We start from the raw sequence: 56605 nt of genomic DNA, 5'->3' as shown, positions 1-56605 counted from the left end.
TTCACATTGGACCGCGGTTATGGCGGGCGGTTCGCCTTCCCGGTTGGCGCTGGTGGAGACCAGGGCGCCGCCGTAGGCCCGGCACAAACGGGCGGCGTGGGGATGGGCAGTCCAGCGCAGGGCGATCCGGGGATGCGCTCCGCGGATCCAGGCCGGGGCTTCCGGGGCGGGCGGGAGCAGGAAGGTGACCGGGCCGGGCCAGTGCCGCGCGATGCGGCGCCGCATGGGCACCGTGAGACGGCCCATGAAGGGAGCCAGGTGCTCCCAGAGGCCACCGATGAGGATCAGCCCCTTGGCCTCCGCGCGGCCCTTGGCGGCCAGGATGCGCTCCACCGCTTGCCGATTCCATGGATCACACCCCAGCCCGAAGCAGCTTTCGGTGGGATAGGCCAGGACGCCGCCCGCCGTGAGCGCACGGGCGGCCTCCCGGATGTCCAGCCGACCGTTTCCCGACAAGGTACCGGGGCTCAGGAGCGCGCCAGGGCGCGGTGCCCGATGTCCCGCCGGTAGTAGCATCCCGGCCAGGTAAGCGCATCGGCACCGGCCAGCGCGCGGTCCCGGGCTTCGCCCACCGTACTCCCGAGGGCGGTGACTCCCAGCACCCGCCCCCCGGCGGTAACCGTCCGTCCCGCGGACCGGGCGGTACCGGCGTGGAATACCTTTAACTGCGGCCCTTCGGGAACCGCGTCCAGCCCCTGGATAGCATGGCCCTTCTCATACGCACCCGGGTAGCCGCCGGCCACCTGTACCACCGTTAAGGCCGGGCGGGGGTCCCATTCCGCCTCCGTCTGGTCCAGGCGCCCCGCGCAGGCGGCTTCCAGGAGCTCCGCCAGGTCGCTCCGCAGCCGCACCATCAACGGCTGGCATTCGGGGTCGCCGAACCGGCAGTTGTACTCCAGTACCCGCGGCCGGCCGTTCTCGATCATCAAGCCGGCGTACAGGACGCCCCGGAAGGGATGGCCGTCGGCGGCCATGCCGGTGACGGTGGGGCGGATCACCTCCTCCATGACCCGCCGGGCCACGCCCTCGGTGACCACCGGTGCCGGGGAGTAGGCCCCCATGCCGCCGGTATTCGGACCGGTATCCCCCTCGTTCAGGGTCTTGTGGTCCTGGGCACTGGCCAGGGGCAGGATGTGCTCGCCGTCCACCAGGCACAGGAAGGACGCCTCTTCCCCCCCCAGGCGCTCTTCCACCACCACGCGGGCGCCGGCGGCGCCGAAGCGGCCACCGAGGATCTCCTCGATGGCGGCCTTGGCCGCGGCGGGCTCGTCGGCCAGTACCACGCCCTTGCCGGCGGCCAGGCCGTCCGCCTTGACGGCCACCGGGCGATTCAAGCGGTCCACGAAGGCCGCCGCGCTCGCGGCATTCGTGAAGGTGCCGTGGGCCGCGGTGGGAATACCGTGCCGGGCCATGAAGGCCTTGGCGAAGGCCTTGGAGCCCTCCAGCCGCGCCGCAGCGGCGTCGGGGCCGAAACAGCGAATCCCCTCCGCCTCGAAGCGATCCGTGATGCCCGCCACCAGCGGCACCTCCGGACCGATCACGGCGAGGTCCACTTCCTCCCGCCGGGCCAGCCGCAGCAGGCCGTCCAGATCGTCATCCGCCACTGGGGCGTTGACCACCTTGGCTTCGGTGGCGGTTCCTGCATTACCGGGGGCGCAGACGACGCGCCCCACTCGCGGGCTCTGGGCCAGCTTCCAGGCCAGGGCGTGCTCGCGCCCGCCGCCCCCGACTACCAGGATGCGCATGGTTGTGCTCCCTTCCGAGGTATACCCACCGGGAAATGACCGGGCGTGCTCCGGTCAGGCGTTATTCCGCGGCTCGCGCCGCCGGCCTAATGCCGGAAGTGACGCATGCCGGTGAGCACCATGGCGATGTCGTGCTCATCCGCCGCCTCGATCACCTCGTTGTCGCGGATGGAGCCGCCGGGCTGGATAACCGCGGTGCAGCCCACCTCCACCGCCGCGTCCAGGCCGTCCCGGAACGGGAAGAAGGCGTCCGAGGCCATCACGGACCCGGCCAGCGGCGACTGGGCCTTCTGGGCGGCGATCCGGGAGGAGTCCACCCGGCTCATCTGGCCCGCGCCGATTCCCACGGTGGCCATGTCCTTGGCATAGACGATGGCATTGGATTTCACGTGCTTGGAAACCCGCCAGGCGAACAGCAGCTCCCGCCACTCCTGCTCGCTGGGCTCCCGCTTGGTCACCGCCTTGAGCTGGTCGGCTTCGTAGAGCGCCGTATCCCGTTCCTGGATCAGCAGGCCGCCGTTCACCCGCTTGTAGTCCCACTTGCTGGTATCGGCGAGCGTGAGGGCCGGAGTCTGCATGACCCGGACGTTGGCCTTGGTGGAGAAGGTCTCCAGCGCCCCGTCCTCGTAGGCGGGGGCAATCACCGCTTCCACGAACTGCTGGTCCAGGATCGCCCTGGCCGTGGCCTGGTCCACCCGCCGGTTGAAGGCAATCAGCCCGCCGAAGGCGGAGGTGGGATCGCAGGCGAAGGCGCGCCGGTAGGCGCTCAGCAGGTCGGTGGCCTCGGCCACGCCGCAGGGATTGGCGTGCTTGACGATGACGCAGGCGGGCTCGGCGAGCTCCTTCACCGCCTCGAAGGCCGCATCCAGGTCCGCCACGTTGTTGTAGGAGAGCTCCTTGCCCTGCAGCTGCGTGGCGGTGGAAACGCTGGCGCCTCCCGCTCGGGGCTCCACATAGAAGGCGCCGTGCTGGTGCGGGTTCTCCCCGTAGCGCATGCTGGCCGCCTTCTCGAAGGAGAGATTGAGCGTGGCGGGGAAGAGCTCCCGGCTGCCGTCCTCCCGGATGCGGCCCAGGTAATCGGCGATGGCGCCGTCGTACCGGGCGGTGTGCTCGAAGGCCTTGCGCGCCAAGCCGAACCGGGTCGGCTCCCCCACCGCGCCGCCGCTGGACCGCATCTCCTTCAGGACCCGGGCATAATCCTCGGTCTCCACCACCACGGTTACGTGCGCATGGTTCTTGGCCGCCGCCCGGAGCATGGTGGGCCCACCGATATCGATATTCTCGACGGCCTCCTCCAGGCTGGCTTCGGGATTGGCCACCACTTCCTCGAAGGGATAGAGGTTGGCCACCACCAGATCAATGGACGGGATGTCGTTGGCCTCCATTTGCTCCCTGTGCTCGGGATTGCTGGGCTTCGCCAGCAGCCCGCCGTGCACGCGCGGATGCAGGGTTTTCACCCGCCCCTCGAACAGCTCCGGGAACCCGGTGTAGTCGGAGATATCGGTCACCGGAACGCCGTGGTCACGCAGCAGCCGCGCGGTGCCGCCGGTGGATAGGATCTCCACCTGGAACTCCTCGTGGAGGCTGCGGGCGAATTCCTCCAGGCCGCGCTTGTTCGAAACGCTGATCAGTGCCCGCTTTATCTCTCCCATGTCCTCATCCCTTACCTTGCCGATCTCGCGCCGGCTCGCTGGTTGCCATCCATGTCCATGGTCAAACCGAAAGGGGCTGGATGGCGCCATCCAGCCCCTTTCGGTATCCGGTACGGTGCGCTTCCGCCAGCCCCGCGCACGGGGAATCGCGGCGACCCCGGGCTCCGCGGGCCGCTCCTGGCAGAATCGACAATAACGACTCGCCCGCCCCGCCGGGCGGGCGGACTCAGGCGAATCGGTTCTGGCGCCGCTTACCGGGGGGGATATACACCACTGTATCCGCCTCCAGCACATAGCGGCACGACAGCCGGGTCCCCATATCCAGGCGATCCTGGGAAAGCATGCGGCAATCGATGTCCGTGGGCGCCCGCGGCTGGCTCCGCAGCCGCACGAAGCACTTGCCGCACTCGCCATGGCCGCCGCAGTCGCTGGTTATGTAGATGCCCAGCTTGCGTGCGGCCTCGAAAAGGGTGGTCCCGCGAGGCACTTCCACCACGGCGCCTTCCGGCTCCACCGTTAGCCGTACGCCGTCCATTGCCGATCTTCCCTTGAGCGCCTTCGGGCCCCTTACGGGGACGCCCCGCAGGGAGCCCTTCGGCCCCCGGTTACTGCTTGGTGCTGATGCCGTACTCCTGGATTTTCTTGCGCAGCGTGTTGCGATTCAATCCCAGAAGCTCGGCCGCCCGGCGCTGGTTGCCGCCGGTCTCCAAAAGTATGCGCTCCAGGAGGGCCTGCTCCACTTCGCTCTGGACCAGATAGTAAAGCCGGCCGGAGGGCTTTTCCCCGTCCAGATTGGCGAAATACTGGTTCAGCGCCTCTTCGATGCAGGCCTTGAGGCCGGGATATTCCGGATCCGGGTCCGATCGGGAATCCGCCACCTCATGCAGCCTCTTGGCCATCACGCAGGAAGAAGGCTTCCACCAGCTCCTGCTGCTGCGCCAGGGCTTGCGCCTCGTTCACCCTTGCGCGGAAAACCTGACCGATGTCTTCGGGCAGACCCTCCGCGTACCATCCCAGATGCTTGCGGGCCACGCGGGCCCCCCGGCCAGAACCGTACAATTGCTTCAACCCCTCTAGGTGGTCGAGGACGGCCCGCCCCTGCTCGGCGAGCCCGGGCTCCTCTGGCTGTTCCCCGGTGGCCAGGTAGTGGGCCACCGAGCGGAACAGCCAGGGCCTGCCCTGGGCACCGCGACCGATCATGAGGCCATCGGCCCCGGTAGCCTCCAGGACCCGCGCAGCGTCCTCGGGTGTCCGGATGTCGCCGTTGGCCCAGACGGGCAAGGAGACGGCGGCCTTAACGGCGGCGATGGTCCGGTATTCGGCCTCGCCCTTGTACCGGTCCGCCCGGGTCCGGCCATGTACCGCCAGGGCCTGAATCCCGGCCCGCTCGGCCCTGCGCGCGATGCGCGGGGCGTTCCTGTGCTCGCGGTCCCATCCCGTGCGCATCTTCAGGGTCACGGGAATGTCCACGGCCCCCACCACGGCGTCCAGGATGCGGCCGACGAGCTCCTCGTCCCGCAGGAGGGCCGAGCCAGCGTCCTGCTTGCAAACCTTCTTGGCGGGACAGCCCATGTTGATGTCGATGATGTCCGCGCTGCGCTCCTCGTTCCAGCGCGCCGCCTCCGCCAGCAGCCCGGGATCGCCGCCGGCGATCTGGACGGCAATGGGGCCCTCCTCCCCGGTGTGATCGGCCTTGGACAGGGCAAGGCCGTCACCGGCCAGCATGGAGCGGCTCAGGATCATCTCCGATACGGCCAGTCCGGCCCCCCATTGCCGGCAGAGGCTGCGGAAGGGCCGCTCGGTGATTCCCGCCATGGGAGCCAGGGCCAGATTATTGGCCAGAATATGCGGGCCGATGGCCAGCCTTTGCAAAGCCACGGACGGGCCCTCCTCCGGTGATGCGGGGGACTGGAAAACCGATTATTTTATTCCGGCCCGACATGGGGGATCAATGGATTACGGCGGCGCCGTCAGGGCACCAGCTCCACCCGGAAGCGTCGGATCCCCGGCGGCACATCCTCGAGCACCACCACGAAGGGCACTTCCTGTCCGGGCCGAAGGATTTCGGGGAATTCGGCCCGCGCCCGGCCCCACTTGGTGCGCAGGCTTTCCAGGTCGAGCGGCTGGTCCAGGTCGAGTCGCTTTCCGGGCAGCTTCACCCGCCGATAGCGGACCGCGCCCTCGGCGCCGAGGGCGCGGACCTCCAGCTTGGGCGGACGCTGCGCGAAGGAGGCGTCATTGATCAGCACCCCCTGCACGAGCGTCACGTTGCGTCCGGACCGCAGGGGAGCCAGGCGGGCGTTGATGGCCTCGGCCCGATAGTGGCGCAGGGCCACCGGCAGCTCCATCTCCATCCCGGTGAGCTCCAGCGCGCTCCGCGCCGCCGAGCGGGCCCACGGCCAGGCCAGCCAGTAGCTGCGGAAGGCATAGCCCAGCTCGGCCACAAGGCCCAGCATCAGGAACACCACCAGAAGCTTGAGCAGGAGCGACGAGCCGCGGCCGGAGGCCGCCGGGCGCCCAGTCGCGGGCCGGTCCGCACCCCCGTCGGGCGCCGGAGCGGGGTCCGGCTCCGCCGGCTCCTCCCGCTCCCCATCACCGGGCGCCTCCGGGGGCGGGGCGGCGGGCTCGGCGCCTTCCCCGGCGGTACCGGCCTCTTCCGGTTCCGGGCTTCGCACGGTGCCGTCCGGGAAGGCCAGGAACCGGTAGCTGCATACCGAGCACCGGACCCGGGTCCCGTCGGCGTTGAGCTGATCCGCGACGACCCGGAACCGGGTATCGCAATTGGGGCAACGGATCTCCATCCGTCAGGCCTCCCGGATACCGTCCAACCGTACCCAATCCCCCTGTCGGGCTTCCCGCGTCCACCTGATTGCCGGAAAGGCGGCACGCACCTCCGCCGCCTGCGGAGCCAGGATCCCGGACAGGCTCAGCTCCCCGCCGGAAGCGGTAACCGCCACCAGCTCGTCGGCCAGCTCCACCAGGGTCCGCGACAGGATATTGGCCACCACGCGGGGGAACGGCCCCGCTCCATCCAGGCCCGGGCTCACCGGTGCCGCCGCAATGCGGTCTGCGGCACCGTTCAGGGCGGCGTTATTCCCTGTGGCCTCCACGGCCAGCGGGTCGTTGTCCACGGCCAGCACCTGCGCGGCACCCAGCTTCGCCGCCGCGATGGCCAGGATGCCGCTCCCGCAGCCGTAATCCAGCACCATGGCGCCGGGCCCCACCCGGGCGTCCAGCCACTCCAGGCACAGCCGGGTGGTCTCGTGCTGCCCGGTGCCGAAGGCCATCCCCGGGTCCAGGATCAGCTCCACCCGTCCTTCGGGAGCGGTCTCCTCCACCCAGCTCGGCCGAACCCAGAGGCGCTCGCCCACGGGAAAGGCGCCGAAACGGTCCTTCCAGGCATGGGCCCAGTCCTGCCCCTCCACGGGAATCCGTTCCAGGGCCAGACGCTGGCCAACGGCGGCCTCGACCCGGTCTTCCAGATCCGCCGGCAGCGCCTCCGCGGCGAACCAGGCGGAGACCAGATTGATCTCCCAGACCTTGCCGGGATCGAAGTTGGGCTGGTCGTCGCCCTCGGCCACCGTGACGGCCCCCGCGCCGGCGCCACTCAGGGCCTCCTCCACGGCGTCCAGGAGCCCCCCGGGAACGGTGAGCCGCACCTCAACCCATTCCACGGGGAACCCTCGGGCCGGGCGGCACGGCGATCATCCGGAACACCTCCGAAGCGCGGTCACTCTTCGCCCAGGAAACGTTCCAGGAAGTGGATATCCACACCGCCGGCCTGGAACCGCCCATCCCGCAGCAGGCGCTGGTGGAGGGGAATGGTGGTGTCGATGCCGCCGACGATGAACTCCTCCAGGGCCCGCCCCATACGGGCCATGGCCTCCTCCCGGTCCTCTCCCTCGACGATGAGCTTGCCCATGAGGGAGTCGTAGAAGGGCGGGATCACGTAGCCCGTGTAGGCGTGGGAATCGATGCGCACGCCCGGGCCCCCGGGCAGGTGGAGGTGGGAGATGGTCCCCGGCGACGGCACGAAGGACTCCGGATGCTCCGCGTTGATCCGGCACTCTACCGCGTGCCCCTTGAGCTCGATGTCCTCCTGGCGGAAGCGCAGGGGCTGCCCGGCGGCCACCCGGATCTGCTCCTTGACCAGGTCCACCCCGGTAATTTGCTCGGTGACCGGATGCTCCACCTGGAGGCGGGTATTCATCTCGATGAAGAAGAACTCCCCGCCCTCGTAGAGGAACTCGTAGGTACCCAGCCCCGTATAGCCGAGCTTGCGTGCGGCCTCGGCACAGCGCATTCCCATCTCCCGGCGGGTCTCCTCGTCGATACCCGGTGCCGGAGCCTCCTCCAACAGCTTCTGGTGGCGGCGCTGCACGGAGCAGTCCCGCTCCCCCAGATGGATGGCGTTGCCGTGCTGATCGGCGAGCACCTGGACCTCGATGTGGCGCGGGTGGCCGAGGAACTTCTCCATGTAGACCATGCCGTTGCCGAAGGCCTTCTCCGCCTCCGCCTTGGTCATGGATACCGCGTTGGCCAGGCTGGCCTCGGTATGGACCACCCGCATCCCCCGGCCGCCGCCGCCTCCGGCCGCCTTGATCATGACGGGATAGCCCACTTCCCGGGCCAGGTTGCGGAGCTCCTTGTCGTCCTCCGGAACCGGGCCCTCGGAGCCGGGCACACAGGGCACACCGGAGCTCTTCATGGCCCGCTTGGCGGCCACCTTGTCGCCCATGGTGCGGATCAGCTCGGCGGAGGGCCCGATGAAGGTGAGCCCGGAGGACTCCACGATCTCGGCGAAATCCGGATTCTCGGAGAGGAAGCCGTACCCCGGATGAATGGCCTCGGCGTCCGTGACCTCGGCGGCGCTCATGATGGCGGGCACGTGCAGGTAGCTGTCCCCGGACTGGTTCGGACCGATGCAGACCGACTCGTCCGCCAGCTTCACGTATTTGGCGTCCCGGTCCGCCTGCGAGTGCACGGCCACCGTCTTGATGCCGAGCTCCCGGCAGGCCCGCAGGATGCGCAGGGCGACCTCGCCCCGGTTGGCGATCAGTACCTTATCGAACATGGGCTAGCCCGCCTGCCCGGCCGGAGTACACCGGCTCGCCGGGGAATAGGCCGTACTGCGCGGGCGCCGTTCGGATCGAAGAAAGCCCAAGCCGGACGGGCGAGGGCAAGCGAGATCGTAAGTTCCGCCTGTGGGAAGCACAGGGACCCCCTTGTCCTTAGGTTCGGTTAACGCTTCGGGCCGGGCGCGGCCGGTAGTCAACTGGCCGCGGCGAGCGCGGCGGAGCCTAGCCGTCCGGCTCGATGAGAAAGAGCGGCTCCCCGTATTCCACGGGCTGGGCGTTCTCCGCGAGGATCTTCTTCACCCTGCCGGAATACTCCGACTCGATCTCGTTGAACAGCTTCATGGCCTCGATGATGCACAGCGTATCGCCGACGTTGACCCGGTCGCCCTCGCGGACGAACGGCTCCGATTCCGGGGAGGACGCCCGGTAGAAGGTGCCCACCATGGGCGCTTCCACCTTGATGCCCGTTTCCTCCTCCGCGGCGGGCGCTTCGCTCCCGGCCGCCGGCGCCTGCGGGGCCTGGTGGGAGGGTGCCGGCTGCACCGGGGCCGGCGCCGGCACCTGCGCGGCGGCAGGAGCGCCGCGGGTGATGCGAACGCTTTCTTCACCTTCGGCGATCTCGATCTCGGTCACATCCGAGTCCTCAAGGAGCTCGATCAACCGCCGAATCTTGCGAATGTCCATAGAATCCCCCTGATTCAAACCGCAGCGAGCGGCTGCCCCCGCACCAGGCAGCCCCGATTATCCGGTCCCTTCGGGTGTGGTCGGCCTACCGCGGGACGCGCGCCTCCAGACGTTCGAGGAAGGCCCGGAGCCGGCGCACTTCCCCGCTGCGCTCCACTTGGTCCACAAGGCCCTTGAGCCGCCCGAGCGCCGCCTCTTCCTTCTCTTCTGCGGGCTCGGAGGACACCCCGTCGGCGTCCTGTTCCAGCTCGCGCAGGCGACGGCGCCATTCCGCCGCCTGGGCTTCTCCGGAGACGCCGTTCAGCAGCTCGCGGTAGACCTTGGCGGCGGCCTCGATGTGGCCTTGCTGGGCATAGAGCTCGGCTAGGGTGGGGGTGGGCATGGGACCGGAGGGCGCCTGTTTGGAGCCGGGCTCCCGGGCCTTGAGGGCACTCTGGAAGAGCTCCGCCGCACGTTGTGGCTGCCCCTGCCGCATGGCGATCCGGCCGAGCAGGCGCAGGGCCCGCGGCTCGAGCTCGTCGAACTCCAGAACGGCCAGCAGCTCGCGCTCCGCCTCCTCGAGACGGTCTTCGGCGTAGGCCGCGTTGGCCCCCTCGAGGGCCTGCTCCACATGGATCATGCCGGTTCCCGTTTTCTTCGGACGGGATACCGCCCGAAATCCTCCCCCCGGCTCCGGTGCGGAATCCGGAGCCCGCGAAGCACCGGCCATGCTATAGGGATCGGCGGGCAAAGTCCAACATCGGGTCGGGATCGAGGGGGTTAAAGGAGGGTTCTGACCGCTTTCTCCAGGGGATCCGGTCCCGGGTTGCCCTGGAAGACCTTGCGCACCCGCCCCCGGCGATCGATCAGCACCGTGTAGGGAATTCCCACCGGATCGCCGAACCGGGCCAGCACCTCGTCCATGCCCTCCTTGATCAAGGGGATGGGATAGTTGAGGCCGTGCTCCAGCTCGAAGGCCGCCACCTTCTGGTGGAAGATGTCGGGGTCGTTGCGCTCGCGGCTGTCGATCTTCCAGTTCAGGGCCGCGCCCAACACCTGGAGGCCTTCCGCTCCGTATCGCTCTTGCAGGTCCACGAGATGCGGGATCTCCTTGCGACAGAAAGGGCACCAGGTGGCCCAGAAATTGAGGAGTACCACCTTGCCCCGGTACGCCTCCAGGCTGATGCGCTCCTCGCGGAGGCCGGGGCGCTCGAATGCCGGTGCGGCCTCCGCCTCGTGGGCCGGAGTGACCACCTGCTCGCCGCTGCAGCCGCCCAGCAGCACGGCCACCACGACCAGGAGCGGGGCGGCCCCGCGGGCGAACCTAGCTGCCATAGACTTGGCGGACATGCTTCACAAACTCCTCGGCGCCTTTGTACCCGGCTATGCGGGCGGACTGGATCTCCTGGCCATCGCGGTCGAAGAACATGATGGCCGGCGGCCCGATGATGTTGAAATGCCGCTGGAGCGCCTTATCCGCGGCGTTCTGCTGGGTGACGTCCGCCTGCAGCAGCAGGGCGTCCTGGCCCTTGAGGACCTCGTGCACTTGCGGGCTCTCGAAGGTGGAGCGCTCGTAGCGCACGCACTCGATGCACCAGTCCGCGTAGAAGTCCAGCATAACCGGACGGCCGGCGGCCGCGGCCTCGTCCAGGGCCGCCTGCAGCTCCTCCATGCTCTGCACGCGCCGGAATTCCAGGCCCTCCTCGCCGGACTCGCCGCCGGCGGCCACGGAGCCGCCCGCCGCCACGAGGCCCTCCAGGGGATCCAGCGGGTCCTCGCCGCCGGTCACCGCGCCCACCAGCTCCAGGGTACCGAGCACCAGCAGCACCACACCCAGGCCCTTCCAGAGCCTCTGCCAGCCGCTCGCCTCCGGCGCCAGCCGATCCAGGGCCCCCAGGTAGACGGCGGCCACCACCAGCAACAGGCCCCACAGGAACAGCGACACCGCGTAGGGGATGATGCGGGAGACCAGGAAGATGGCCACGCCCAGCAGCAGCACGCCGAACACGTATTTCACCGCGTTCATCCAGGTGCCGGCCCGCGGCATCACCGAACCGGCGGTGGTCCCCACCACCAGCAGCGGCACGCCCATGCCCAGGGACATGGCGAACAGGGAGGTGCCGCCCAGCACCATGTCGCCGGTCTGGCCGATGTAGAGCAGGGCGCCGGCCAGCGGCGGGGCCACGCACGGCCCCACGATCAGCGCCGACAGCACGCCCATGACCAGGGTGCCGGTCACGCTGCCCCGTCCCAGGTTCTCCTGGGATTGCTGAATGCGGGTCTGCAGGCTGCTCGGCAGCTGCAGGTCGTAGAAGCCGAACATGGACAGAGCCAGGGCCACGAACACCGCCGCGAAGGCCCCGATCACCCAGGGGTTCTGCAGGGCTGCCTGGATGGCGGCGCCGGTGGCACCGGCGATGACGCCGAGGATGGCGTAGGTGATCGCCACGCCCAGCACGTAGGCCAGCGACAGGGTGAAGGCGCGCGCCTTGGTCATACCGGGGGCGCCCTCGCTGCCGCCGGCGCCGACGATGATGCCGGACAGAATCGGAACCATGGGGAAGATGCAGGGCGTGAAGGCGAGCCCCAGCCCGGCCAGGAAGAAAAAGCCCAGGGCCAGGATGCCGCCGGACTCCAGGGCGGCGGCGAACTGGCCCTGCTCGGAGGCCGGCGGACCGCCTGAACCACCGTCCCCGCCGGCGGCCGCAGCTTCGGCGGTCCCCGCCGCCGGAAGGGTCAGGGCCGCCTGCTTGGTCTGCGGCGGGTAGCACACCCCGGCGTCGGCGCAGCCCTGATAGCGGAGCTCCACCGTCACCGGCTGGGCGCCGCTTCCATCGCGGGCCAGATTGGCAGTGAGCGCGGCCTCCTTGCGGAAGATCCGCAGCTCCTTATCGAAGACCTCGTCGTACTTCTTCTTGCCCGGCGGCAGCTCCCGGCCGGCCACCTTCAGGCCTTCCGGCTTCACCACCCGGAGGTCCAGCTTGTCCCGGTACAGGTAATAGCCGTCGGCCACCTCCCAGGCGGCTTTCACCTGGTCAGTGCCGGTGGCCGTCACGCTGGGCTTGAAGGCCTTCTCGGGGGGCAGCAGGTCCCGGGCGCCGCTGGTGGCGGCAGCGGTGGCGGCGCCACCGCTCGATCCGGTGCCCGCGGAGGCGGCGGGGAGGGCCACCGTGAGCTGCTTGGTCTGCGGCGGGTAGCACACCCCGGCATCGGCGCAGCCCTGATAGCGGGCTTCCAGCGTCACCTCGCGCGCGCCGTCCAGCGTCTCCAGCTCGGCGGTAAGCGTGGCCTTGTCCCGGAAGACGCGCAGCTCCTTGCCGAAGACCTCATCGTACTTTTTCTTGCCCGGCGGCAGCTCCTGGCCGGCCACCGCGCCACCCTCCGGGCGGACCAAGCTCAGGCCGAGCTTGTCCCGGTAGAGATAGGTATCCTCATGGATTTCCCAGGAGATCCGTACCTTGTCCGGGCCGACGGCTTCGGCAGTGGGCTTGAACGCCTCATCCGGCTGCGGGATGTTCTGCTGAGCCAGGGCAGGAACCGCCAGGAACATCACCAGGAGGGCCAACCCCACGGATACCGCATGCCGCCCCCTTCTTCCGACGGACGCTTGGAACTTCATGCCGGGCTCGCTCCTTTCCCCCAGGAAATTAGAATGCTCGTTCTGCTCGCGTAATGTACCAGACCTCCGACCATTGAACCGCAAAGGGGTTCAATTTCCGCTCCCTACTCCCCCGGAGCCCGCGGGGAGCCGGGGGCACGGAGCATCCCGGGAAGGCCGGTTCAGCGCGGCTGACCGGAGGCCGGTGCAAAACGCGCGCCGTTCGCCCGGGAGCCCGTTCTTGCAGCCCCGGGACCGCCAGCCGGCCGGAGCCGCGGCCGCCCGGCGCGGCTCCGGCCGGCCTTATTTCGGCGCGGAAGAAGCCGTGCCATTGGACCAAATCGGCCTGCTGTGCGGAATGGGCCACCGGGCATTACTCGGGCGGGTGCCGCGACCGCCCCGGAAGGCGGCCGGCTCAATCGAGATGGTCGATCCAGCGCAGGTAGGAAGCCAAGCCGTTATCGATGGACACGGCGATGATCTCCGGAACGTCGTAGGGGTGCTGCTCCAGGATCGCCGCCTCAAGGGCTTCGTAGAGCTTTTCCTTGGTCTTGATCATGAGCAGGATCTCGCTTTCCTCCTCCACCTTGCCCTCCCACTCGAACACGCTGGTTCCGGCGGGATGGCTGTGCACGCAGGCGGCGAGCTGCTCGGAAACCACCTTGTGGCTGATGCGGCGAGCCACGTCCTCGTCCGGACAGGTGGTATAGACGACGATATTCACGGTTGCGCTCCTCCGTCATGCCGGCCCTGCGGAATCTTTTTTCCTGCCGTGGAACTTTCCCCGCCGGGCCGATTCTAAGTATATAGCCGAATCAGTCGGATGGCTCGGTGCAAGAGCGACGGGCTTGGTGATTGAGTAGGCTTTTCCTCCTTTGTGGGTTGGGCGACGGCCTCCGGGTCGTCGCCATTTTTTTTCTGCCGCCGACTCCCCCCCGGCACGTTTCCTCCCGACAAGCCCGCACGCCGCCGCCTCCCTCGGGATCCGTGGAAATTTTCCGCGCCCACCCCTTGATACGGCCGCAGCCGATCCCCACATAAGCCGAATCGGGGGCCATCCGGCCCGCCCCAAACCGCATTCGGAAAGGATCCCATGCGGCTACTTCCAAGCCTATTCGCCCTCTTCCTGGCGGTTCCTCTGCTGGAGGTCTACCTCCTCATAGAGGTCGGCCAGGCCATTGGCGCGCCGCTGACCATCGCCGCCGTGGTGGGCACCGCCCTGCTCGGCGCGGCCCTGGTGCGCTACCAGGGCATGGTAACCGTTACCCGCTTCTATGCGCAGCTGGCGCGCGGCGAGCTGCCGGGATTCACCCTCTTCGAGGGCGCCTGCCTGCTGGTGGCCGGCGCCCTGCTGCTGACTCCCGGCTTCTTCACCGACGCGGTGGGCTTCGCCCTGCTTACCCCGCCGTTCCGGAGCTGGGCGTACACCCGCCTGCGCCACCGGCTAAACATCCGCATGTGGGCGTCCGGGCCCGGTCCCGGGGATGAACGCCGCGACCCGCACCACCAGGACGGAGGGGATCGGCGCGGACCTACCACCATCGAGGGCGAATACCGGGATCACGACCGAAAGCGGGAAAAGAACCGCTAGCGTTTGTCGGCCCGAAAAAGTCGCCAAATCCGGCGCCTATGGGCTTGACAAGCGGCCGGGGGCGGTTACCATTAGCACTCTCCTCCGGCGAGTGCTAACAACGCCGCCGGGCGGACCCGAACATCTCTCAATCACTTTGGAAACGTCGTACGCCTACCTCAGGAGGGAGCGGCACCATGAAAATCCGTCCTCTACACGACCGAGTCGTGGTGAAGCGTGTTGAAGAGGAAGAGAAGACCGAAGGCGGTCTCTACATCCCCGACACCGCCAAGGAAAAGCCCATCCAGGGCCAGGTGATCGCCGTCGGTGACGGCAAGGTCCTGGACAACGGTGAGAAGCGCCCCATGGCCGTCAAGGAAGGCGACCGGGTGATCTTCGCCAAGTATGCCGGCACCGAGGTGTCTGCGGGCGGCGAGGACGTCCTGGTCATGCGGGAAGACGACATCATGGGCGTGGTCGAGTAACGACCGCCGTCCCCCGAATCTCACCCACTAGGTTCCAATACCGGAGGGTTTAGAAAACCATGCCTGCAAAAGACATCAAATTCGGTGAGAACGCTCGCCACCGCATGCTTCACGGCGTCGACCAGCTCGCCAACGCCGTAAAGGTCACCCTCGGCCCCAAGGGCCGCAACGTGGTCCTGGAGAAGTCCTTCGGCTCGCCCAACATCACCAAGGACGGCGTCTCCGTCGCCAAGGAGATCGAGCTCGAGGACAAGTTCGAGAACATGGGCGCCCAGATGGTCAAGGAAGTGTCCTCCCAGACCTCCGACGAGGCGGGTGACGGCACCACCACCGCCACCGTGCTCGCCCAGGAGATCGTCACCGAGGGCATCAAGTCCGTGGCCGCCGGCATGAACCCCATGGACCTCAAGCGCGGCATCGACAAGGCCGTGGAGAAGGTCGTGGGCGAGCTGCGCAACATGAGCCGCGACTGCTCCGAGGAGAAGGAGATCGCCCAGATCGGCACCATCTCCGCCAACTCCGACGAGTCCATCGGCCAGATCATCGCCGACGCCATGTCCAAGGTGGGCAAGGAAGGCGTGATCACCGTCGAGGAAGGCTCCTCCCTGGAGAACACCCTGGACGTGGTCGAGGGCATGCAGTTCGACCGCGGCTACCTGAGCCCGTACTTCTGCACCGACAACGAGCGCATGGTGGCCGAGCTGGAGGACTGCTACATCCTCCTGCACGACAAGAAGATCTCCAGCATGAAGGACCTGCTGCCAGTGCTCGAGGCCGTGGCCAAGCAGTCCAAGCCGCTGCTGATCGTGGCCGAGGACCTCGAGGGCGAGGCGCTGGCCACCCTGGTGGTCAACAACATGCGCGGCACCATCCGCGTGGCCGCCGTGAAGGCCCCCGGCTTCGGCGACCGCCGCAAGGCCATGCTCGAGGATATGGCCATCCTCACCGGCGGCCGCGTGATCTCCGAGGACGTGGGCGCCCAGCTGGAGAACGCCACCATCGATGACCTCGGCCAGGCCAAGCGCGTCTCCATCGACAAGGACAACACCACCGTGGTCGACGGCGCCGGCAACGACGCCGACATCCAGGCCCGGGTGAAGCAGATCCGCCAGCAGATCGAGGACGCCACCAGCGACTACGACCGCGAGAAGCTGCAGGAGCGCGTCGCCAAGCTGGCCGGCGGCGTGGCCGTGATCAACGTGGGCGCCTCCACCGAGGTGGAGATGAAGGAGAAGAAGGCCCGCGTCGAGGACGCCCTGCACGCCACTCGCGCCGCGGTCGAGGAAGGCATCGTGCCCGGCGGCGGCATCGCCCTTCTGCGGGCCCGCAAGACCCTCGACGAGTTCAAGACCGGCGACCACGACCAGGACGCCGGCGTGGCCATCGTCCGCCGGGCCATCGAGGAGCCGCTGCGCCAGATCGTGCACAACGCCGGCGGCGAGCCCTCTGTGGTAGTGAGCAAGGTCCTCGAGAACGACCAGGCCGCCTACGGCTTCAACGCCGGCACCGACGACTACGGTGACATGGTGGACATGGGCGTGATCGACCCGACCAAGGTCACCCGCCTGGCGCTGCAGAACGCGTCCAGCGTCGCCAGCCTCATGATCACCACCGAGGCCATGATCGCCGACAAGCCGGAAGAAGGCGGCGAAGGCGGCGGTGGCGGCGGCGCCGACATGGGCGGCATGGGCGGTATGGGCGGCATGGGCATGATGTAAGTCCGAGCCCCCACCGCGCCTACCGGCGCAACAAAGGCCCCTCTATGATGGAGAGGGGCCTTTTTTATTCGGCTATCCACCTTTCCCTGGGCCTTGCCCGCCCTTTCAGGCCGCCGTTAATACTCTATCGAATCCAAAATCTTTTCCCGTTGCTTCACGCCATCCGAGGCGCCGCTGGCCCCCTCCCTTTGCCCTTCCGGCTTGCCACCATTCTGGCTTCCGAACTGGCCAAGCATATTAAGCAGTTCCATGGTCGAAATCGTCTTCTCGAAAATCTTCTCGAGGTCGCTAGCGCCTCCGGCGGAGCGGTAGGCACCCCCGGTCATGTTCGCCACCGTTTCTAGCTGTCGAGCCGCCTCGGAGCCTCCTTCAACGCCAAGTCCGATGGCCTCGTGCCGGAAAACCACACCCTCGTCGCTCAGCTTACGAAGGTTGGCCTTGGCCGTGCCGCAGTCGTCCGATCCGTCAGCCAGAACCACAATCATCTGGTTCAGGGAGCTTTGGGAACGATGGGCGGCCATTTCCCGGTTGGCCACCGGCAGGGCGCCACCCAAAGGCGTTCCCCCGCCCGCGCCCATGCTGCGGACGAAATGAGCCAATTTCCCCTTGTCGGTGGTGAAGGCCATTCTGGCTTGGATGGGCGCGTCGCAGCTGCTCCCCGAAAAGGCCAGGATGCTGACTTCGCCGCCGGAGTCGATCACGCGCCGGCCCTGGTCAATGGCGGCGCGCCGTGCCGCCTCGATTTTATCCCCTCCCATACTCCCGGAGGTATCGACCAGGAAAAGTACACTTCCCCGAGGCTGGTCACCCCTTGTTCCACCTCCTCCAGACGGCTCATGCAGTCGGGCCATAACCCTGGTCGTTTTCCCGGGGCGCACCTGAACGGTGGACTGCCACGGGGGTCGGCCCGCCTTCTCCACCCGCACCGTGTATTCGCCAGCCTTCACCCTGTGCGGGTCAGGCCCGGTGGCACCCACGGACTTCCCATCGATGAACGCCTCGTCGTCACGGACATTCGAGCGGATGACCAGTCGACCGGTGCCGCCCATCGCTTTCACCATTTTGTCGACGGCACCATCGAGATCGTTGGGCAGACTGTCCGGTGCGGCGGATCCGTGCCGAGCACGCAGCCCCTCTCGCTGCTTCGCCCGGGAGGGCGCAAACCCCTGACCGCCGTCCACCGAACGTTTACCGTTTCTCTCAATATGGGATCGGATGGCACCCAAATGGATGCGCGCCTCGATCAAATCCAGATACTTGCTTACCCGGGGTACGCCGTGGCTGCCCAGAGGGAATTCCGGTTCGGAAAAATGCCTCAGAAAGCTCTTCGCCTGATCCGCCGGAATGGTGCGGTCCGTGAGCGCCGAACGTTCGGTGTAAACGGGTAAGTTGCCTATTACCTTTGAATCGATGAGGAGATCGGACCAATCCGGACTGCCGGCCACGTTGTAGCTAACCGTCTTGCCGTCCGGCGGACCCATTGCTCCCAGGTCGCAGGTAATGGAGTACTGGTGGTTGTCGAGGTCGTAGCCCCTGGGCTGCGCCCCGTAAAAGCCAAGGGTGAACAGGCCATCGACGCCATACAAAGAGGCCTCTTGCACAACATCCGCCGGCATCCCGGCCGGATCATACTTTTTCCCGTTGACAGTGACGGAGACGAGGCGCCATATGGCGCTGCAGGCGACAATAGGTTCCCCGAGCAGGGTGGTGACCTTGAGCTTGGCGGTGACATTAACCGTTGCGCCGTCGCCCAGGGGAACATCTGGATCTTCGGGGACAAACTCCCCAACGCGACCTCCTGCAACGGCTTCAACCAGCGTACTGGCCTCCGCTGGCTTGGTTGCCGCAATGGAAATCGCCCCGAGGAGCGCCCCGATCCACAGAAACTTGGCGCACCATGGCTTACTTCCCAGCATTTCCTCAGGCTTCCCCAGGGTCAGTGACCCATCTGGAGCAGCTTCGAAAGCAGTTCAGCCCCATTGGCCCCTCACCCGATGCGCTCCTTCCATTTGCCGTCCCACTCTTACAGATCCGAGGCGTCGAACAGGTGGGCCTGGCCGGCCTGAAAAGCGATGGTGCTGTCATCCGGGGCACCGATTAGAATCCGGGTCCCATCTGCTGAGATGGCAACGGATTCCCCGAAATGACTTAAACCGGTCGGTGTTGGATCATCAAAGGACCGAAGCAGGTTGCCTTCGGGATCAAACAGATGGGCCTCTCCTGAGGAATTATAAGAGGGTCGATGCCCCGGGGCGCCGATCAGAACCCGGGTGCCGTCCCCGGAAATGGCAACGGCACTGCCAAACCGGTCGCCGTATCCCTTTCTGCCAGTGGGGGTTGGGTCATCATAGGTCCGAAGCAGGTTTCCTTCGGCATCGAACAGATGGGCCTGGCCGACATCCGTTTCCGCGGAGTCATCCCCGGGGGCACCGATCAGGATGCGACGCCCATCCGGAGTCATGGCAACGTCGGCACCAAAGAGGTCTTCGGAAGTCGGGGTCGGGTCACTGAAGTGCCGCAGTACATCGCCCTCGGCATTGAACAGATAGGCCCGGCCGACGTTTTTCCGCGGGGAATGTTCCTCCATATAGCCAATGAGAATGCGATGACCGTTGCCAGAAAGGGCCAATGCACTATGGGAGACTCCAGCGGAAGCAGGGTTTTCAAAGGTTTGGAGCAAATCCCCTTGCCCGGATAGCAGGGAAGTTTTCTTTTGGTTGCCGTTTGAAACGAGGAGCCTGCTTCCATCCCCTGCCAAAGCAACGGGGTGGCCAAAAACCTCGTGGTAGGAAGGGCCAGTTCCGGTGAATCTCTGCACCCCCTTTTCGGTAAGCAGGATTTGCCCGCCACAATCTGGATCCGCCGCACTTCCCAAGAAAAACCTGGACCCGTCCGCCGACACCCCCATCGAGTAACCGAATTGGCACCACTCATACTCATCATGGGGGATGCCCCGCAGACCTCTCAGAAGGTCCCTTTGGAAACGACCCTCCGGGTCGAACAGGTAAACCTGCCCTAACCTGTTTTGGGCGTGAGGAGCCCCGATCAGGATATGGGACCCGTGGGCGCCGATTGCGACCCGGGTGCCGAACTTGTCCCCCTTACCCCGAGCGGGATTGTCCAGGGTGCGGATGAGGCCCTGCCGTTCGGCCCGCTCTTGGATCCTCCGTCGCTCAGCCTGCTCGGCCTTCCTGGCTTTGGCCTTGGGCGTAACGGTATTCAGACGCTCCAGGGCCTCGGTGTAGTGCTTGCCCTGCCGACCGGTCAGGCTCACGTACTTGGTGAGGGCCTTCTTGGCCTCAATCGGCTTGTTCCGGGCCTGAAAATTGCGGCCGTAGTGGTACCAGAAGACCGGCGGCACCTCGACGTCCAGCTCCAGGATCTTCTTGAACTTCCCTGCCGCTTTATGGTGCTCGCCGGCCTCGGCGTGCTTCTTGATGGCCAGCAGGTATTGGTCGGCGAGGATGGAAGGGGGAAGGTCTTGGCCCCAGCTGGACGGCGGAACGACCAGCCAGCCCAACAAAATCACCGCACCGAGAAATCCGGCCCCCTTCCCTCGCCCGTCGCCCATGCCCCAGTCCCCATTCCAATGGCTTGACCAAACATTGGTTTAAATGCCACAGGGGCGACAGTCCGTCAACAAAGGACAGTGTGGAAAAGGTAAGCAAAGGGAGCTCTTTAGAAGGCCCCAAGATACGACCACCAGGAAATTTTCCGTATGAACGCTGACTTGAAGACGCTCCGGTGCGGTTCCGATTGACAGATGGGCGCTGCCAAGCGCCCTTGACGGCCGGCGGGGCATTTCTTGGCCCCCTCGAGCTGTTCCGGTTAAGCAGGGATACGGAACGGAAGGCGGAGGAATCCCCCTTCGCTGGGCCTTGAATCCTGGAGCCATTGCGGGCCCTCTCGCCTAGGGGGGATCAAAATGGATACATATCGAAAAGGGGGAAGGCTAGGGTCCGGGAGGCCTGGGGCCCTTTGCCTTGCCAGGACCGGAAGAGATTCGTTGAAGGGTATCGGGCCCCAGTTCCAGGCCACCTTGGGTGGGGAGGATCGCACTGGCCGGCTGTCCTTTTTCATGACCAAGGTGACCCGCCTGGCGCTGCAAAACGCCAGCAGCATCGCCAGCCTCATGATCACCACCGAGGCCATGGTCGCCGACAAGCCGGAAGAAGGCGGCGAAGGTGGCGCCGACATGGGCGGCATGGGCATGATGTAAGCCCCGCCCGACCCGCTGCGGTCGCAAAATCCCCCCCGGTTCGCGCGGCGTGGATTGCGCCCTGTACAGGAAGGGCCGCAGAGAGCGCGGAGCACGGCAAGGGAAAACCACGGAGAACACGGAGAAAGGCCCATTGGGGCTTGGCCCGTGGCGGCCGGGGGCTTGGATGACCGCTCCGTGGTAAAGCGTTTCCCTGGACCACACCCTCCGCTGCGGTGATTGCGCTCGCCCAATAGAGCGGCCCGCGGCTGCTGCCCCGGAAGACCACGAACCCCACATGCGGCCTCAAGCGCCAGCTACCCGGGGGGGGCAGGGGCACCTCCATCAGGTGGGTCAAGACAAAAACCGCCCCACCGGGGACCCTCCCGATGGGGCGGTTTCGGTAGTGGTCCGGAGCCCGGCCTAGTGCCCGGCGCCCAGCTCCACCCCCTCCTTGTCGTGCAGCGCCAGGCGGTCGTGCAGCTCGCCGCTGCTGCCGCTGGGGCTCAGCACCTCCACTTCCATGCCGCGGCGCCGGAACTTGCCCACCACCTTGTCGATGGCATCCACCGCGGAGCTATCCCACAGGGACACCTTGCGCAGGTCCAGGACCACATTGTGGATGGGCTCGCGGTAGTCGAAGCTGTCTATGAACTTGTCCACCGCCACGAAGAACAGCTGGCCGGAGACCGTATAGGTCCGGGTGCTTTCGTCCGCCGAGAGCTCGCTTTTCACCCGGATGGCCTTGGCCATCTTGCGGGCGAAGAAGATGGCGGAGAGCAGCACCCCGGCCAGGACGCCCATAGACAGATCGTGGGTGTAGACCACCGTGGCCACCGTTACCACCAGCACCGTGGCATCGGTGCGGGGCAGCTTGTGGAGGGTCTTCAGGGAGCCCCAGTCGAAGGTGGCGACGGAGACCATGATCATCACCGCCACCAGGGAGGCCATGGGGATGATGGCCACCACGTCGCCCAGAACGAGGATGAAAAACAGCAGGAAGAGGCCGGAGGCCAGGGTGGAGAGCCGGCCCAGACCGCCCGACTGAATGTTGATCATGGACTGGCCGATCATGGCGCAGCTCGCCATGCCGCCGAACAGGCCGGTGACGATGTTGGCGATGCCCTGGCCCTGGGCCTCCCGGTCCTTGCCGCTGGGGGTATCGGTGAGGTCATCCACGATGGAGGCCGTGAGCAGGGACTCCAGCAGGCCCACCACGGCAAGGGCCAGGGAGTAGGGGAATACGATCTGCAGGGTCTCCCAGGTCCAGGGCACATCCGGAAGCAGGAACACCGGCAGGCCGGAAGGGAGCTCGCCCATGTCCCCTACCTGTAGGGTATCGAAGCCCTGCCACCACACCACGGCGGTCAGCACCACGATCACCACCAGCGGTGCCGGCAGCAGGCGGGGGTAGCCGGGGATGTGGGGCAGGGTATAGAGCATGGCCAGCCCCACGGCCACCAGGGCCCACATGACGGTGCCGCCGTCGGTGAGGTAGTGGACCTGGGACAGGAAGATGAGGATACCCAGGGCATTGACGAAGCCCACCATCACTGTGCGCGGGATGAACATCATGTAGCGCGCCAGCTTGGCCCAGGCGAACAGGATCTGGATGCCCCCGGTGAGCAGGGTGGCCACCAGCAGGTACTGGAGACCGTGGTCCGCGATCAGGTCCACGGCCAGCAGAGCCATGGCGCCGGTGGCCGCCGAGATCATTCCCGGTCGGCCGCCGGCGAAGGCGATCACGACGGCCATGGTGAAGGAGGCGTAGAGGCCTACCTGCGGATCGACCCCGGCCACGATGGAGAAGGCGATGGCCTCCGGGATCAGGGCCAGGGCCACCACCGCCCCGGCGATGAGGTCGCCGCGGACATTAAACAGCCAGATGCCGCGCTGGCGCTCCCAGGCGGCCTGCAAGGTTTTCTTCACGTTGTCGTTCCTGGTGCTGCGGGAGTGGGGCGTGCCCCGTACAGCAGGAGAAGGAGGCAGGTGGCAACGAGAGCGCGGCTGTGAACCGCCCGCCCTTGCAACCGGCGCGATGGGAGTACAGACTGAGCACGCCGTAAGAGCGGCGCAGTTTATCACCTAGTTCTTATTCGCTGAAGATCAGAACTCGCCCACGGGCCCCAGCGGGCCATTTTCGCCCCAGAAATCCGACCACTACCCGACCACGGGGATCACGCATGCTCCAGCGCGTTATCATCGCCATCGATTTCTCCTCCGCCTCGGCCCAGGCCCTGGCTGTAGCCCGCGAGCACTTCTGCACCGCCACCCTCCGTCTGCTTCACGTCATGCGTCCCTCGGACGTGGCCGCCCCCGGTGCCGCCGGCGCCACCCATACCGGCACCTCTCCCCTGGCCTCGAAGGACCTGCGGGAAAGCGCGGAGAAAGAAGCCCTGGCGCGGCTGGAGTCCTGGGCCCAGGAAGGCGAGGAATGCCAGATCGTGGTGGGCAATGCCGCCGAGGAGATCATGCGCTTCACGGAGGAATGGGGCGCCGACATGATCGTAATGGGAACGCGGGGCCGGAGCCAGCTCTCCAACATGCTCCATGGCTCGGCCACGGAGTGGCTCATTCGGCATGCCCGTCAGCCGGTGGTGGTGGTCCATGAGGTGTCCATGAACGATTCCACCCGTGCCCACCTCCCGCCCACCGAGATGAACGACTAGCCAAATCGTGGGAGTAGCACATAGCTTCCCATCCAGCCAACCGACCACCGGCTTGCCCCTGAAAAGGCTTGCTATAAGCGCATGAGCGCTCGGGCCTTCGGTATCCGTCCTACGAGCCCGACTCGCGAGGGCCAAGGCCGTGCCCGCCTTCCCTGGCCAAAGCCCTCCGCAAATAGGCGTTGTCAGGATTAGGGCTATCCTGGCGGTTTTCCCTGATGATTGAAATATCCGTCTCGCTAGGCCGGGGATGGCGCATGCATGGACAAAAGCTCCTGTTCGCGGTTCATGAGTGGGGGCTCTTGGCCACAAGAGCCCTTCCTTCCCCCGCATCCACGGACCCTTGATCACAAGCCATGCCGCTGTGGTCCCCTCCGCCGAATGGGTTCTGGGGCTCCTGTGTAACGAGCTTGGCCGCCGATGCGACCAACAACACACATTCACAGGCGGGGGATCCTGGCCAAGCCGGGCCGGAGGCCCCTCCCACACGGTCCCTTTCCGGGCTCCAGAGTCCGCTGGACCGCCGCACCCGCTTTTCCTGATCCGGCGCTAGATCACCGGGGGAGCCGCCGCCGTCCCGCTTGGCGGCTCCCCGCCCCTGGTTCAGAATGTGGCCTCTTTCCAACCGCCGGAACGGGGGACGGTAATGCGCGAATCCCTGGACCTCATGGTCATCGGCAGCGGCCCCGGAGGCTACCGGGCCGCCATCTACGCCGCCCTGCGCGGCCTTTCGGTGGGTATCGTGGAGGAGGCCGACTGGGGCGGCACCTGCCTGAACCGCGGCTGCATCCCCAAGAAGGACTGGCACTACACCGCCAAGACCATCGCCCGGTCCGCCAAGTTCGCCGATCGCGGCATCGCCGGGGGACCGCTCCGGGGCGATCTGGCCAAGGCCTGGACGCACCAGGAGCGGGTGGTGGCCCAGGTCCAGGAGAGCTACGTGGGCTTCATGGACCGCCTCAAGGTCCGGAAATTCCGCGGCCGCGCCCGCCTCGACGGCGACACCAACGTGGTCATCGACGGCCCGGACGCCGGCACCGTGGAGGCCGCGAACGTGATCCTCGCCACGGGCTCGCGGCCCGCCCCTCTCCCCGGCGTGGAGCCGATCTCGGGCAAGGTGCTAACCACCGACATGCTGTTTGACGAGGAGGCCCCGCCGGCCGGCGAGGTGATCGTCGCGGGATCGGGCATCATCGGCACGGAAATGGCCTTCATCCTTGCCCAGCTGGGCTGCTCGGTGACCTGGGTGGCCTCCGGCGCGCCGCTGCGCAAGACCAAGTTCACGCCGCAGGCACGCGGCGCCCTGGAGGACAAGCTCCGGGAATACGGCATCGAGTGGCGTACCGGCGGAAGGCTGGCCGGGACCCGCGTGGAGGGTGCGCGGGTGCTGGCCGAGCTGGACGACGGCGCCATCCTGGAGGCGGACTGGCTGCTGCTCGGCACCGGCCGGGAGCCGGTCACCACCGACCTCGGCCTGGGCGGGGCCGGTGTGGAGACCGACGGTAAAGGCTACATCCAGGTGGACGCCCACCGCCGCACCACTCGGGCGGGCATCTACGCCATCGGCGATTGCGCCAACCGCAACCAGACCGCCAACCACGCCATGGCCGACGCCGTGGTGGCGGTGAAGAACATCCTCGAGGCGGAGAGCGCCGAGGCGGATGACGACCTGGTGCCGGAAGTGGTCTACTCCGCTCTGGAAATGGCGCGCGTGGGCCTGGACGACGACGAAGCCGAGGACGCCGAGTACGAGCCGGCGGTGGGCTTCACCAGCTTCGAGACCAACCCCAAGGCACTCGGCCAGGACACCGACGAGGGCTTCACCCGCCTACTGGCGGACATGGACGAGGGTATCCTGCTCGGCGGCGAGATCATCGGCGACTCCGCGGGCGAGCTGATCCACATCCTCACCAGCCAGCCGGATCCCGAAACGGCCCTGAACCGGATCGCCCAGGGCAAATTCAACCACCCCGCCATGGCCGAGGAAGTGCTCAACAGCACCGAGACCCTGGCGGCCAACTGGGGCCTGGGGCCGGAGATCTTCGGGGAGTAGGCCCGAGCTCCTTGCCGGGCCGGCGTGCCGGCCCGGTTTCATCCTTCCAGTGGCCGCGGACGCCGCGCCCCCTCCCAGATTGGAAAATCCTCCTAGGCATTCACCCCGACCCACAAAGGGCGCCCGCGCGGCAGAAGGCCGCCAGGGTCTGTGGTCGAATCCTATGAAGCGTTCTCCCTGTGCATCCGTGCGCCGGGGAACGACACCGATCAGCAACAGGAGGTGGAAATGGAGATTCGGGAGATCATGACCACCGAGTATCAGTGGGTAACGCCCGCCACACCGATCCAGGAAGCCGCCCAGCTCATGCGGGACCAGAACATCGGCATGCTGCCGGTATTCGAGGGGCAGAAGCTCATCGGCACTGTTACCGACCGCGATATCACCACCCGGTGCGTGGCCAATGGCGTTGACCCGCAATCCACGCATGTGAACCACGCTATGACCCGGGATGTCGTTCACTGCTTCGAGGACGACGATCTGCAAGCGGCCGCCAAATTGATGGAGGAGCACCAGGTACGGCGACTGTTGATCTATAACCGTTCGGAGGAACCGGTAGGCATCGTCGCCCATGCCGACTTGGCGCGGAACCCCGAGGCCTCGGGCCTTGCCGGGGAGGTGCTGCAGGATGTCTCCGAGCCGGGCCCCTCCCACCGGCCCACGGGACACTGAACCGGTTACGCCCCGGACGGCGGCAAAAGGCCCGGCAAAAGCCGGGCCTGAATCTGTCCTGCGCCTTTCGCAACCGTCCCCGCGGGGAACAGAGCCGGAGATTTGGGCTCTAAGGGGAGCCCCTAGACGGGAAGCGATGGTATGGGTCCGGAACGGGCCTTTCCTTTTTCGGCCCGTGTACGTCACAGTATGCTGGACCCGGGGATCCGCCCCGGAGCGCCTCCAACCGCCCCTGGAGCCCATGAGCACCCGAGCCCGCATTGCCCCCTTTCTGATCGTCCTGGTCATCCTCTTAGCCGGCGGCACGGTCTGGTGGGTGGGCCAGATTCCCCGCTCCGGCTACTCCAGCCCGGACGCCGCCACCGACCAGAACCCCCGGCGCGTGGCCGTGGAGGCCGTACCGGTGACCACCGGCACCATCAGGGACGTGCGCTCCTTCACCGGCACCCTGGAGCCCGGGCAGGCCTTCACGCTGGCCCCCAAGACCGGCGGGCAGGTGGAGCGGATCCACGTGGACATCGGCGACCGGGTGCGCAAGGGGCAGGTGGTGGCGGAGCTGGCCGACGCCGAGTCCCGGCAGGCCGTGGCGGAGGCGGAGGCCATGCTGGGCGTGGCGCGCGCCGAGCTGAACCAGGCCCGGGCCGATGCCCGGCTGGCCGAGCGGGAGCTGGAGCGCACCCGCCGCCTGGCGGGACGGGACATGGCCTCGGCCTCGGCCCTGGACACCGCCGAGGCCGAGGCCCAGGCGCAGGAGGCGGCCGTGGAGGTGGCCCGGGCGCGGGTGAAGCAGCGAGAGGCGGCCCTCGCCCGGGCCCGGGTGCAGCTCGGCTACATGACCATCCGCGCCAACTGGCCCGACGGCGACGCCACCCGGGTGGTGGGGCAGCGCATGGTCAATCCCGGGGATTCCGTGGGCGCCAGCGAGCCGCTCCTTTCAGTTCTCCGCATCGCGCCGCTCACCGCGGTGATTCAGGTCCCCGAGCGCGATTACGCGCGGCTCACTGAGGGCCAGAACGCCACCCTTACCAGCCGCGCGCTTCCCGGCCGGACCTTCGACGCTGCCATCTCCCGCATCGCGCCGCGCTTCTCCCCGGACAGCCGCCGCGCCCGGGTGGAGGTGCGCGCCCCCAATCCCGACCGCGCGCTGAAGCCCGGCATGTTCGTCAACGTGCGGGTCATCGTGGGCGAGGCGGAGGACGCCACCCTGATCCCGGCCGAGGCCCTGGTGCGCCGCCGCGAGGAGCCGGGCGTCTACCGGATCCGCGCGCACTCCCCGGCCACCGTGGAGTTCGTCCCTGTCACCCCGGGCATCCGCAACGGCGACCGCATCCAGATCCGCGCGCCCCAGGACCTCTCCGGACGGGTGGTCACCCTCGGTCAGCAGATGCTCGAGGACGGCGCACCCGTCACCGTCGCGGAGCTGCCCGAGTCGTGAGCCTGCCCGCCTTCAGCGTCCGCCGGCCCGTTTTCACCGTCATGGTGACCCTGATCGCCGTGCTGCTCGGTGCGGTGTCCCTGACCCGGCTTTCCGTGGACCTCATGCCGGACGTGGAGTACCCCTTCCTTACGGTGGCCGTGAACTACCCCAACGCCAGCCCGGAGGCCATGGAGGAGCTGGTGGTGCGGCCCATCGAGCGGGCGGTGGCCACCGTGCCCGGCCTGAAGGAGATCACCTCCGGCGCCTCGGAAGGGGTGGCCAATATCCGCCTCCAGTTCGACTGGGGCACGGACCTCACCACCGCCACCAGCGACGTGCGCGACGCCCTGGAGGAGGAGTACGAGGACCCGCCGGAGGGCGCGGACCGGCCCAAGATCCGCAAGTTCGACACCGCCGACTTCCCCATCATGCTGGTGGGCGTGGCCAGCGGCATCGACCCCATCGCCCTGCGCCGCATCATCGACAACCGGCTGATGGTGGCCATCCAGCAGGTGCCCGGCGTGGCCCAGGTGGACCCCTGGGGGGGGCCCGAGCGGGAGGTCCAGGTGCGCCTGCATCCGGAGCGCATCCAGGCCCTCGGCCTGCCCCTGGAGGACGTGGTCGCGGCCATCGAGGCCGCCAACCTCAATCGCCCCGGCGGCAGCATCGAGCGCGGCCACACCGACTTTACGGTCCGCGTTCCGGGCCGCTACGGAAACCTGGACGCGCTGCGCCGCACGGTGATCGCCCACCGGGGCGGCGCCCCCATCGCACTGGAACAAGTGGCCGAGGTGCGCGACACCCAGCGCGAGCCCACCCGCCTCATCCGCATCAACGGCGAGCCCGGCGTGCGGCTGGCGGTGCGCAAGCAGTCCGGGGCCAACACCGTGGAGGTGGCGGAGCGTCTGCACCGCGAGATCGACCGGCTGCGCCGGCACCATCCCCAGCTGCGCTTCAGCGCCATCTTCGACCAGTCCGAGTACATCGAGCGCTCCATCACCAACGCTACCCGCTCCATGCTCCTGGGCGCACTGCTGGCGGTGGCGGTGCTGCTGTTCTTCCTGCGCAGCCTCCGCGCCACGGCGGTGGTGGCCACGGCCATTCCGGTGGCGGTGATCACCACCTTCGGCCTGGTCTACTTCGCCGGGTTCACCCTCAACCTCATGACCATCGGCGGCCTCGCCCTGGGCGTGGGGCTCATGGTGGACAGCGCCATCGTGGTCCTGGAGAACATCGTGCGCCGCCGCGACAGCGAGGGGCTCGCCCCACGCGAGGCGGCGGTGGCCGGGGCGAGCGAGGTGGCCGCGCCCGTGGTGGCGGGGACGCTCACCACCCTGGCCATCTTCCTGCCCATGTTCTTCGCCGAGGCGCTGGCCGGTCAGCTGTTCCGGCAGCTGGCGTGGGTGGTGGCCTTCGCCCTCCTGGCCGCCCTGGTCTCGGCGCTCACTCTCGTGCCCATGCTCGGCGGGCGCCTGCTCCAAACCGACGGCTCGCAGGCCGCCGGCCGGTTCCTGGCCGGACTGGAGCGGCATTATCAGGGCCTCCTGCGCGGCGCCCTGAACCGGCCCTGGACGGTGGCGGGCCTGGCTCTGGCCGCCGTTGCCGCCACCGCGGCCGTGATCCCGCAGCTCGGCAGCGAGTTCATGCCCGCCACCGACGAAGGCGAGGTGCGGGTGGACGTGGAAATGCCGCCGGGTACCCGGCTGGAGACCGTCAAGCGCGCCACCCTGGCGGCGCGGCGGGTGGTGGCGGAGCGGGTCCCGGAGGCGGAGGTCACCGTCACCAGCGTCGGCACCAGCGGCTACCGGCCCTCGGAATCGGCGGTGGGCGACGTGCGCATCAGCCTGCCGCCGCGCGGCGAGCGCGACCGCTCCAGCGCCGAGGTGGCCGCCGACCTGCGCGCCGCCATCGGCCCCATCCCCGGCGCCCAGGTGCGGGTGCAAACCCGCCGGCCCTTCTTCATGCGCATGCTCTCCAGCAGCGAACAGCCGCTGGCCGTGGAGGTGCGGGGCCACGACTTCGGCACCCTGGAGGCCCTGGCCCGTGAAGTACGGCGCCGCCTCCGCGATATCGACGGCCTCACCGGCGTCTACCTGTCCCGGGACAGCGGCCTTCCCCAGCAGCTGGTCCGGGTGGACCGCGAGCGGGCCGCGGACCGCGGCATCACCATCGCCGACATCACCGAGACGGTGGAGACCGCCGTGGCCGGGCGGGTGGCCTCCCGCTATCTCGACGAGGGCGACGAGGTGGACATCCGCGTGCAGTTCCAGGACAACCGGACCCTGTCGCGACAGGATCTGCTTGATCTGCGCGTGAACGGCGACGGCGGCCTGGTCCGCCTGGGAAGCGTCGCCGATCTCGCCGTGGGCAGCGGCCCCGTGGTCATTGACCGGAAGGGCCAGAGCCGGCTGATCACCGTCTACGCCAACCTCACCGACCGCAGCATGGGCGCGGTAGTGCGCGAGGTCCGCGCCGCCCTGGCGGATCTCCCGGTGCCGGACAATTACCAGGTGGTCATCGGCGGCGACTGGGAGAACCAGCAAGAGGCCTTCTCCAGCCTCTACCTCGGCCTCGGCCTGGCCCTGCTGCTGGTCTACATGGTCATGGCGAGCCTCTACGAGTCCCTGCGGGACCCGCTCATCGTCATGGGCGCGGTGCCCCTGGCCGGCATCGGCGTGGTGGCGGCGCTGCTGCTCACCGGCACCACGCTCAACAGCCAATCCCTGCTCGGCTGCGTGATCCTGGTGGGCATCGTGGTCAACAACGCCATCCTGCTGGTGGACCAGGCCAATCGGCTGCGCGAAGAGGGCGGGGAGGTTCGCGCCGCCCTCCTGGAGGCCGGGCGGCGGCGCCTGCGGCCCATCCTCATGACCACCGCCACCACCATCCTGGCCCTGGTGCCCCTGGCCCTGGGTTTCGGCGAAGGCGGCGAGACCCAGGCGCCCATGGCCCGGGCGGTGATCGGCGGGCTGTTCGTCTCCACCGCCATCACCCTGGTGCTCATCCCGGCGATTTACAGTCTGGTGCACCGTCGACGAAAAGGCTACGCCTCCTGAGCGGGCCTCCGCCCTCCCCGAGCCCGCCCTATCGGCTCCTTGGCATAGCGCATTGGCAGGCCTATAGTTGGTGCAGGGCTACCAAGGCCCGGAAAGGAGCCGCAAATGGGAGATCGCCCCACCCGCTCCCTAGCGGGCGAGACCCCGGGCTCGCACCCCGAGTCCTGCCACCGGGCCCTGGAGCGCATCCCCGTAGGAATCCTGCTCCTGGCCCCCCCGGACCGGATCCAATCCGTAAACCCGGCCCTGAGCACTTTTGTCCCGGAAGCCCTGGAGGCGCACACCCTCCGTGAATTATTAACGCCCTGGGCCCGCCAGCGCTTCGAAGAAGAAGCGCTGCCAGCTGCCTACGGGGAAGGACACTGGCATGGCGAGCTGGGGCTTCAAGGTCCCGAAGGGGCGCGCCCCGTTCAATTGGACTTGATCGCGGCCTGCAATCCGTCCGGTGCCGAGGGCACCTCCTGGATTGGCCTGGTCCATGCCGGCGGGATGTCCCCGAGCCGGACCGACCATCCTCCCAGGCGCATTCCCGTGCCCCTGCAGGGGGAAACCCGGCTCCTTCATCCGGACGAAATCCTCATGCTCGCGGCGGACCGCCATTACACGCACATCCACAGCGCCACCGAGCACCTCCTCGCCAGCCGGCCCCTAGCCTCCTTGCAAGCCGACTTGAGCAGCCGATCTTTCCTCCGGGTTCATCGAAGCTTCCTGGTGAACATCTCCAAGATCCGGTCCCTGTGGCGGGACAAGGGACTCTGCTATCTGCGCCTGAACGATCTGCCGGACTTCAACATCCCCGTAAGCCGCCGGAGGTTGCCGCAGGTGGAAGAACTGCTCGGTTTGCGTTCCGCCTTCACTCCAGCCTGACACCGTCCGGGGGCCCCATGCGGCCATTCATGGCCGGTGACGCCCCACCCGCTCATCGCCCGCCGCCATTGGGGGAAGCCATATTCACTCCTCGCCCCCGACGTTTTATCCTTACTCGCTTTCTGGTCTCTCCGGGGCCGGAAGCCGACCCTTTCGCCCCGGTACGGGCCTTCGCTGGATAAAGCGTCATTCACCGCAAGGACCTTGATCCCCTGATGGCGGGCTGCCGCCCCTCCGGCACCCGCTCGGAACGGTTATTCATTCCCCGAGGACCCCCATGCTCCGGCATGAAGATTTCGCTTGTACCTCGCTGCGCCGCGCCTTCGGCCTCCTCCGGGCCTGCCACCGCGCCTCCATCACCAGCCTCACCGAAAAGGAGCTGGTCCAGGCCGTCTGCGAATGCATGGTATCCGAGGGCGGTTACCGCATGGCCTGGCTCGGACTCATCCGCGAGCACCCCACGGATGCCCTGTCTCCTGTCGCCTGGGCGGGCACCGGGGAGGGGCTTCCCGCCGGTGGCGGCCCGGAGGGGGAGGATCTCCGCGGCCCCGTGGGACGGGCCATCCGGGAACGCCAACCGGTGCTCGTCCCCGAGGATGGGCACTGCCCCTCCGGCGATCCCGCCAGCCTGACGCTTCCCCTCAAGGAGGACGGCACGGTGGTCGGGACCCTGACCCTCCACGCGAGGGAGAACGATGCCTTCTCCCCCGCGGAGACGGAGCTGCTCCAGGAGGTGGCGGAGGAGATAACCTTCGGCATCGGCCACCTGCGGCTCATGGAGCGGCAGCACCGCCTCGCCGCGGTCATCGAGGCGGCCCCGGACATGATCGGCTTTGCCGACCCGGAGAATCCCCACCGGACCACCTACCTGAATCCCGCGGGGCAGGAGCTTCTCGGTCCTTACGCCGGCCAGGGATTGGAAGGCATTTTCCCGAGCCATCCCCAATGGGCGGCCCGGCGCCTGCGCGAGGAGGCCCTACCCACGGCCATGCGGGAAGGACTCTGGCGGGGGGAAACGGCCGTGCTCGGTCCGGAGGGGGAAGAGATCCCCGTGGACCAGGTCGTCATCGCCCACCGGGATCCCCACGGGGAAGTGAGCCAGCTTTCCACCCTGGCCAGGGACATCCGGGACCGCAAACGGGCGGAGGAGGCCCTGCAGCGGGAGGCCACGCGGGCCGAGTCCATGAACCGCGCCCTGCTGGACGCCCTGCCCGGACTCTTCTACCTGTTCGATGAAAATGGGTGGCTCCACCAATGGAACCGGGAGCTGGAGCGGGTCACCGGTATGGCCGGGCAAATCCTGGCCCATTACCGAGCCACCGATTTCTTCCCGGAAGTGGACCACGCCTGCATCGAAGCCACCTTTCAGCAGGCCCTTGAAGGACATGAGACCTGCGCGGAGGCCGATCTGCTCACCGCGGAGGGTCCCGTGCCCCACCAATTCCAGGCCCAGTGCATCGTTCTGGACGACCGCCCCTTCGTCCTGGGCATCGCCTTGGATATCCGGGACCGGAAAGCCGCGGAAGAGCGCCACCGGCTCATGGCCCGGGTCTTCGAGGCCGCCCACGACGCCTTCCTCATCACCGACTCCCATGGGCGAATCATCGAGGCCAATCCCGCTTTTACGGAGCAGACCGGGTACAGGCGGGAAGAAGCCTTGGGCGCCGAACCGGGCGAGCTTCTGGATAGCCTTGAGCACGCTCCCGGCTACTTCCGGGCGGTTTTTGCGGAGGTGGCCGAGCACGGCTTCTGGGAGGGCACCGTCCGGAACCGGCGCAAAGACGGCACCACGGTGATGCATCACGAGACCATCGCGGAAGTGCGGGACGAGCACGGGCATTGCACCCATTACGTGGCCACCATGGCCGACGTCACCCCGATCAAGGAGGCCGAACGGCGTGCCCGCCGCGAGCAGGAATTCACCGACGCGGTGATCGACAGCCTTCCGGGGGTGTTCTTCTTCCTGGACCGCCAGGGCTACAACCACCTCTGCAACCGGCACGGAGCCGCGCTCACCGGCGGCCGGGGCGCCAGCGAAGACCATCGCCCCGTTCCGGCCCTGTCCTTCTTCGACCAGGGGATCCGACCTACCGTCCAGGAGCACATCCGGCGCGGCTTTGAGCAGGGGGAGGCCCTGGAGCTGGAAGCGACCCTGGTATCCAGGGCGGGGAAGCGCGTCCCGACCTTGTTCAACGCCATTCCCGTTCAACTTGAGGGCGAGGTCTATCTCTGCGGCCTGGGCATCGACATCAGTCAGCGCGCAGCCATGGAAGCCGAGCTGCGAACCCTGGCCCGCACTGATCCCCTGACCGGCGCCTGCAACCGCAACGCCTTCGAGGAAAACCTGCGCAACCGACTGGCCGAGTCTGAACGGTACGGTTCACCCTTCGCCCTGGCCCTGCTCGATCTGGACTACTTCAAGCAGATCAACGATCGCCACGGGCACCAGGTGGGTGACAGCATTCTCAAGGCCCTCGTGGAAACCCTACGGGCGCAGAGCCGGGATGTGGATACCATCTGCCGCTGGGGAGGCGAGGAATTCGTCGTCCTCATGCCTCAAACCCTGCTGGCCAACGCCGTGCGCTGGGCCGAACGCCTCCAGGCGATGCTCTCCGACAACCCCCGGCCCGGCCTGCCCCCCATTGCCATCAGCATCGGACTCACCGAATATCATCCCGGTGACGGTCCGGATTCGCTCCTCTATCGGGTGGATACGGCCCTGTACGACGCCAAGGAGGCGGGGCGGGCCTGCATCCGCACCCACTGAGCCCGGTCACCGGCCGGCAACGGCTCCGATCCGGCCGTCCCGGGTTGCAATTCAGGCACCTGGAATATAAAAGGGTTCGGCTGGCTGCCGCCGGCCACGTAACCAATCCAGGGGCACCCGAGCCCCGAAACGAGGAGCTGCTTGGTGGAGCTATTGGGACTGCCCGCCTGGCTATGGTGGCTCGCCGCCGCCGTCGCCCTGTCCCTGGTGGACCTGTTCCTGCTCGGGACCCAGTTCATCCTGGTGGCCACCGGGCTGGCGGCCCTGCTGGCAGCCCTGGCCGCCGCCCTGGGCTCCAGCCTTACCGGCCAGGTATGGACCTTCGTCCTGGCCACCCTGGTGCTCGTCCCGCTGATGGTGGCCCTGTTCCGCCGGCAGATGCGCAATCGCGGCGTGGGTCCCCGCGAGGCGGGCTGGGAGCGCGGCGCCCGGGTCACGGTGGTCGCCCAGGGCGACCGGCTGGTGGCCAAGCTCAAGAGTGACCACTTTCCGGTGGCCCTGGCCGACGGGAGCGCGCCCCGGGAGGGCGAAACCCTCGTGGTGGACCGCATGGACGGCATCACCCTGATCGCCCACCGCCCGGACGACAGCTAACCGGCCGCTGGCCGACTCCAAAAGGGGAAGCACATGCTCGACCTCAGCATCGGCCTGATCGCCGCCCTCATCATCGGCATCGGCATTATCGCCTTCATCGCCCAGGGCCTGTTCATCGTCCAGCAGAGCGAGGCGGTAGTGGTGGAGCGCCTGGGCACTTACAGCCGCACCCTGGGCCCGGGCATCAACTTCCTGATCCCGGTCCTGGAGCGGGCGCGTCCCATCAAGATCCGCCGCTACGAGAGTGCCGGCATCGGCTCCAAGGAGCTCCAGGAGCGGGTGGTGGAGGAGACCAAGATCGATACCCGCGAGACAGTGCTGAACTTTCCCGCTCAGCCGGTGGTAACCAACGACAACGTCTCCATCCAGATCGACGGCGCCCTCTACTTCCAGATCCAGTCGCCCAAGGAGGCGGTCTACGAGGTGGAGAACCTGATCCAGGCCGTGGAGGTGCTGGCCAAGACCACACTGCGCGCGGTGGTGGGTGCGCGGGAGCTGGACACCCTGTTCTCCTCCCGGGACGAGATCAACAACGAGCTGCAGTCGGTGATGGACGACGCCGGCAACAAGTGGGGCGTGAAGGTGAACCGGGTGGAGATCCAGGACATCACCCTCCCGGAGGAGGTGGAGGACGCCATGCGCCAGGTGATGACCGCCGAGCGCAAGCGCCGCGCCACGGTCACCGAAGCCAACGGTTACAAGGAAGCGCAGATCAAGGAGGCGGAGGGCGACAAGGAAGCGGCCATCCAGCGCGCCGAAGGCGAGAAGGGGGCCATCGAGAAGGTGCTCTCCGCCGGCCAGGAGATGCAGAAGGACATCGACCCGCAGATGGTGATCAGCTACCTCATCGCCCAGCGCTACATGGAGAAGCTGCCGGAGATCGCCAAGGACGGCGAGCGGGTGCTGGTGCCTTATGAGGCCACCGGGCTGCTGGGGAGTCTGGAATCCATTCAGGGGCTGTTCCCGGGAGCCGGAATCCCGGGAAGCAATGGCGGAAAAACCGCCGGATGAAAGGCTTCCGAAGCCCCCCGACCAGGGAGTACCCAAGCGAATGTGTGCCCCTCGGCACTATGGTAAAAAGCAAAAGCCCCGGAGCCCCGGGGCTTTTTGGATTGCGATTTGAGCTAAGGCCCGCCGAATGCGGGTATCGGGCCACCGGGAAACCACTTCCGGGACAAGATCGAGTCCATCGGCAATATTCCCGTCAATAGGCTTTCCAGCCCGAACCCCCGACCCCCGCCGTTCTCCGGCGCTCTTCGTCGAACAACTGAACACGCTTGGTCCGCAGTCACAATCCCGTCCCGCGCGCGCGGTGGTTCCTCCGTCGGCTCCGCTTACACATTTAAACGATATTTACAGTAGGCCCCCCGTTTCCGCGTCTATTCTCCTGTTTTTCAATGAATCCCCGAATTGGCACGACAAATGCTGAATAACAGTAAATCCCTTTCCTCCCAGAGGAGCAGATCATGGAAAGCGGTAACCGGTTCGGCGGCTTGGCCCTCGTGCTCTCCGCGCTTCTGCTGGCCCCGGCCACCGCATCGGCCATCAGCGTCAGTCTCGGCACCGGCAACCAGGGCATCGATGACTTCTCCTATTCGCAGTCGGACCATACGATAATGATCCAGGAAAGCTGGGGATCGGCGGAAACCGGTACCCTGGCCTTCGACAAGCTGGAAGCGGGCGAGAACTACACCGTCTACAAAGAGATCACCAACAATTCCGGCTCCGACTGGAACCTGTTCGCCAATGAGCTCCTGGATCCCGCCGACGGCAGCTTCGACGCGGGAGACCAGGCTGAGGAGGACTTCGTGCCGGCGGGCTACAGCCATTCCAACGAGACCGACGGCCTGAGCTTCGCGCAGGGCAGCGGCATTCCCCGCACCTCCGATGCCTTTGCCAACGTCACGGCGGACGAGATCGGCACCCGGGATTTCCTGGACTACGGCGACGGGATATTGGCTAGCGGCGAGACCGCCACGGTGCAGTTCGGCCTCCGCGACAACAACGCCCCGGCCAACGAGCCTTTCCTGATCGCACAGCGTCCCAACATGGAATCCATGGCGATCCCCGGCCCGGCCACCGCCGCGCTGTTCGGCCTCGGCCTGGTGGGGCTCGCTGGTTTCCGGCGCCGCGACGCCGCCTGAAACGCCGCCGCTGGGGCCCGGCTTTGTACCGGGCTCCAGCGTCCCCCGGCCTTTTCCTACCCCCAAGGTGGGGGAATTTGTTGTGCGCGTTCCGCTCTGCACCAATTTCGCGCTAAGGTAGCGGGAAAGCCCTTACCGTTCGCTCGGTTTTCCAGTGGAGCAGGTACGGGCCGTTTCGCCCCCACAGCCGAGGGTCTTCCGGTGCAGCGGCACTCTCTCGCAACCCTGCTCAATGACCTTCCCTATGCACTGGTGGGCTTGAGCACCGAAGGCGGAATCACCCTGCTCAACCAACACGCGGAATCGCTGTTGGGGTATTGGAGCGACGAGGTGGTCGGAGAGCCACAGACCACCCTCTTCCCGGAGGCCTCTGTCACCCCACCCTCCGGTAGGGTCCGGCTACGATGCCGGGACGGCACGGATATCCAGGCCGAGGCCTACCTCCACCAGTCCGATCCGGCGGACCAGTATTACCTCAAGCTGTCCCGCCCGCGCTCCGAGACCGCCGGGGAATCCGTCCCGGGCGATTCCGGCCTTTGCACCACGGACCGCGACCTCTTCTACGCGGAAGCCCTGCTGCGAGCCCAGCTGGCCACCTCCCCGGACGCCATCGTGGTGGCCGACCGGGCCTCGCGGATGCTGGCCTGGAATCAGCAGTTCGTCACCATGTGGAATCTGCCGCCCGAGCTCATGGCCAGCGGCAACGGCCGGGCGGCCGTGTCGGCAGTTCTGGACCAGATCTGCGATCCGGAAGGGTTCGCCGCCGAGGTGGACCGGCTCTACGATCATCTCGAGGAGCCCGAGCATGGGACGGAGGTCCATCTGCGCGACGGGCGCATCCTGGAGCGCTACTCACGCGGCGTGCAGGACGAGCGCGGCATCTACTGGGGCCGGGCCTGGTATTACCGGGACGTGACCGAACAGCGGGCCGCAGCGGCCTCCCTCCGCAGGAGCGAGGCCCGCTTCCGGGCGGTCTTCGAGCGCGCCGCCCTGGGAATCGCCGTGGTCGGGCGGGACCGGCACCCGCAAATGGCCAACCCCGCGCTTCAGCGCATGCTCGGTCGGGACGAGAGCACCCTGTGCCGCATGCCTTTCGAGGAATTCACTCACCCCGAGGACGTGGCCAAGGACCTGGCCCTGGCCAAGGAGGTGGCTAACGGCGAGCGGGACAGCTACCGCATCAGCAAGCGGTTCCTGACGCCCGACGGCCGGGTGGTCTGGGGGCGAGTCTCCGTTTCCCTCATGCCCGCCTCCGAGGACGAGAATGCCCCGCCCTTCCTCGCCCTGGTGGAGGACGTGGACGAGAACCATGCCCTGGAGGCGGGGCTCGCCCTCCTGGCGGAGGTCTTCCGCTCCGCCAACGCGGTGATGATCACCACCGCGGACGGCACCATCCAGCGGGTGAACGAGGCGTTTACCCGGATCACCGGCTATGTGCCGGAGGAAGTGGTGGGGCGGAACACTGCCCTTCTGCGTCCGGAAAACCAGGATCCCGCCTTCTACCGGGACCTGCAGGCCAGCCTGGACGGCGCCGGAACCTGGGAGGGGGAGATCTGGACCCGCCGCAAGGACGGCGGCCTGCATCCCCAGTGGGAGACCATCACCGCCATCCGCGACTCAGGCGGCAAGGTGGTGCGCTACGTCTCGGTGTTCACCGACCTTACCGAGCGCAAGATGCTGGAAGGGGAGCGCAAGCGCCGGGGCTCGGCCATCGAGGAGCTGGGCCGTCTCCTCTCCCACCAGCTCAACCAGCCCATGGCGGCCATAAGCGGCTACGCCGGCGGCTCTCTGCTGCAGATGGACCGGGGCGAGACCTCTCCGGATGCCCTGCGCCAGTCCCTGGAGCGCATTCTCGAGCAGGCCCAGCGCGCATCCGCCGTGGTCAAGGACCTGCGCCACTACTTCCGCGGCGAGCCCCCCGAGCCCTCCGTGGTCAACCTCAACTCGCTTCTGCGCTCGGTGGTCACCCTCGTCCCCTCGGCCACCCGGGACCGGCCCTACCGACTGAAGCTGGAACTGGCCCCGGACCTGGAGCCCGTCCTTGCCGACCCCATAAAGCTCCAGGAATGCCTGGTGAACCTGGTCAACAACGCCATCGAGGCCGGACCGGGACCCGGGTTCCGCGAGGTGGATATCCTGGTGGTCACCCGCACCCGCGATCACCGCACGGAGGTGGCCGTCCGGGACCGGGGGCCGGGAATCTCTCCCGGCTTGCGGGAGCAGATCTTTCAGCCCCTGTTCACCACCAAGGGCGCCGGCACGGGCCTCGGTCTTTCCATCTGCCAGTCCATCATCGAGGAGCTGAACGGGCACCTTTGGGTGGAGGCCAACGAGCCCGGTCCGGGGGTGACCTTCCACCTGCAGCTGCCGGCCCTGTCCTCCTGATGCGCTGTCGCCACCGGCAAGGACTGCGTACGCGGCCGCGGCGGCTGGCTCTCTAGGCCCTACGGGGAGGTAAGGATGCTGGAATCCGGTTGGATACTCACCCCGGTCTCCACCCTGGTCATGGTCCTGGTGTCCGTGCTCCTGATCTACACGGCCACCATTTTCCTGTCGAAGATTGCCGGGCCACGCAGCTTCTCGGAAATGTCCGGCTTCGATTTCGCGGTCACCATCGCCCTAGGCTCGGTAATCGCCTCCACCGTCCTCACGGCGAAGCCGCCCCTGCTGAACGGCCTGGTGGCGATCCTCGGCCTGCTGACCTTCCAGGGCGGCGTGGCCTTCCTGCGGCGCCGGTACCAGTCCATCCAGAAGGGCATCGACCACCCGCCGCTTCTGCTCATGGCCGGCACGGAGATCCTCTGGGACAACATGCGGCGGGGACAGATCACCCAGGAGGACCTCTGGGCACAGCTGCGGGGCGCCAACGTGAACGACATCGACACCCTCCGCGCCGTGGTGCTGGAGACCACCGGCCACATCACCGTCCTGCACGGGTTCGGCCAGGAGGAGGAGCTGGACCCCCGCCTGCTCATGGCGGTGGAAGGCCGGGAGAAGCTCCCCGAGGTGGCCCGGTCCCTGAACGAGCTCTGAACCGCCACACGCCCACCTTGCGTGGTATGCCACTCCGCCTTCCCGGGAATTTATAATGCGAGGGAGCCCCATCACCCTGTGATCGACTTTCCGGGGATCCGCGAGGTGTCCGTCGCATTCCCGCGGAAGGTCCCATGGCAGCGCCCCCGGACCGCAGGCTGGTGCCGCCTCCAGTTCCCTGCCCAAGTGCCGCACCGGCCCACCGCTCGGGCGGAGGCGGACCGGGGCGCCCAAGGAGCCCGACATGGACACCACCACCTCGGATCTTACCGCCGCGCTTCTGCCCCTTTTCCCCGATTTCGGTAGCGAGGGGCGCCACCTGGTGCCGGTCCTGTTCCGCTTGCTCGGACGGGGCTATCCAGTGGATGCGGAGGAGCTGGCGGACCGCGCCGAATGGGCGGCAGAGGCGGTCCGTCGCCTCCTCGATGGCTGGCGGGGCGTGCGTTACGACGAGGACGGGCGCATCATCGGATTCTGGGGTTTGGACCTGTTCCCCACCCGGCACCACCTGCGCGTGGGCGAGCGCGACCTGTTCGCGTGGGGTGCCTGGGACCCCCTGGTCCTTCCCTTCCTGCTGGAGGAGGAAGTGGCGCTGACCAGCCGGTGCTTCGCCACCGATGACGACATCCTACTGCGCGTGGCCCCCCAGGGCGTACTCGATTCCGAGCCCGAGGACGTGCGTCTGGCCTTCCGCGTCCCGGAAACGGAGGCGGTCCGGTACGGCGTGCGGGCCGCCTTCAATCAGCACATCGGCTTCCTCGCCGGTCCGGAGCCGGAAGCCGGCTGGCGCGACCTGCCTCCTGGGACGCAGGTCCTCAGCCTCGAGGAGGGATTCCGTCTGGGGCAGGCGGTCTGGACCCACCTGCTGGACGGGGAGCCGTAGGAGGCACCACCATGGCCGATGACTCCGTCCTCCACCGCCTGGCGGAAGCCGCCGGAGTCAGCCCCGGCGCCGTCCGCTACTACCAGCTTCAGGACCTGGTCTCCCTACCGGCCGGCGCCATGGACGGCCACGACCCGGACTGGGCCTCTGCGACGGAGCGCCTGCGCTTCATCAGCCGGGCGCAGGTGCTGGGCTTCACCCTCCGGGAGATCCGCGCCCTGTTGGAATCCGGCGACGACGGCCCCGCAAGGTTACAGCGCCTGATCATGGAGAAGCTCCACGAGATCGAGGGCAGCCTCGGGTCGCTGCAAACCATGCAGGACGGCCTGCTTGGGCTCGTGGAGCAATGCCGGGGCGATACTCCCGGCGCCGGCCCGGACATAGAGCGGGCATTGATGATGACGCCGCGGAACGGCGAGGGGGACGCTTCCTGCGGCTAGCCGGTCGGAACCTGCTAGAAGGTGATGCCCACTTCCAGCTCTTCCAGCCAGTCCAGGAAGCGCCCCACGTCGGCCCCCTTGATGAGGCGGCCATGCTGGGGCGCCAGGATCTCGATGTCCAGGTCCCGGGCCCGGCTGATCCATTCGTTCTTGGCCCGGTTGGAGGGCATCCAGCGCTGGTGGAGGGGACGCATGTACTCGAAGTGCTGCTCCAGGTCCTCCACGAACAGGGGCGCCTTTTCCTGCTCGGGCTCCAGGGCCATGCCGATGTCACCGCTCATGAGGATGCGCGCGCTGGCGTCGTAGAGGTGGAAGTTGCCGGAGGAATGCAGGAAGTGGGCGGGAAGGGCCTGGAACTGGAAGCCGTCGAGCTCGATGGCGTGCCCCTGGTCCGGGATGCCCAGGTACTCGATGTGGTCGCAGCCGAAGTGCCGGATGAAGCCCTCCCACATCCACGGGGCGTGCAGCCGGGCCTCCGGAAGGGCGTTGTCCCACAGGCCCAGCGAGGAGATGATGTCCGGATCCTGGTGGGAAGCGAACAGGTCGGTGATCTGCTCCACGGGCACCTGATGGAGGACGGCCATGAGCATGGCGGGGAAGATCTCCACCCCGCCGGGCTCCAGGACCATGGCCCGGCGTTCCGTGCGGATCAGGAACTGGTTGGTGTCGATGATCTTGGCGTTGCGGTCCGGGTCGCGCCCCAGGACCAGCCACTGGTAATCCCCGTCGAAAAGCGTGGTCGCCTGCATGATTTCCTCTGGAAGAGCGGGAGCCGCGCCCCCTACTCCCGGATCGCCTGAAGATCGGCCACATCCGCCCGCACCTCCTCCATCACCGAGCGGATATGGGAGAGGCTGTCCTGGATGTGGTTCGCCACCGAATCGAACTGGCTCCGGAACGAAGCCGTCTTGGCCGCCTCGACGCGCGCGTTGACCGCCAAGTAGTTGGCGGAATCCAGGAACGCCTCAATACCGTCCAGATGCCGCTCCAGCCGGTCCAGCGCCGTCAGGGCCTGCTGGCGGGCCCCGCCGAGGCGCTCGTTGTGGGTGGCGAATGCCTTGTCCAGATTGTGGGCCTCGCCCGCAGCCACGGCGCGCTCGCGAGCCTGGGCGAAGCGCCGATGGGCCACCTCCGCCTGGAACAGACGCACGGCGCGCCGGGCGATGGCCTCCGCCTCCCGGTTCACGCCGCGGATCTCCTCTCCGGCCTCGCGCGCGAGGTCGTTCAGGCGCTCGGAGATGGCCCGGAATCCGGAGGCCTCCTCCCCCGCTCGCGAAACCACCAGCTGGGAATTGATAACCACCACGTACATTTCCTTGATATGGCGCAGGATGCCCATGAGCCGGGCCCCGGCCCGCGCGCTGGCCACGTAATAGTTGTGGTGGTGGTCCTGTTGCCGGGAAGGGCGGTTCACGGTGCCCTCCAGGCCCGAGCCCGCCGGAGCGGCCCGCGGCCCGAGATCCATGGCTTGTTGCCGCATCCCATTGCCTCCCGCTGAATTTGGCTCCCGATTGTCTCAATTCCCTTAAAAGTTTTGCCACAATTTTCTGCCACAGCGGAAAGCGGGGACGCCATCCCTCGCGCGAGGTACTGACCGGTTCTTCCCGGGGCGATGGCCGCCGCGCCACCCTTCCCGGACGGGCATGTCGAACGCCGGTACGCGCGCGCCGTTCCGGTAAGCGACCCGATGCCGTCCGGGAGCGCCCGAGGGGCCACCGTCGGGCGCTGGCTCCGGGAAGCGCATTCCTCCTGCAGCCGGTTGCCGGACCTCCGACGCGCTCAGGCCACGTCCCCCTCATCCTCACCCGGCGTGCTGCGGTCCAGAGCCACCCGCACGGGCTCCCCGAACACCTGCTCGTATTCCCTGCCCAGCTCCTCCGCGGTCATGTGATCCAGCCCGGAGTAGCCATCTTGCACGATGGCGTCCAGCAGCTCGTGGTTGCGGCGCAGTCGCTCGCGCTGATGGGCGAACAGTTCTTCCTTGGCGTCTCTATAGGCGATCCAGCGCATGGCGCCCTCCCTGGGGATACCGGATACATTTCCGCGAGCTGCTGCCGGCGGCAGCGCGCACTCGGGTACTGATAAAACGCATGTGGGCCCCATGCAGGCATATGGATTCGCGGTCGTCCATTCGTGCCGGCCCCTTACGGATCACCGCGTCTTGCTGCCCGACTCCTTTTGTTTCCTGAATCGCAACAGTGTTTTGCTTATCGCAGGGTTTATCTTTTATTTCGCAACGGACACCATGCGCTCCTGCGACTTGGAGGGACATGCATGCAGCTGGGGAATACGCGGGACAGCTATGGCTGGGTGGCCATCGGCCTGCACTGGATCTCGGCGCTGGCGATTTTCGGCCTATTCGGACTGGGCCTCTGGATGGTGGAGCTCACCTACTACGACCCGTGGTACAACCGCGGGCCGGCGCTGCACAAGTCCGTGGGCATCCTGCTGTTCGGGCTGCTCCTGGGCCGCATCCTGTGGCGCCGCCTCAACCCGGCCCCGACCCCGGAGGGCTCGCCGCTGGAGCGCCGGACGGCGGTGCTGGCGCATCGGGCCATGCTCGGGCTGCTTCTGGTGCTGATGGCGGCCGGGTACCTGATCTCCACCGCCGAGGGACGGGGCATCGAAGTGTTCGGCTGGTTCGAGGTACCCGCCGTGGCTGCCGGCTTCGAGCGCCAGGAGGACCTGGCCGGCTGGCTCCACCGCTGGCTCTCCTACGGCCTGATCGCCCTGGTGGCCCTGCATGCCGCGGCCTCCCTCAAGCACCACTTTTTCGACCGGGACCGGACCCTGCGGCGCATGCTCCGTCCCGGAACCTCGGACGTATCCTCCAACAAGGAGCTTCACCCATGAAGAAGATCCTGCTCGCGGGATTGTTGGCCCTCGGATTTGCCGTGCCCGGCGTCCAGGCCGCGGAATACAAGATCGATACCCAGGGCCAGCACGCCTTCATCCAGTTCAAGATCCAGCACCTGGGCTATAGCTGGCTGTACGGCCGCTTCAACGACCTCTCCGGCCACTTCACCTATGACAAGGACAACCCGGACGCCTCCGAGGTGGTGGTGAACATCGACCCGGCGAGCATCGACACCAACCACGCCGAGCGCGACAAGCACCTGCGCAGCGACGAGTTCCTGCACGTGGCCGAGCATCCCGAGGCCAAGTTCGTCAGCACCAGCTTCGAGGACCACGGCGACGGAACCGCCACCCTCAAGGGCGATCTGACCTTGCACGGCATCACCAAGCCGGTGACCATCGATGCGGAGCACGTGGGGCACGGCCCGGACCCCTGGGGCGGCTACCGGCGCGGATTCCGCGGCACCACCAAGATCGCCCTCAAGGACTTCGGCATCGACTACGACCTCGGCCCCAAGGCCCGGGAAGTGGCCCTGACCCTGTCCATCGAAGGCGTCCGGCAGTAACCAGGAGGAGCGGCGTCATGGCGGAACAACGTGCAGTGGCTCAAGTGGTACCGGCGACGGCGGTCTCCGAGGGGGCCGGGGTCCGGATCCTGCGCACCATCGGCACGCCCGCCAGGCGCCACCTCGATCCCTTCCTCATGCTGGACCACTTCGGCACCGACAATCCGGACGATTACGGCGCCGGGTTCCCGGACCATCCCCACCGCGGCTTCATCACCCTCACCTACATGCTCGACGGTCACATGGCCCACGGTGACAGCATGGGCAATGAGGGGCGGCTCGATCCGGGCGGGGCGCAGTGGATGAAGGCCGGAAGCGGGGTCATCCATTCGGAGATGCCCCGCCAGGAGGCGGGCCTCATGCGCGGCTTCCAGCTCTGGATCAACCTGCCGGCGGCGGAGAAGATGTCCGCCCCGGAGTACCAGGAGATCCGGCCCGAGGCGGTGCCCGAGGTGGCCGAGGAAGGGGTCGTTATTCGGGTGCTGGCGGGTCGCTACGGCGAAACCGCCGGCCCGGTGGAGGACCCCAATACGGATGTCAGCTACCTGGACGTGCGGCTGGAGCCGGGGAGCACCTTCACCCACCAACCGCCGGACGGCCACGCGGCCTTCGCCTTCCTGTTCGAGGGCTCGGCGCGGGTGGCCGGCCAGGACGTCCCCGACACCAGCCTGATCGTGCTCGGGGAGGAGGGCGCGGTAACCGTGAACGCGGGACCGGAAGGCGCCCGCCTGCTGCTGGTGGCGGGGCGGCCCATTGGCGAGCCCATCGCCCAGTACGGACCCTTCGTCATGACCAACCGGGAAGAGCTGGAGCAGGCCTTCCGCGACTACCGAGACGGCAACCTGGTGCGTGACCGGGCGGCCTTCCGAGAGATCTGATGCGGTGGGGTGTCCACCGGACGCCCGGCCTATTTATTTCTCTCACCCGGAGTCCAGGCTCCGCCTGACTGATCCTCCATCGCCGGGGATTGCCCCATTTTCCCTACCGGCTTATAGTTTCCCCATCCCTTTTCCGCCACTGCCCGGAGACGCTCCATGATTGTTCCAGAGCTGGTCACCATCGCCGGGCAGTGTGCGGTCGCCGGGTTGCCTTCCCTCCGCTGACCCGCCTCGCCTGGCCCCGTGGCCGGGCTTCCCCGCGAAGCCCGTATCCTCACCGGATATCCGGAGCTTCCGATCATGGACGACCAGAATGCGCTGGCCCGCATGGGCTGGCACAACGACTTTTTGACCCAGCTCGACCTGGAGGAGCTGGAAACCGCCCGTCCCGTGCGCGTGGCCGATACGGACGGGCGCAGTGTGCGGATCCTCGAGGCCGCCGGCGATGAGCGGCGCCTCGGGCTGCCACCTTCCACCCATCCCGCCGACCGCCCCCTGGTGGGCGACTGGCTGCTTTTGGACCCGGACGGCGGTTTGCGCCGCCGCCTGGAGCGGCGCACCCATCTGGCGCGGCGTGCCGCCGGCACGGCGGAGCGGGCCCAGCCCATGGCCGCCAACGTGGACACCCTGTTCGTGGTCATGGGCCTGGACGGCGATTTCAGCCCCTCGCGCCTGGAACGCTACTTGGTGATGGCCCGGGAGGGCGAGGTGGATGCGGTGGCGGTCCTCACCAAGCCCGATCTCGCCAAGGATCCAGAGAATGCCCGCCGCTCCATCGAGGCCCTGCCCGGACACGACGGCGTGGTGACGCTGGATCCGCGCCACGACGATGCGGCCGCGGCCCTCGCTCCCTGGCTGACTTCGGGCGCCACTGTCGCGGTAATGGGCTCCAGCGGGGTAGGCAAGTCCACCCTGCTCAACCGCCTGGCCGGCGGTGAGGTGGAGGCCACCGGCGGGGTGCGCAAGGGCGACGGCAAGGGCCACCACACCACCACCCACCGCGCCCTCTATCCCCTACCCAGCGGGGCCTGGCTGCTGGATACCCCGGGCATGCGGGAGCTGCGGCTGGGGGAGGCCACCGAGGGCCTCGCGGAGGTATTCGAGGACATCGAGCGGCTCGCCAGGCAGTGCCGCTTCCGCGACTGCGCCCACGAGCAGGAGCCCGGCTGCGCGGTGCGCGCCGCCGTTGAGGCCGGAGACCTGGACCCCCGCCGGCTGCGGAACTGGCACAAGCTGTTGCGCGAGCAGCAGCGGCTGGCGGAGACGGAGGCCGAGCAGCGCGAGCGCCACCGGGACTTCCACCGTTATGCCCGCAAGGTGATGCGGACCAAACGGGATCAGACGGGACGGTCCTGACACCGGCGCCCAAGCCGGTTCGCGCGCTACCGGAACCGCCGGGAACGTCCCGGCGGTTTTCCTTTCCAATGCTGCAGAGGCCCTTCCCCCTCCTCACTTTTCTGGCCGTACCCCCTGAGGAGGCTCCCATGCTCGACTACAGCAACCTCCCCGCCCTCGACTGGACCGACCCGGAGAGCGTCAACAAGGCCCGCGTCCAGATCCTCCGAGCGGAGCCCGTGATCCTGAACATGCCCAAGGGCGTGGACCTGGCGGTGGACGCCGCGTCCCTCGGCTGCCGGCACGACCCGGACAATGGCGTGCTGGTATCCTGCCGGGGACCGGACTGCCTGCGGGCGCTCTCCCGCCTCCAGGGCCTCGATGGGCTGGAGGAGCTTGCGCCCGCCGCCGAGCAGGCTGACGCCACCGTGGACGTGGATCCCGGCGGACGCCGCATCGTCATTCACCATTGACGCCGCCATGGCGGACACCGCGGCAGCCGCTCCCGGCGCTTTCCGCGGACGACCCGTGAGATTGTCGGCGAAAGCAGGTACCTTTGTCCGGTAAGTCCCGGGATCGGCCGGGCGCGCATCCACCATCTCCTCGGCGGAGGCCATGAACGACTGCTACGCCGTGCTCACGGGCGACCTCGTGCGGTCTCGCTCCCTGTCGGCGACAGAGCTGCACCGGGCCCATGCCGGGCTCCGGGAGGCGGTGGCCGACCTGAAGGATGCCGCCTGGGAGCCCCGGCCGGCGGGCGAAGTGGACATCTTCCGGGGGGATTCCTGGCAGCTCCTGCTACGGACGCCGGGAAACGCCCTGCGCACGGCGGTCTATCTGCGGGCCTCGCTGCTGGCCCAGGGGTTTGCCGACACGCGTATCGGTCTCGGCATAGGCGGCGTGGCCTCCCTGTCCCGGGAACGGACCTCCCTGTCCACCGGCGAGGCCTTCGAACTGTCCGGGGCTGCTCTGGACGGCCTGGGACCGCGCTTCCGGCTGGGGCTGGCCGCCGCTCCCGACCCCGGGCTGCCCGCACCCTGGGCGGAAGTGGCCGTCCACCTGTGCGACAGCGTCATGGCCCAATGGGAAGGCCGCCAGATCGAGACCGGCCGCCTTGCCTGCTACTACCCCGACGCCTCCCACAAGCACCTCGGCAGCCTGCTGACCCCGCCGGTCACCCAGCAGGCGGTAAGCAAATCCCTGCAGAGCGCGGGCTGGTACGGACTGGCGGAAGCCCTGGACGCTTTCGAGACGGAGCTGGGCAAGTAACAACCCCTGAATAATGTAAAAACAAAAACAACATTTAAAGGTTGTTAAAAGAGAGACAACCCCGCAAAGACCGGGTAGGACCCGCCCATGAGCCCCACCTTCCTCGCCCTGCTCGTAGCCCATCTGCTGGGGGAATTCGTCCTGCGGCGGGATCCCCCTTCGCGTCCGGAAGGCGCTCCGATCCCTCTGCTCCTGCACGCGGCCCTGGTGACGGCATTGAGTGCCCTGCTGCTGGGCACCCTGAACGCCTGGCTCCTGGGAAGCCTGCTGCTTGTCCATTCGCTTTCGGACGCGTCCCGCAGCCATCTGCTGCCGCGCGGACCCCGGAGCTTTCTGGGGGAGCAGGGCGTCCGTCTGGCCCTCCTGGCGGGCCTGGCCTGGTCCTTCCCCGGCGCGTGGGAAACGGGCCTGTGGGGAAGCCAGCTTACCGGGGACGCGCTGCGGACCTATGCGCAGGTCCTGGTGGTGACCGCCGGCATCCTCGCCACCGTGCCGGCCGCGGGAGTAGTCATCGGATTGCTCCTGGAGCCGCTGACCCGGGAGCTCGAGGAGGAGCAGAGCCCCGCCGGCGGCCTGCGGAACGGCGGCCGTTACATCGGCTGGCTGGAGCGGGGGCTGGTGCTGATCCTCTACCTCAGCGGCCAGGCATCCGGGATCGGCTTCGTGCTGGCCACCAAATCCATTCTGCGCTTCGGCGAGATCAAGGACTCCGAGCACCGCAAGCTCGCCGAGTTCATCCTCATCGGCACCTTCCTGAGCTTCGCCCTCGCCCTCTCGGGCGGGCTTCTGACGGAGTGGGCCCTGGGCGCGATCCGGGCGGATTGACCCACGGCCGCGGGAGAACGACAGCTCCCATACCCCCGCCCTACCGCCCGATGATCATCCGCTTCAGCATGGCCCGGGACCCGGGTGCGAAGGCCCCCATGTAGATATGTACGATCAGGAAGGCGATCCCGGGGATGGCCAGAAGGTAGTGGACCGAGGCCAGGGGCCAGAGTCCGCCGAGGCCGAGCACCTCCTCCGGGGCTACCACCGGGACCGCCGGATAGTAGCGGTATAGCAGGCCGCTGAGGATGAGCAGCGGCAGCAGCGCATACACCACCAACAGGTAGGTGAGCTGCTGCAGGGGCTTGAAGCGGTCGGCGACTTCCGCCGGGTCCCCGGCCCGCAGGTAGATGGCCACCTCCCGCCGGAGCCGCTGACCCAGACCTCGCCGGTCGGGCACGAAATGGCGCCAGTGGCCCGTGGTCAGGGCACCGGCCACGTAGGCCAAGTAGGTGGCCGCCAGGGCGATCCCCGCAAGGTCATGCAGGCTGTTGGCCAGCGCGTAGCCCGAGGCGCTCCCCCGGGGGGCGAAATGCAGATATACCCCGGTCAGGGACAGGATCAGGAACAGCAGGGCGGTGAGCCAGTGCCAGAGGCGGACCCACAGCACCACGGCCCAGGAATCGCCATCGGTCATTGCCGGCCTCCTCCCCCGGATAACCCCCGACGTCGGCGGCGCCACCGGATCCCCGCATGGCCGAAGACGTACAGGAAGGCCAGTCCCACCACCAGATAGAACAGCAGGTCCAGATACCGGTTGCGATTGGCCGCCATGACATAGCCGTCCTGCAGCACGGCGGTATTGGTGAAGCCGAGCCTGGCGGGCACCTCCGGGTGGTGGCGATACAGGGTCCTCTGGAGAACCGTATCCCGGGAATGGCAGATCACGCAGTCCCGTTTCGCCTCGTCCCAGATCAGGAGATCATGGGAAACGGGAGCCGCGTTGGAGGTATGGCATTCCACGCAGCGAGTCTCGCGCAGATGCAGGGCGGTATGGGGCAGCCAGGCATGGGCGCCCACCATATCGGGATCGGCGGGATTGGAAAGCGGGAACCGCCCCGCCCTCTCCTTGTGGCAGCGCAGACACCACCGGTTGTGGGTGTCGATGATCTCCGGCGGAGCCCCGAGCTCTTCGGCGACCCGGAAGTAATGGGGGTTGTGGCACTCCCCGCAGTTGAATCGCTTCTTGTGCCTGGTGAAGTGGATGGAATCCTTGAACTGCCGCTCCCACCGCCGGAAGTCGAAGGTGGCTTCCCGCCCCTCGGCCTCCTCGCGCGGATGGCACTCCATGCAAGTCAGGGGCTTCTTGGCATTGTGGGGGAAGCTCCGGAAGCCCCGCTCGTGGCAGGCCAGGCAATCAAGCGCCCGGTGGGCACCGTGGCGGTAGCGCGCCATATCCAGGGCCACATCCCTGCGCTCCCCGGTCTCCGGATCCACTACCTCCCGGGAATCGCCGCCATGGCATCCCAGGCACTGAATCCGGTCGTAGTGGGAGGTGGCACCGACGGCGGTCGCCGTGAGCAGCAGAATCGCGAAGGCTGCCGAGCTGCCGGACGGGCGGAGGAGCCCGAAGGCCGGAGTTCCGGGCCTGGGGAGGAACTGCAAGGGGGCGCTCCCGGTGACGGATTTCGCGGACGGCACGGGACCGCTCGGGACGGCCCCTCAACCCAGGGGTACGCCCTTGCAGAAATGGTTGTAAAGCACGGCCCGGGGCCGGAGGGCCCCGGGCGCGGGCGGACCTAGCGGCCGTTGACGCTGAACCGGCCGGGGCCCGTGAGCGCCAGCGCGATGGCGGTGAACAGGAACATGCCCTGGAGCTCGATGGCCCAGCCGCCATGCTGGCCCAGGGCGAAGATCTCGCCGGTGTGGGCGAGGCCGATGGCGAAGAGCATGTTCAGGGCGATCAGGCCCGCGCCAACCCGCGCGTACCAGCCCGCCAGGAGCAGAACAGGGCCCACCACCTCCCCGAGGAAAACGCCATAGGCCAGCACGGTGGGAAGCCCGGCCCCGGCTACCATGCCCTGGATGCTGCCCACCCCGTACATCAGCTTGGCGATGCCGTGGAGCAGGATCAGCGCCCCCAGGACCACCCGCATGACCAGTAGGCCGGCGCTGTTCGCCGTCGTGGAATTCATCATGATTCGGCCCCCTGTAGTGATTCAAGTGCCTGCAAGCACCAATGTAACCCCTTGATACCGGTACAAAACCTCTCGTGCAAGGGCGGGGCCTGGAATTCGGCGCGGCGGGGCTGCTCGGCGGATCAGCGCCCGCGGGCCGGTGCGGGCGTGCTCCAGCTGCGGCGTCTGGATTCCGGGCGTCGCGGGCTCAGTATTCGGGTGGGGACCGTTCTGCGGAAGGCGTTTCCCGCCGTTCGGGCGGAGCGGAACCCGGGGCCGGCAGGGGGTCCGCGGATCCCTCGACAATCCGTTCGCTGGTGGGGCGGGTGACGAGGAAGGTGCCAACGCAGGTGAGCAGGAGCCCCTGCAGGACCAGGGCCCAAACGGGCAGTCCGGCACCGACCGCGATGGCCATGCTCGCGAACAGGGAGAGCACGGCGATCCACTTGCCGCGGCGCGGAATGGCGCGGTACTGCCACCAGGCTTCCAGGTAGGGACCGAAGCGGGGATGGGTCACGAGCCAGCGGTGGGCGCGCTCGGAGCTCCGGGTAAAGGCCCAGGCAGCCACGAGCAGAAAGGGCGTGGTGGGCAGAACCGGCAGGAAGACGCCGGTTACCCCCATGCCAACGTTGCACCAGCCGAATAGCTGCCAGAGCCAGCGCATAACGGACCTCCCGGGCTACGTGGGGTCAGTATACCCCCGATAAGCCACGTAAGGGGATGGGCATGCGCCGACGCCTCCCCCGTATCCCGGCGAGCACCATCTCCAGGAGGTGTGCATGAGCCCCCGATCCCTCCCCTCCGATAAGCCCCACCTCCCGCCGCCGGTCTTCTTCGTGGGCGCCCTGGCGGTGATGGCCGGACTTCACGCCGTCCTGCCCCTGGGCCGCTGGCTGGACTGGCCCTGGACCCTCTCGGGCCCCGCGGTGATCGCCTGCGGGCTCGGCGTTGGCCTGGCCGGGGCCCGGCGCTTCCGGCGCCATGCCACCGCCGTACGGCCCTTCGAGCCGGCCAGCGTCCTGGTCACCGACGGCATCTTCCGGTACAGCCGCAGCCCCATGTACGGCGGCATGGTACTCATGCTGCTGGGCGCGGGCCTTCTCCTGGGCACGCTGGCGCCACTCGCGGTGGTCCCGCCTTTCTTCCTGCTTCTGGAGCGGCGCTTCGTGCTCCGGGAGGAGGCCCTGCTGGAGGCGGCCTTCGGCGCCTCCTACCGGACTTACCGGGGCCGGGTCCGCCGCTGGATCTGACCGGCCCCCGGGGCCGGTCCGGCCGTCTACCCCTCCGTCTTCTCCGGCTCGCGGCCCTGCCCGCTCACGGCCGGGGCGATGTTCTGGTTGTTGCGGAACAGGTTGGCCGGGTCGTAGCGGGCCTTGATGGCGGCCAGGCGCTCGTAATTGGCCCCGTAGGCCGAATGGACGCGCCCCGTCTCGTCCTGGCTCAGGAAATTGACGTACACCCCGCCGGTGGCATACGGGGATACCGCCTCCGAGCATTCCCGCGCCCAGGCGCGGCACTTGCTGTCCTGGGCCGTTTCCCGCCAGCGGGTATGCACGTTCATGACGAAGTTGGCGTCCCGGCCCGCATAGGCCGTGGCGGTCTCCGGGACCCGGCCCATGGCGCCGCCCAGGGAGGCGATGAAAAGCTCGCACTCCTCCGAGGGCAGCCGGCCGGCCTGTTCGATCACCGTGTCGATGACCGCATCGCTCAGGGCGGTGAAGTCCTGGGATTTCCAGTAGTTCCGGGCGCCCGGGGTCAGCAGGGGGTCGAAGCCGGCCTGGAAGGCGGTGTAGGGCATGACGTCCACGTGCTCGGCGATGGAGGTGCCGAAGGCCTGGAGCGGCTCCACGGCGCGCCGCCCCGATGCCGGGTCCCCGGCGTAGAGCAGGGCCAGGATCAGAACGTCCGTGCCGTGCGCGGACTCCGGAAGAAACGGCAGGGGCGGCGCCTTGCGCAGGACCGCCCAGACCGTCAGCTCCTCGGGCATCTCCGCCACGAAATCCCGGTACCGACGCAGGATCTGCGGCGCCTGGGCGAGTGGGTAGAAGATCAGTCCGGCCAGCACGTGCGGCCCCACGGGATGGAGACGGTATTCAAAGGAGGTGACCACCCCGAAGTTGCCGCCGCCGCCCCGGATGGCCCAGAACAGATCCGGCTCGCTGGAATCCGAGACCGTGTGCAGGCTGCCGTCGGAGGTGACCAGGTCCGCGGACAGCAGGTTGTCGATGGTCATGCCGTATTTGCGGGTCAGCCAGCCGAAGCCGCCGCCCAGGGTGAGGCCGGAGACCCCGGTGGTGGAGTTGATGCCCAGCGGCGTGGCCAGGCCAAAGGCCTGGGTCTCGTGGTCCACGTCCCCCAGCAGGGCGCCCGGCCCCACCCGCGCCGTCCGCGCCCGGGGATCCACCCGGACGTCGCGGAGGGCGGAGAGGTCGAGGACCACCCCGCCGTCGCACAGGGCCTTGCCGGCGATATTGTGGCCGCCGCCGCGTACCGCCAGCAGGAGCTGCTGCTCGCGGACGAAGTTGACGGTCCGGAGGACGTCCGCCGGGCCCGTGGCCCGGACGATGAGGGCCGGGCGCTTGTCGATCATGGCGTTCCAGATGGACCGGCTCGACTCGTATTCCGGCGAGCCGTCCGTGATCACCATACCCCGGACCCCACCGGCGAACGCGTCCAGCGCGTCCCGGCTCAGGGTCGTCTCTCCCCCGTTCAACGACCGGATGCGTAGCTCGGTCATGGCTAGATACCTCAATGCGGCAGGAGGGGAGCGGGTCAGGCGTGGGAAGGACCCAGCCCCGGCCCTTCACTTCCTCGGTAGGCGGTGGGCCGCGGAAACGGCCCGTGGCGGATAACCGGGCGGCTACCCATCTCCCCAATATATGCCTCCGGCGGCGGTATGGAATGGAGAAATAAAAATTCCCGGGAAGCACCGGGGCCGGCCTTAGGTCCGCCGGATTGCGGCGCGGCCGTCGTGGGACGGAAAATGGCGGGTCCCCCGACGGTGAGAGGGCCCGCACGGCATGTTCGAGGGCGTCATCCGAGCACTACTGCCGGGCCTGTGCCTCCTGCTCGTCGGCTGCGCCGCCACCGGCGTGCGGCCGCCCCCGGAGCCGGGAAACGCCTCCCGCGCCGTTTTCCTGCTGGACCACGGGCGCCACGCCAGCCTCGTCCTGAGCACGCCCACCGGCGACCTGATCCGCTACGCCTACGGCGACTGGCGCTACTACGCCGAGCGGGATACCGGCATCGGCAGCGGTCTGGCCGCGCTGTTCAGCAACACTCCGGCCGCCCTGGGCCGCCGGAAGCTGCCCGGCCCGCCGGAGCCCGGGGTGGTCTGCCTGCGCGTCCGGGTCCCCGTGGAGGCCCTCTATCCCATCCGGGTGGCCGGCGACGAGGTGGACGCCCTGCGCCGCCGTCTGGACGGGATGCACGCCGAGCCGGACAGGCGCCTCTATGTTCGGGCCTACGATCTGGTCTTCGTCCCCTACCCCGGACCCTACCGGCTGCCCATCACCTCCAACGGCAAGGTGGCCCAGTGGCTACGGGCGTTGGACGTAGAGGTGGAAGGCGACCCGCTCTGGTCGGACTGGGCACTGGAGGGACCGCAGGCCGCCGGCCCCTACCGGTGCCCCCGTTGACCCCGACCCGGCGGCTCGGGCCGGCTCCCGGCGGGCCGGAACGCGGCCCCGGCCAGCGCCGCGAGCACCAGGGAAAAGGCGGTGCCCCAGGCCGCAGCGGCAAGCCACAGACCCGCCGGCACTCCCGCTTCCAGGCGCGCCGGAACGGCAAGGGCCAGCAGGAGCACGGCCGCCACCACGGAGGCGGGCAAACCGCTGCCGCGCCGCGTGCGCTGGAGTGCCACCCGGCTCATGACCGTGGCCGTGAGGGTACCCAGGCCGCCGATCAGGGCCACGTGCAGGGCTTCGAAAGGCAATCCGTTGCCGGCGACCTGGACCGCGCCCTTGGCGAACAGGCCCAGGGCGAGCCACAGATAACCGGCCTGGAGCGCGGCCAGCGCGCGGTCCCCAAGCAGCAGCCAGCCCCGCCAGCGGATGATTCGGACCAGGACCACGAGCGCGGCGCCCAGGCTCAGGTCTCCGGGAAGCGGGGTCGCCAGGCCCGTGGCATCCGCGAGGGCCGTCCCGGCCAGCAAGGCTGCCCCGGCCCGTTCCAGCCGGGGCTGGGCCACGCCCGCCGGCCTGCGGCCCCGGTCCTGGTGGGCGCCCGAGCTGCTGGTGGCGAGGATCCGGCCGCCCATGACGAACAGCAAAAGCAGTAGCAGATCGGCGGCCAGCAGCAGGCCGCGCGGGGCCGCCCCGGGCAGCACGCCGTGGAGGCCCAGCTGGTAGAGGAGCTCCGCTAACGCCAGCGCGGCGATCAGCGGGGCGAACATCTTGTTGCGGGGCTTCTTGGCGGCCCGGGCCAGGGGCAGACCGGCGTAGGCGAACAGGAGGAGCGGATAGGCCAGGGCTGCCCCCAGCTCCACGGGGAACGGCAGTGCCGCCCCCAGGTAGACCACCCGCCCGGCGAGCCAGGCCAGGTAGGCGGCCAGAATCCGTGCCGGGTCCGGCCGGGTGAGCAGGAAGCCCCCCACTACCGCGTAGGCGTAGCCGAAGAGCATCTCGTGGCCGTGCCAGCGGAGGGGAACGGACGCGTGCCAGGGGACTCCGAGGCCCGAGGCCTCCAGCGCCTTCGCCACCACCACCGTCACGGCCAGCAGGGCCGCGGAAGGGAAGAACAGGGCGACGGCCGGCGTGCGGGGCATGGTTCCTTCCGGCGGGGGTGTGGAGCTGCTTCCAAGGGTGCACACTGGAGGGCCCAGAGGAAAGGTCCGGGAGGACTCATGGAAGCCGAGCAAGTGCTGGCCTTCTGGTTCGCGGAGCTGCGCCCGGAGCAGTGGTTCCGCCGCGATCCGGAGGTGGACGCGGCCATCCGGAGACGGTTCGCCGATCTGTATGCCCGGACCGCGGAGCAGGGCGGCGGGCGCTGGATGGAGGCGCCCCGGAGCGCTCTGGCCGCCGTCCTGGTGCTCGACCAATTCCCCCGCAACCTCTTCCGTGACGATCCGCGCGCCTATACCACCGACCCGCTGGCCCTCGACCTCGCCGAGCGGGCAGTGGCGCAAGGCTTCGATCGGGAGCTGGACCCGCCCGAGCAGCGCGCTTTCCTCTATATGCCCCTCCAGCACAGCGAGGATCCCGGCAAGCAGGCCCGCTCGGTAGACCTATTCGCCACTCTGGGGGACGGCGAATTCCTCGACTTCGCGCGGCGCCACAAGGCCGTCATCGACCGCTTCGGCCGCTTTCCCCACCGCAACGCCGTGCTGGGGCGCGCCTCCACACCGGCGGAGGAGGAATTTCTCCGGCAGCCCGGCTCCGCTTTCTAGGGCCTGTTAACGCTTAATAAGGCCTCGATAATCAGGGCGAAGTGGATGAAGAAGGTGAACACCACATCCAGCTT

54 protein-coding genes (1 of these 54 cut by a window edge) are annotated in these 56605 nt (G+C 67.9%); 28 read left to right on the top strand and 26 right to left on the bottom strand.

The features are described 5' to 3' along the window. From tsaC to cutA, 14 genes are all read right to left on the bottom strand, one after another. Positions 1-456, bottom strand: the 5' portion of a protein-coding gene (gene tsaC / locus ACERLL_RS04695; RefSeq protein ID WP_373654905.1) for an L-threonylcarbamoyladenylate synthase type 1 TsaC. 105 nt of this gene lie to the left of the window's left edge; 456 of the gene's 561 nt are visible here — the first part of the coding sequence; its start codon is at positions 454-456; the stop codon falls past the left edge of the window. A gap of 11 nt (positions 457-467) precedes the next feature. Next, positions 468-1745 carry a phosphoribosylamine--glycine ligase gene (purD, locus tag ACERLL_RS04690; RefSeq protein WP_373654904.1) on the bottom strand — a complete coding sequence of 426 codons (1278 nt, stop codon included), beginning with the start codon at positions 1743-1745 and terminating at the stop codon, positions 468-470. Between the two features lie 86 nt (positions 1746-1831). After that, complete coding sequence (purH, locus tag ACERLL_RS04685; protein ID WP_373654903.1) at positions 1832-3397, bottom strand: bifunctional phosphoribosylaminoimidazolecarboxamide formyltransferase/IMP cyclohydrolase; 1566 nt, start codon at positions 3395-3397, stop codon at positions 1832-1834. Positions 3398-3623: 226 nt separating this feature from the next. Next, entirely contained in the window at positions 3624-3932 is a 309-nt protein-coding gene (locus ACERLL_RS04680) for a 2Fe-2S iron-sulfur cluster-binding protein (RefSeq protein ID WP_373654902.1), read from the bottom strand. Positions 3933-4002: 70 nt separating this feature from the next. Continuing rightward, positions 4003-4296 (bottom strand): helix-turn-helix domain-containing protein, encoded by a 294-nt coding sequence (locus ACERLL_RS04675; RefSeq protein ID WP_373654901.1) that lies wholly within the window; start codon positions 4294-4296, stop codon positions 4003-4005. Next, a complete protein-coding gene (gene dusB / locus ACERLL_RS04670; RefSeq protein WP_373655191.1) occupies positions 4277-5260 on the bottom strand; it encodes a tRNA dihydrouridine synthase DusB in 984 nt (327 codons plus the stop codon). Before dusB ends, ACERLL_RS04675 begins: the two co-directional genes overlap by 20 nt. Positions 5261-5367: 107 nt before the next feature. Next, positions 5368-6198: a DUF3426 domain-containing protein gene (locus ACERLL_RS04665; RefSeq protein WP_373654900.1), complete on the bottom strand. Its 831-nt coding sequence runs from the start codon at positions 6196-6198 to the stop codon at positions 5368-5370. A gap of 3 nt (positions 6199-6201) precedes the next feature. Further along, positions 6202-7071 (bottom strand): 50S ribosomal protein L11 methyltransferase, encoded by an 870-nt coding sequence (gene prmA, locus ACERLL_RS04660; protein WP_373654899.1) that lies wholly within the window; start codon positions 7069-7071, stop codon positions 6202-6204. Between the two features lie 56 nt (positions 7072-7127). Further along, complete coding sequence (gene accC, locus ACERLL_RS04655) at positions 7128-8471, bottom strand: acetyl-CoA carboxylase biotin carboxylase subunit (protein WP_373654898.1); 1344 nt, start codon at positions 8469-8471, stop codon at positions 7128-7130. A gap of 226 nt (positions 8472-8697) precedes the next feature. Continuing rightward, on the bottom strand, positions 8698-9159 hold the full coding sequence (accB, locus tag ACERLL_RS04650) for an acetyl-CoA carboxylase biotin carboxyl carrier protein (protein WP_373654897.1): 462 nt from the start codon (positions 9157-9159) through the stop codon (positions 8698-8700). A gap of 85 nt (positions 9160-9244) precedes the next feature. After that, complete coding sequence (locus ACERLL_RS04645; RefSeq protein WP_373654896.1) at positions 9245-9778, bottom strand: tetratricopeptide repeat protein; 534 nt, start codon at positions 9776-9778, stop codon at positions 9245-9247. 140 nt (positions 9779-9918) lie between these two features. Beyond that, on the bottom strand, positions 9919-10488 hold the full coding sequence (locus ACERLL_RS04640; protein ID WP_373654895.1) for a TlpA disulfide reductase family protein: 570 nt from the start codon (positions 10486-10488) through the stop codon (positions 9919-9921). After that, positions 10463-12757: a protein-disulfide reductase DsbD gene (locus ACERLL_RS04635; protein ID WP_373654894.1), complete on the bottom strand. Its 2295-nt coding sequence runs from the start codon at positions 12755-12757 to the stop codon at positions 10463-10465. Before ACERLL_RS04635 ends, ACERLL_RS04640 begins: the two co-directional genes overlap by 26 nt. Positions 12758-13151: 394 nt before the next feature. Then, entirely contained in the window at positions 13152-13460 is a 309-nt protein-coding gene (gene cutA, locus ACERLL_RS04630) for a divalent-cation tolerance protein CutA (RefSeq protein ID WP_373654893.1), read from the bottom strand. Between the two features lie 369 nt (positions 13461-13829). On the opposite strand from cutA, the gene ACERLL_RS04625 reads away from it, so the two are divergent. The 3 genes from ACERLL_RS04625 (at position 13830) to groL (ending at position 16509) form a co-directional block, all read left to right on the top strand. After that, the gene (locus ACERLL_RS04625; protein ID WP_373654892.1) at positions 13830-14327 is read left to right on the top strand and encodes an FxsA family protein; all 498 of its coding nucleotides are present in this window, start codon (positions 13830-13832) and stop codon (positions 14325-14327) included. Positions 14328-14503: 176 nt separating this feature from the next. Continuing rightward, positions 14504-14791 (top strand): co-chaperone GroES, encoded by a 288-nt coding sequence (gene groES / locus ACERLL_RS04620; RefSeq protein ID WP_373654891.1) that lies wholly within the window; start codon positions 14504-14506, stop codon positions 14789-14791. A gap of 59 nt (positions 14792-14850) precedes the next feature. Then, positions 14851-16509, top strand: coding sequence for a chaperonin GroEL (gene groL / locus ACERLL_RS04615; protein ID WP_373654890.1), 1659 nt, complete (start codon positions 14851-14853; stop codon positions 16507-16509). 116 nt (positions 16510-16625) lie between these two features. On the opposite strand, the gene ACERLL_RS04610 is transcribed toward groL, so the two are convergent. Together ACERLL_RS04610 and ACERLL_RS04605 are read right to left on the bottom strand one after the other, a co-directional pair. Continuing rightward, the gene (locus ACERLL_RS04610) at positions 16626-18425 is read right to left on the bottom strand and encodes a VWA domain-containing protein (RefSeq protein ID WP_373654889.1); all 1800 of its coding nucleotides are present in this window, start codon (positions 18423-18425) and stop codon (positions 16626-16628) included. Between the two features lie 107 nt (positions 18426-18532). After that, complete coding sequence (locus ACERLL_RS04605; RefSeq protein ID WP_373654888.1) at positions 18533-20080, bottom strand: WD40 repeat domain-containing protein; 1548 nt, start codon at positions 20078-20080, stop codon at positions 18533-18535. A gap of 435 nt (positions 20081-20515) precedes the next feature. Here ACERLL_RS04605 and ACERLL_RS04600 point away from each other — a divergent pair, with 435 nt between their 5' ends. Continuing rightward, on the top strand, positions 20516-20728 hold the full coding sequence (locus tag ACERLL_RS04600; RefSeq protein WP_373655197.1) for a hypothetical protein: 213 nt from the start codon (positions 20516-20518) through the stop codon (positions 20726-20728). 402 nt (positions 20729-21130) lie between these two features. On the opposite strand, the gene ACERLL_RS04595 is transcribed toward ACERLL_RS04600, so the two are convergent. Beyond that, positions 21131-22636 carry a SulP family inorganic anion transporter gene (locus ACERLL_RS04595; protein WP_373654887.1) on the bottom strand — a complete coding sequence of 502 codons (1506 nt, stop codon included), beginning with the start codon at positions 22634-22636 and terminating at the stop codon, positions 21131-21133. A 254-nt stretch (positions 22637-22890) separates the two neighbouring features. Between ACERLL_RS04595 and ACERLL_RS04590 the strand changes: the two genes are divergently transcribed. The 14 genes from ACERLL_RS04590 to ACERLL_RS04525 all read left to right on the top strand — a co-directional run bounded on the left by ACERLL_RS04590 (position 22891) and on the right by ACERLL_RS04525 (position 41299). Then, entirely contained in the window at positions 22891-23376 is a 486-nt protein-coding gene (locus ACERLL_RS04590; RefSeq protein ID WP_373654886.1) for a universal stress protein, read from the top strand. A 643-nt stretch (positions 23377-24019) separates the two neighbouring features. Then, positions 24020-25426 carry a dihydrolipoyl dehydrogenase family protein gene (locus tag ACERLL_RS04585; RefSeq protein ID WP_373654885.1) on the top strand — a complete coding sequence of 469 codons (1407 nt, stop codon included), beginning with the start codon at positions 24020-24022 and terminating at the stop codon, positions 25424-25426. A 150-nt stretch (positions 25427-25576) separates the two neighbouring features. Then, positions 25577-26098: a CBS domain-containing protein gene (locus ACERLL_RS04580; protein WP_373654884.1), complete on the top strand. Its 522-nt coding sequence runs from the start codon at positions 25577-25579 to the stop codon at positions 26096-26098. Between the two features lie 241 nt (positions 26099-26339). Continuing rightward, complete coding sequence (locus tag ACERLL_RS04575; RefSeq protein ID WP_373654883.1) at positions 26340-27533, top strand: efflux RND transporter periplasmic adaptor subunit; 1194 nt, start codon at positions 26340-26342, stop codon at positions 27531-27533. Then, entirely contained in the window at positions 27530-30571 is a 3042-nt protein-coding gene (locus ACERLL_RS04570; protein ID WP_373654882.1) for an efflux RND transporter permease subunit, read from the top strand. Before ACERLL_RS04575 ends, ACERLL_RS04570 begins: the two co-directional genes overlap by 4 nt. Positions 30572-30676: 105 nt before the next feature. Beyond that, positions 30677-31438, top strand: a complete 762-nt coding sequence (locus ACERLL_RS04565) for a LytTR family transcriptional regulator DNA-binding domain-containing protein (protein ID WP_373654881.1) — start codon at positions 30677-30679, stop codon at positions 31436-31438. A 277-nt stretch (positions 31439-31715) separates the two neighbouring features. Further along, the gene (locus ACERLL_RS04560; protein ID WP_373654880.1) at positions 31716-34205 is read left to right on the top strand and encodes a sensor domain-containing diguanylate cyclase; all 2490 of its coding nucleotides are present in this window, start codon (positions 31716-31718) and stop codon (positions 34203-34205) included. Between the two features lie 144 nt (positions 34206-34349). After that, positions 34350-34799: a hypothetical protein gene (locus tag ACERLL_RS04555; protein WP_373654879.1), complete on the top strand. Its 450-nt coding sequence runs from the start codon at positions 34350-34352 to the stop codon at positions 34797-34799. Between the two features lie 33 nt (positions 34800-34832). Further along, positions 34833-35810 (top strand): SPFH domain-containing protein, encoded by a 978-nt coding sequence (locus ACERLL_RS04550; protein ID WP_373654878.1) that lies wholly within the window; start codon positions 34833-34835, stop codon positions 35808-35810. A 455-nt stretch (positions 35811-36265) separates the two neighbouring features. After that, complete coding sequence (locus ACERLL_RS04545; protein WP_373654877.1) at positions 36266-36943, top strand: PEP-CTERM sorting domain-containing protein; 678 nt, start codon at positions 36266-36268, stop codon at positions 36941-36943. A 201-nt stretch (positions 36944-37144) separates the two neighbouring features. After that, entirely contained in the window at positions 37145-39328 is a 2184-nt protein-coding gene (locus ACERLL_RS04540) for a PAS domain S-box protein (protein ID WP_373654876.1), read from the top strand. 75 nt (positions 39329-39403) lie between these two features. After that, positions 39404-39976: a DUF421 domain-containing protein gene (locus ACERLL_RS04535; RefSeq protein WP_373654875.1), complete on the top strand. Its 573-nt coding sequence runs from the start codon at positions 39404-39406 to the stop codon at positions 39974-39976. A gap of 244 nt (positions 39977-40220) precedes the next feature. After that, positions 40221-40859: an organomercurial lyase gene (merB, locus tag ACERLL_RS04530; protein ID WP_373654874.1), complete on the top strand. Its 639-nt coding sequence runs from the start codon at positions 40221-40223 to the stop codon at positions 40857-40859. An 11-nt stretch (positions 40860-40870) separates the two neighbouring features. Beyond that, positions 40871-41299, top strand: coding sequence for a MerR family DNA-binding protein (locus ACERLL_RS04525; protein ID WP_373654873.1), 429 nt, complete (start codon positions 40871-40873; stop codon positions 41297-41299). 14 nt (positions 41300-41313) lie between these two features. Here ACERLL_RS04525 and ACERLL_RS04520 read toward each other — a convergent pair whose 3' ends face one another. The 3 genes from ACERLL_RS04520 to ACERLL_RS04510 form a co-directional block, all read right to left on the bottom strand. Then, positions 41314-42048, bottom strand: coding sequence for an oxygen-binding di-iron domain-containing protein (locus tag ACERLL_RS04520; RefSeq protein ID WP_373654872.1), 735 nt, complete (start codon positions 42046-42048; stop codon positions 41314-41316). 32 nt (positions 42049-42080) lie between these two features. Beyond that, positions 42081-42779 (bottom strand): hypothetical protein, encoded by a 699-nt coding sequence (locus ACERLL_RS04515; RefSeq protein WP_373654871.1) that lies wholly within the window; start codon positions 42777-42779, stop codon positions 42081-42083. Positions 42780-43078: 299 nt separating this feature from the next. Next, positions 43079-43309 carry a hypothetical protein gene (locus ACERLL_RS04510; protein ID WP_373654870.1) on the bottom strand — a complete coding sequence of 77 codons (231 nt, stop codon included), beginning with the start codon at positions 43307-43309 and terminating at the stop codon, positions 43079-43081. Positions 43310-43573: 264 nt separating this feature from the next. Here ACERLL_RS04510 and ACERLL_RS04505 point away from each other — a divergent pair, with 264 nt between their 5' ends. The 7 genes from ACERLL_RS04505 to ACERLL_RS04475 all read left to right on the top strand — a co-directional run bounded on the left by ACERLL_RS04505 (position 43574) and on the right by ACERLL_RS04475 (position 49028). Beyond that, on the top strand, positions 43574-44152 hold the full coding sequence (locus ACERLL_RS04505; RefSeq protein WP_373654869.1) for a cytochrome b: 579 nt from the start codon (positions 43574-43576) through the stop codon (positions 44150-44152). Then, positions 44149-44721 (top strand): YceI family protein, encoded by a 573-nt coding sequence (locus tag ACERLL_RS04500; RefSeq protein WP_373654868.1) that lies wholly within the window; start codon positions 44149-44151, stop codon positions 44719-44721. The genes ACERLL_RS04505 and ACERLL_RS04500 overlap by 4 nt, the downstream gene beginning before the upstream one ends. Before the next feature lie 17 nt (positions 44722-44738). Continuing rightward, a complete protein-coding gene (locus tag ACERLL_RS04495) occupies positions 44739-45599 on the top strand; it encodes a pirin family protein (RefSeq protein WP_373654867.1) in 861 nt (286 codons plus the stop codon). 300 nt (positions 45600-45899) lie between these two features. After that, entirely contained in the window at positions 45900-46955 is a 1056-nt protein-coding gene (gene rsgA, locus ACERLL_RS04490) for a ribosome small subunit-dependent GTPase A (RefSeq protein ID WP_373654866.1), read from the top strand. Between the two features lie 128 nt (positions 46956-47083). Beyond that, positions 47084-47407 (top strand): hypothetical protein, encoded by a 324-nt coding sequence (locus ACERLL_RS04485; RefSeq protein WP_373654865.1) that lies wholly within the window; start codon positions 47084-47086, stop codon positions 47405-47407. Between the two features lie 142 nt (positions 47408-47549). After that, positions 47550-48203, top strand: a complete 654-nt coding sequence (locus ACERLL_RS04480; RefSeq protein WP_373654864.1) for a hypothetical protein — start codon at positions 47550-47552, stop codon at positions 48201-48203. Positions 48204-48290: 87 nt separating this feature from the next. After that, positions 48291-49028 carry a hypothetical protein gene (locus ACERLL_RS04475; RefSeq protein ID WP_373654863.1) on the top strand — a complete coding sequence of 246 codons (738 nt, stop codon included), beginning with the start codon at positions 48291-48293 and terminating at the stop codon, positions 49026-49028. A 40-nt stretch (positions 49029-49068) separates the two neighbouring features. On the opposite strand, the gene ACERLL_RS04470 is transcribed toward ACERLL_RS04475, so the two are convergent. From ACERLL_RS04470 to ACERLL_RS04455, 4 genes are all read right to left on the bottom strand, one after another. Beyond that, a complete protein-coding gene (locus ACERLL_RS04470) occupies positions 49069-49665 on the bottom strand; it encodes a cytochrome b/b6 domain-containing protein (protein ID WP_373654862.1) in 597 nt (198 codons plus the stop codon). Beyond that, positions 49662-50633 carry a hypothetical protein gene (locus tag ACERLL_RS04465; protein ID WP_373654861.1) on the bottom strand — a complete coding sequence of 324 codons (972 nt, stop codon included), beginning with the start codon at positions 50631-50633 and terminating at the stop codon, positions 49662-49664. Before ACERLL_RS04465 ends, ACERLL_RS04470 begins: the two co-directional genes overlap by 4 nt. A 134-nt stretch (positions 50634-50767) precedes the next feature. Next, positions 50768-51166, bottom strand: coding sequence for a DoxX family protein (locus ACERLL_RS04460; protein ID WP_373654860.1), 399 nt, complete (start codon positions 51164-51166; stop codon positions 50768-50770). Between the two features lie 187 nt (positions 51167-51353). Continuing rightward, positions 51354-51809, bottom strand: a complete 456-nt coding sequence (locus ACERLL_RS04455; RefSeq protein WP_373654859.1) for a YbaN family protein — start codon at positions 51807-51809, stop codon at positions 51354-51356. Between the two features lie 115 nt (positions 51810-51924). Between ACERLL_RS04455 and ACERLL_RS04450 the strand changes: the two genes are divergently transcribed. Next, positions 51925-52395 (top strand): methyltransferase family protein, encoded by a 471-nt coding sequence (locus ACERLL_RS04450; protein WP_373654858.1) that lies wholly within the window; start codon positions 51925-51927, stop codon positions 52393-52395. A gap of 26 nt (positions 52396-52421) precedes the next feature. Here ACERLL_RS04450 and ACERLL_RS04445 read toward each other — a convergent pair whose 3' ends face one another. Beyond that, on the bottom strand, positions 52422-53882 hold the full coding sequence (locus ACERLL_RS04445; protein WP_373654857.1) for an FAD-binding oxidoreductase: 1461 nt from the start codon (positions 53880-53882) through the stop codon (positions 52422-52424). A 283-nt stretch (positions 53883-54165) separates the two neighbouring features. Between ACERLL_RS04445 and ACERLL_RS04440 the strand changes: the two genes are divergently transcribed. Next, positions 54166-54783 carry a hypothetical protein gene (locus ACERLL_RS04440; protein ID WP_373654856.1) on the top strand — a complete coding sequence of 206 codons (618 nt, stop codon included), beginning with the start codon at positions 54166-54168 and terminating at the stop codon, positions 54781-54783. Here ACERLL_RS04440 and ACERLL_RS04435 read toward each other — a convergent pair. Further along, positions 54765-55910, bottom strand: a complete 1146-nt coding sequence (locus ACERLL_RS04435; protein ID WP_373654855.1) for an NnrS family protein — start codon at positions 55908-55910, stop codon at positions 54765-54767. The genes ACERLL_RS04440 and ACERLL_RS04435 overlap by 19 nt on opposite strands. 78 nt (positions 55911-55988) lie before the next feature. Here ACERLL_RS04435 and ACERLL_RS04430 point away from each other — a divergent pair, with 78 nt between their 5' ends. After that, entirely contained in the window at positions 55989-56531 is a 543-nt protein-coding gene (locus ACERLL_RS04430) for a DUF924 family protein (protein ID WP_373654854.1), read from the top strand. Positions 56532-56605: the final 74 nt, after the last annotated feature.

It is taken from the genome of Thiohalorhabdus sp. Cl-TMA (assembly GCF_041821045.1).
Classification (GTDB): Bacteria; Pseudomonadota; Gammaproteobacteria; order Thiohalorhabdales; family Thiohalorhabdaceae; genus Thiohalorhabdus; species Thiohalorhabdus methylotropha.
This window is presented reverse-complemented; position numbering and strand designations above follow the sequence as displayed.

Coding starts and splice junctions, on each gene's coding strand:
- purD (WP_373654904.1), bottom strand. CDS start 1,745: ATGCGCATCCTGGTAGTCGGGGGCGGCGGGCGCGAGCACGCCCTGGCC.
- purH (WP_373654903.1), bottom strand. CDS start 3,397: ATGGGAGAGATAAAGCGGGCACTGATCAGCGTTTCGAACAAGCGCGGC.
- ACERLL_RS04680 (WP_373654902.1), bottom strand. CDS start 3,932: ATGGACGGCGTACGGCTAACGGTGGAGCCGGAAGGCGCCGTGGTGGAA.
- ACERLL_RS04675 (WP_373654901.1), bottom strand. CDS start 4,296: ATGGCCAAGAGGCTGCATGAGGTGGCGGATTCCCGATCGGACCCGGAT.
- ACERLL_RS04665 (WP_373654900.1), bottom strand. CDS start 6,198: ATGGAGATCCGTTGCCCCAATTGCGATACCCGGTTCCGGGTCGTCGCG.
- accC (WP_373654898.1), bottom strand. CDS start 8,471: ATGTTCGATAAGGTACTGATCGCCAACCGGGGCGAGGTCGCCCTGCGC.
- accB (WP_373654897.1), bottom strand. CDS start 9,159: ATGGACATTCGCAAGATTCGGCGGTTGATCGAGCTCCTTGAGGACTCG.
- ACERLL_RS04645 (WP_373654896.1), bottom strand. CDS start 9,778: ATGATCCATGTGGAGCAGGCCCTCGAGGGGGCCAACGCGGCCTACGCC.
- ACERLL_RS04640 (WP_373654895.1), bottom strand. CDS start 10,488: ATGTCCGCCAAGTCTATGGCAGCTAGGTTCGCCCGCGGGGCCGCCCCG.
- ACERLL_RS04635 (WP_373654894.1), bottom strand. CDS start 12,757: ATGAAGTTCCAAGCGTCCGTCGGAAGAAGGGGGCGGCATGCGGTATCC.
- ACERLL_RS04625 (WP_373654892.1), top strand. CDS start 13,830: ATGCGGCTACTTCCAAGCCTATTCGCCCTCTTCCTGGCGGTTCCTCTG.
- groES (WP_373654891.1), top strand. CDS start 14,504: ATGAAAATCCGTCCTCTACACGACCGAGTCGTGGTGAAGCGTGTTGAA.
- groL (WP_373654890.1), top strand. CDS start 14,851: ATGCCTGCAAAAGACATCAAATTCGGTGAGAACGCTCGCCACCGCATG.
- ACERLL_RS04610 (WP_373654889.1), bottom strand. CDS start 18,425: ATGCTGGGAAGTAAGCCATGGTGCGCCAAGTTTCTGTGGATCGGGGCG.
- ACERLL_RS04605 (WP_373654888.1), bottom strand. CDS start 20,080: ATGGGCGACGGGCGAGGGAAGGGGGCCGGATTTCTCGGTGCGGTGATT.
- ACERLL_RS04590 (WP_373654886.1), top strand. CDS start 22,891: ATGCTCCAGCGCGTTATCATCGCCATCGATTTCTCCTCCGCCTCGGCC.
- ACERLL_RS04585 (WP_373654885.1), top strand. CDS start 24,020: ATGCGCGAATCCCTGGACCTCATGGTCATCGGCAGCGGCCCCGGAGGC.
- ACERLL_RS04575 (WP_373654883.1), top strand. CDS start 26,340: ATGAGCACCCGAGCCCGCATTGCCCCCTTTCTGATCGTCCTGGTCATC.
- ACERLL_RS04565 (WP_373654881.1), top strand. CDS start 30,677: ATGGGAGATCGCCCCACCCGCTCCCTAGCGGGCGAGACCCCGGGCTCG.
- ACERLL_RS04560 (WP_373654880.1), top strand. CDS start 31,716: ATGCTCCGGCATGAAGATTTCGCTTGTACCTCGCTGCGCCGCGCCTTC.
- ACERLL_RS04550 (WP_373654878.1), top strand. CDS start 34,833: ATGCTCGACCTCAGCATCGGCCTGATCGCCGCCCTCATCATCGGCATC.
- ACERLL_RS04545 (WP_373654877.1), top strand. CDS start 36,266: ATGGAAAGCGGTAACCGGTTCGGCGGCTTGGCCCTCGTGCTCTCCGCG.
- ACERLL_RS04535 (WP_373654875.1), top strand. CDS start 39,404: ATGCTGGAATCCGGTTGGATACTCACCCCGGTCTCCACCCTGGTCATG.
- merB (WP_373654874.1), top strand. CDS start 40,221: ATGGACACCACCACCTCGGATCTTACCGCCGCGCTTCTGCCCCTTTTC.
- ACERLL_RS04525 (WP_373654873.1), top strand. CDS start 40,871: ATGGCCGATGACTCCGTCCTCCACCGCCTGGCGGAAGCCGCCGGAGTC.
- ACERLL_RS04520 (WP_373654872.1), bottom strand. CDS start 42,048: ATGCAGGCGACCACGCTTTTCGACGGGGATTACCAGTGGCTGGTCCTG.
- ACERLL_RS04515 (WP_373654871.1), bottom strand. CDS start 42,779: ATGCGGCAACAAGCCATGGATCTCGGGCCGCGGGCCGCTCCGGCGGGC.
- ACERLL_RS04510 (WP_373654870.1), bottom strand. CDS start 43,309: ATGCGCTGGATCGCCTATAGAGACGCCAAGGAAGAACTGTTCGCCCAT.
- ACERLL_RS04505 (WP_373654869.1), top strand. CDS start 43,574: ATGCAGCTGGGGAATACGCGGGACAGCTATGGCTGGGTGGCCATCGGC.
- ACERLL_RS04500 (WP_373654868.1), top strand. CDS start 44,149: ATGAAGAAGATCCTGCTCGCGGGATTGTTGGCCCTCGGATTTGCCGTG.
- ACERLL_RS04495 (WP_373654867.1), top strand. CDS start 44,739: ATGGCGGAACAACGTGCAGTGGCTCAAGTGGTACCGGCGACGGCGGTC.
- rsgA (WP_373654866.1), top strand. CDS start 45,900: ATGGACGACCAGAATGCGCTGGCCCGCATGGGCTGGCACAACGACTTT.
- ACERLL_RS04485 (WP_373654865.1), top strand. CDS start 47,084: ATGCTCGACTACAGCAACCTCCCCGCCCTCGACTGGACCGACCCGGAG.
- ACERLL_RS04480 (WP_373654864.1), top strand. CDS start 47,550: ATGAACGACTGCTACGCCGTGCTCACGGGCGACCTCGTGCGGTCTCGC.
- ACERLL_RS04475 (WP_373654863.1), top strand. CDS start 48,291: ATGAGCCCCACCTTCCTCGCCCTGCTCGTAGCCCATCTGCTGGGGGAA.
- ACERLL_RS04470 (WP_373654862.1), bottom strand. CDS start 49,665: ATGACCGATGGCGATTCCTGGGCCGTGGTGCTGTGGGTCCGCCTCTGG.
- ACERLL_RS04460 (WP_373654860.1), bottom strand. CDS start 51,166: ATGATGAATTCCACGACGGCGAACAGCGCCGGCCTACTGGTCATGCGG.
- ACERLL_RS04455 (WP_373654859.1), bottom strand. CDS start 51,809: ATGCGCTGGCTCTGGCAGCTATTCGGCTGGTGCAACGTTGGCATGGGG.
- ACERLL_RS04450 (WP_373654858.1), top strand. CDS start 51,925: ATGAGCCCCCGATCCCTCCCCTCCGATAAGCCCCACCTCCCGCCGCCG.
- ACERLL_RS04445 (WP_373654857.1), bottom strand. CDS start 53,882: ATGACCGAGCTACGCATCCGGTCGTTGAACGGGGGAGAGACGACCCTG.
- ACERLL_RS04440 (WP_373654856.1), top strand. CDS start 54,166: ATGTTCGAGGGCGTCATCCGAGCACTACTGCCGGGCCTGTGCCTCCTG.
- ACERLL_RS04435 (WP_373654855.1), bottom strand. CDS start 55,910: ATGCCCCGCACGCCGGCCGTCGCCCTGTTCTTCCCTTCCGCGGCCCTG.
- ACERLL_RS04430 (WP_373654854.1), top strand. CDS start 55,989: ATGGAAGCCGAGCAAGTGCTGGCCTTCTGGTTCGCGGAGCTGCGCCCG.